Source organism: Kitasatospora sp. NPDC053308, from assembly GCF_055585785.1.
Genome location: NZ_JBVJJY010000010.1, coordinates 112,609 through 167,869, shown reverse-complemented (window position 1 = coordinate 167,869; position 55,261 = coordinate 112,609). Strand labels below are relative to the sequence as shown.

Below are 55,261 nucleotides of genomic sequence, written 5' to 3'. Positions count from 1 at the left end.
CGTCGGCATCCACGATCCCGGATCGGCCGACACTTCGTACGCCCGCGAAACGGAACGGAGACGCAACTGCAACCCCACCCGGACGTAGAGCCCGCCCGGCGCGCTCCGGCCGGTGCGGATGGTGCGGGTGGTGCGGGTGATGCGCGTCGCGCGGGCGGTGCGGGTGGTGCGGCCAGTGCCGGGTGGTGCGACCGGTGCGGGCGGTGCCGGTGGGGTGGCGGGTGAGCGCCGGTCCATCCGCCGCCTGCCACCGGCCCGGTCGGCCGTAACCCGGCGGGCCGGGCGGGTGGTTCGGCCCGGGCCTGACTGGTGGTGGCGATCCGCGTGGAGGCGTGCGCGGTGCGCGGCTCCGGGCCGACTGCCGTGACGGCCGACCGCAGAGGAGTCGTCGCGGTCGCTTCCCTACCCGTCACAGCGGTCGATCGGCCCTCCCGGTACGGCCGTTGCTCACCGCCCCGGCGGGCAGAGCGCTCGGACGAGTGCTTCGATGGCCTCCACCGGCAGGGCCGGGTTGCCCGCGGCGGCTGCGGCGGTGCGGTCGTCCGGGGAGGCGAGGCACCGAGTCAGGGTCCCGGGGCCGGCCTGCGCGTGCGCCGCGATGGCGCGCAGCGCCTTGGCAGGCACGGGCAGGGTGGTGGCGATGCGGTCGAGCAGGGCGGTCGGGGCGTCCGGGTTGGCGGCGACGGCGGTGGCGAGCGTGCTGCCGAACCGGTCGAGCAGAGAGGCGAGCCGGGCGGGCGCGAGTCCGGGGTGCGGCGCGACGGATGTGGCGACCGCGGCGTCCGGGTCGGCGGCGAGCCGGTCCCGTACGGTCGCGGGCAGCCCGCGGTGCTGGGCCACGAGCATCCGCACCCGGGGCTGCGAGGAGTCCGCGAGCCGGGCCAGTTCGGCCGGCTTCGCGGCGGCGATCCGGGGGAGGAGGACCGGACCGATCCGGACGGCGGTGGCGAGCCGTTCGAGCAGGTCGAGCGGCAGCGCCGGATGGTGCGCGAGCCGGCGCCGGACGTCGGCCTCGTCGTCCGCGGCGAGCCGGTGCATCAGCGGCAGGTCGATCCCGGGGTTCTCGGCCAGGTTGCCGCGGACCCAGGGCATGCGGTCGTCGGCCAGCCGGTGGAAGGTCTCCGGGGGCAGTCCGGGGTGTTCGGACAGGTGCCGGCGGATCATCGGATGGTCGACGACGTGCCGGGCGGCAGCCGCGCCCGGGGTCCCGGGGTTGCCGACGGCCTGGCGGCGGACCCGGACGTCGCCGTCGGCCAGCAGCGCCGTCAACAGCCCGGGCGGCGCGGCCCGGTTCGCCGCGACGCACCGCCGTACCTCCGCCCACGGGTGGGCGGAGAGCCGGGCCAGCAGCTCCGGACGGTCGGCGTGGAGCCCGAGTTCGGCCACCGCCTCGGTCGACTCGTCGGCGGCGAGGAGCTCGGCGGCCCGCGCCGCGAGTCCGGGGCAGGCCGCGAGGCGCTCCCGGACGTACGGGTCCGGATCCCGGGCCAGCCGTCGTGCCCAGGCCGGATCGCCCCGGCCCTCGTCCAGCAGGGCGAGCGCGACGAGGGGCCGGGCCACCGGGTCGATCTCGGCCGGGCCGAGCAGGCCGCGACGGGCGAGACGCGCGGCGGTGTGCTGGTCGCGTTCGGAGAGCCGGCGGGCCTGCTCCGGCCCGAGGTCCGGCCGGTCCGCGAGCGCCTCGGCCAGCTCCTGGTCGGTGTCGGCGGCATGGATCAGGCGGTGGAGCAGGGCGGGCGGGAGTGCCGGGTTGACGGCGACGGCGTACAGGAGCGGCGACGGCATCCGGGCATTGTGCCCGCCGCCCGGTCGGGTCCGCCGCCGAATTCCTTTGCGGTGCCGGTCTGTTCGCCTCCTCGGGGTGCCGTTCAGGCCACCGGCATCGACATGTACACCGCCCGGCGCCCGTAGCACTCCGGCACCGCCACCTCCCGGTGTGCCCGGTAGCCGAGCAGCCGCAGCAGGATGTCCACCCCGCGCACGGCGATCATCGAGATCCGCCGGTACCCCTGCTCGCGCGCCCGTTCCCGGAAGTGCCGTAGGAAGCCGAGGGCGACCTCCCGCCCGCGCAACTCCTCGGCGATCACCAGGTCGTGCACGTGCAGGTTGTCGGACCGGTAGGCCTGCGCCTCCGGCCGGCCGAGGTCCGGGCACGTCAGCGGCGGGTAGGGCAGGCTCAGCAGGTAGCCGCGCACGGTGCCGCGGTCCTCCAGCACGTAGCAGGTGCCGGGCGAGCTGCGGGCACGGGACTGCAGCGCCTCCCGGCCCTCGGACAGGCCGTCGGCGGCGTAGGCGGCGTGCTCCAGCTCGACCACGGCGTCCCAGTCGCCGTCGGCCAGCAGGCGGATCCTGAACTCATCGATCACCCGTCGGCACCTCCTCACCGGCGTCGAGCCCCGCCGCACCGGCGTCGAGTCCCGCCGCACCGGCGCCGAGTCCCTCGGCTCGGGTCCCGAGCCCCTCCGCGCGGGCGGCGCCCACCAGGGCCGCCCAGGACTCGATCAGCACCGCCCACCGCTCGGTGTCCTGCTGCGCCTCGTCCAGGAGTTGCTGCCGCCGGCCGGCCACCACGTCCGCGAGCTCGGCGTACTTGCCGCCCAGCGTGCGGTAGGAGCGGTCGAGGACGTCCAGGCAGTGCTCGTTCCCGGCCCGGTCCCAGGCGGCGCTGCGCCGCACCAGGTCGAGGACCGGTTCGACCCGAGGCCGGTGCCGGTCGTCCAGCAGTCCGCGGCCGAGGTCGATCATGCCACCGTAGACCGGGTACAGGTACAGCATCGAGAGCAGGAACTTGACGAACCGCAGCTGGTAGGCGAGGAAGCCAGCGCCGGTGCGGCGCTCGGGCGTGTAGTAGTTGACGATGTGCCGGTTGTGGACGACGCCGGGCAGGCCGGAGTCGAGCACCACGTGCGACAGGAAGTAGTCGCTGCCGATGGTCTCGGTGGAGGGCAGCAACGGCAGTCGCTCGTAGATCCGTTGGTCCAGGGCGATGTTGCACATGTCGACGTGCCAGATGTCGGGCACACCCAGGACGGAGTCGTCGGCGGTGAACGGCTCGGTGCCGGCGCCCCGGAAGGAAGCGTCCACCACCGCGTCCTTCTCCTCCTCCGACCAGACCGGAGGGGCCCACAGGCGCACCACGTCGCGGTAGACGTCCGGGTCCAGCTCGCGGATCTCGCCGACGTCCACGGACAGTTCGCCGATGAAGGAGCCGCCGACCAGCACCACCGGCTTGTCGGCGTCGGCCGGGTCGAGCTCGGATCGGGTGACCAGGGCGGCCGCCTCGCCCGCGGGCCGGCCGAGCGAGAGCAGCTCGTGGCGGATCGGGAAGACCTTGCGGCCGTCGAGGACCTGGAAGTCGGCGTCGTCGTTCCGCTGGTGCACCGAGGTGCAGCCGAGCGCGGCCGCGGCCAGGAACAGCCGATTGGTGCACGCGCCGTACGCGACGGCCCGCGGGAGCATCAGGTCGACCAACAGCTCCGGGTCGGCGGCACCCGAGCGTTCGGCCACCCGGCGCAGGAACTCCCGCTGCTGCGCCTCGCCGAGGTGGTGGACGACCACGCCGCGGGTCGGCGTCAACGCGCTGACGGCGCCCGCGTTCTCGGCGAATCCGGCGGCGTCGGTGGTGTCGAGGACGAGCAGGTGCACCTCGACGTCGAAGTGTGCGACGGCGTGGGCCGCCTCCTCCGCGAGGTCCGCGATGGTGGCGGCGCAGGGCCGCATGGTGGGCAGGGCGAGGCAGATTCTGCGCATGCGCGAGTTTCTCCGGCGGTTCGTCAGATGGCTTGTCAGATAGATGAGTTGGAGGATGGCCGAGACCCGGCGGAGGCGTCGTCCGGCCCGCTGGACCACCGTGGACTAGACCATTTGTGATGTCAACGATTGACAGCGCGGCCCCGGCGGGGTGGAATGCGCCCCCGTCCGTGCGATCGGCCCCCCGTCCGTGCGATCGGCCCCGCGTCCGGGTGGGTCCCGCGTCCCTGTCGGCGTCCGGCTGGTCGTGGACCGGGCGGGCGCGATCGGGGGCGATCGGGCTGGCGCCCGGGTGGCCGGACCGTCGGACGCAGTCGTTCGTACGCGATGGCGAATTCCCCTCCCGAGTTCGAACGTCCGCGCGGGCGAAGGCGGTTCAGTGCGACGCATTGCGCCATCGGGGTCAATCCGGGCCACCGGCGTGCCGATACCGAGAACGATGCCCTCACGCCGTTCGGAGGAGACCGCAATGCCCGAACCGTGGCTGCCCGGTGCCGACATCCACGACCTCGGCGATCACGCGCCGACCGACCAGCAGTACCCGCCGAAGGCCATCGCGCACATCACCTGGGACCGCAACGCGACCGCCGCCGCCCCGCAGGACTGGTGCCCCTACGAGGACCTGGTGAGCTACTTCACCGGCAGCGGCGCCGGCAACGCGCCGCACCTGGTCTGGGACCCGTTCAGCGGCCGGACGGCGCAGTTGTTCCCGGCCGACTCCCGTTCGAAGAGCCTGCTCAGCCCGGACCAGAGCCCGACCCGCACCAACCGGGCCGGGCGCGTGGTGATCCAGATCGAGGCGGTGTTCTTCCCGTACTGCCGCTACCGCGGCCGGGTCTACCCGCGGCTGGTCGACACCCCCTGCGCCGGCTGGGACCGGATCCACGCCTGGATCGCCTCCTGGGGTGTCCCCGACGTCTGGCCGATGGGCCGGCCGACCGACTTCCGGGAGCACCGCGACGAGCACGTGTGGGAGACCAGCGGCGGGTGGTACGCGCACGCCCACGTGCCGTACAACGACCACACCGACCCCGGCTCCTGGCCCGACCTCGCGCCCGGCTCCGGATCCCCGGGCTCCCCGCCCTCCCGGCAGCAGCCGGCGCCCCCGGCCGACCAGGCGCCCGCCCGCTACCAGGTCTCCATCAACGGCCTGCCGTACGGCTACGGCGCGCAGGGCTACCAGGTGACGGCCGTCGGGCGGGCGCTGGTCGCGCGCGGCTTCGGGTCGCACTACCACTCCGGCCCCGGCCCGACCTGGACGGACGCGGACACCGAGAACTACGCGGACTACCAGGCGAGCCTCGGCTACTCCGGCCAGGCCGCGGACGGCGTCCCCGGCGAGGCCTCGCTGAACCGGCTGCTCGGCTACCTCCCCGGACAGCGGACGGTGTCGGTCTCCCACCTGGTGGCGGCCGCCCGGTCCGACCCGGGCGCCGAGCAGGGGCACCGGACCTACGGAGCCGAGGTGGCCATCGTCGAACAGGCGCTGGCCGACGAGGGACTCCTCGAACAGCGTTGGGTGGACGGCTCGTTCGGCAGCCGCACGGTCGCGGCGTACGCGGCCTGGCAGCGGCGCTGCGGCTACGAGGCGGGCGCCGCGGACGGCATTCCCGGGCAGTCCTCGCTGCACCGGCTGGGCTCGGCGCGGGGCTTCGCGGTCACCGACTGAGCGGCGCGGTTCGCCTGCTTCCTCGGGGCGGGTCGTTCCGGGGCCGGGCGTTCGGGGGCGGGGCGTTCCCGGGCCGGGCGTTCGGGGGGCGGGGCGTTCCTGGGCTCGGCGGCCCTTGCTCCGCGCCCGGGTCGGCCGACGGTACTCCCGGCGAAGGCGTGGCCGCGCGTTCTCGGCGCGGAGCGTACTCGCCTGGGAGTAGCCGATGGTACTTCCGCCGTCAGATGCCCGATGAGGTGCGGACGGGAGAGCCTGGGGCCGTCCTGGTGGTCCCGACTCGAAGGAGGTGTCCGTGCGCTCGTCCACCGACGCGGGCGGAGCCGGCGGAACCGGAGGCGGCGGAGGGAACGGAGGTGCCGGAGCGGGCGGCGGAGGGAACGGAGGTGCCGGAGCGGGCGGCGGAGCCTTCGGTGCCGCCGCGCCGCCCGAAACGGCCCCCGGTGGCAGTCGGCGATCGGCGGATCGCCGACTGCCACCGCGGGCGCGCAAAGCCCTGGTCGTCCTGCACCTCGTCGCCTCGGTGAGCTGGCTGGCGCTGATGCTCTGCCTGCTCACCCTGGCGGTGACGGCGCTGACGACCGGGGACGCCGACCGGCTGCGCGCCGCCTACCGGGCGATGGGCCTGCTCGGCGACGCGCTGGTCCTGCCGCTGAGCCTGCTGACGTTCCTGAGCGGGGTGGCGCTCGGGCTCGGCACGAGCTGGGGGCTGTTCCGGTACCGCTGGGTGAGCACCAAGTTCTGGCTCACGCTGGCGGCGATGGCGGCCTCGGTCCTCGCCCTCACCGCCCGGCTGCACGAGGCCGTGCGCGCCGTGGAGGCGCACCCGGCCGGTCCGATCTCGGCGACGGACCTCGGGTTCGTCCGCTACACCACGGTGATCGTCCCGGCGGTCGCCCTGTCGCTCTACCTGTTCAACGTCATCCTGTCCGTGTACAAGCCCTGGGGGCGTCGCCGCCGTGCGGCCGAGCGCCGGGGCCGAATACCCGGGCCGAAGACCGGGCCGAAGTCCCGGCCGGCTGCCTGAGCGGGGCAGCCGGGCCTCCAGCCGGCGGGCTCCGGCCCCGGAGTCGAGGGGGAATGCCCGCGCTGGAGGTGGGCGTTGTCCCCCCACGTGACCAGTGCTACGCCCGCTGTCAGGCTCTCCGTCCTCGACCGCTCCCGGACCCGACAGGGCGAGGAGCCGGCCAGGGCGCTGCGTGCCACGGTGGCCTTCGCCCAGGAGGCCGAGCGGTTCGGATACCACCGGTTCTGGGTCTCCGAGCACCACGGGGTGCCGGGGGTGGCGGGTTCGGCGCCCACCGTGCTCGCCGCGGCGGTGGCGGCGGCCACCACCCGGATCCGGGTGGGCACCGGCGGGGTGATGCTGCCCAACCACCGGCCCCTGGTGGTGGCCGAGCAGTTCGGGGTGCTCGCGGCGCTGTTCCCCGGTCGCATCGACATGGGCCTGGGGCGCTCGGTGGGGTTCACCGACGGTGTCCGGCGGGCGCTGGGGCGGGAGAAGGACGCGGCGGACGACTTCGGTGCCCAGCTGGCGGAGTTGCTCGGCTACTTCGACGGCTCCCAGCAGGCGCACCGGGGTGTCCACGCCCGCCCGGCCGAGGGGCTGCACGTGCCGGCCTTCGTCCTGGCCACCGGCGCGGGCGCCGACCTGGCCGCCGACGCCGGGCTGCCGCTGGTGATCGCCGCCGCCCGAGGGGAGGACCGGATGCTCACGGCGATCGACCGCTACCGCAGCCGCTTCCGTCCGTCCGCGCAGTCCGCCGAGCCGTACGTGGTGGTCGCGGGGACGGTCGCGGTCGCCGAGACCGCCGAACGCGCCGATGAACTGCTCGTCTCCGAAGCCTGGGCGGGCGCGTACTCCCGCACCCACGGCGAGTTCCCGCCCCTGGCTCCCGCTGCCGAGGTCCTCGCCCGGTCGATGACGGAGCGGGAGCGCGCCGCGTACGAGCGGTCGCTCAAGGGCCACATCGCGGGCACCCCGGAGCAGGCCGCCGCCGAGCTCCTCGCCCTGGTGGAGCGCAGCGGCGCGGACGAGTTCCTGGTCACCACCAGCACCTACGACCGCACCGCGCTGCTCGACTCCTACCGCCTGCTCGCCGAGGCGGTCGGCCAAGCCTGAAGCCCCGTCGGCGTGATTTCCGAGCGGGCCCGATGACCTGCTACTGTTCTTCTCGTCGAGAGGAAATGATCTTCCGAAACGAGGATCTCTCGAACATGCGTCAGCGGTGCTACCAGAGCACGTCCTACTTTCAGTAGGAAGAGTCCGTGCGACCCGGGCCTGGCGCTCCACCCGTAGGGGCTCGTTCCGTCCACCGGAACGGGCCCCTTCGTCTTGCCGCCCGTGCATGAGCGCCGCTCAGGCTCCTCAGCAGATGAGCTCCTCTCATGGCCCCGTGCCATGAGTGTCTCTCATGACCTCGGCCCATGAGTTCGCCTCATGGCCCCGCCCCCATGAGTTCGCCTCATGACGCCGCTCCCATGAGCCCCTCTCATGGGGTGAGCCCCTGGTGTCCGCCCGCTTCTCCTCGCCGGGCCCTTTATCGCACTCCGGGGCTCAAAACCCCTCGGCGCAGCCTGGTATCGGCCAAGGTCCCGTTCCAGGTGGCTGATGAACGCCGTTCTCGAACGGTCGACCGGCCAGCGGTTTTGCCGGTCCGGCACGCGTGACGCATCGTCATTCCTTGGCCGGAACTGGCTGCTTCTGGTGTGAATATGCCATTGGAATGTTCGTCATACGGAATCCGGCAGTAGCCTTCCGTGTCGAACCTGCCACTGCTCGTGGCGACCCGGCCGGTGCCACACAGTGCCCGGCCGCCCCAGACCCCCGCGAAGGAGCCGGTGTGCCGGGTATCGACGAATGCCTCTCCGGAGCCATGGCGATCGCCGGAGCCCGCTCCGCGAGCCTGGTCGACTGGAGCAGCGGACTCGCCCTGGGCAGCCTCGGCCAGAGCCCGACGGGCGAGCACGAGACCTCCGCCGCCGAGGCAACCGACCTGGTCCGAGCGGCTGTTGAGAGCCAGACCTTCACGGCGGCGGAGGACCGGCGTTCCCCGCTGGAGGACATCATCGTCACCGCCGGCCGCAGTTACCACCTGATCCGCTTCATCGACACCGTCTTCGACAGCCGACTCGTCCTGCACCTCTGGCTGGACCGCGCGGAGGGCAACCTCGCCGTCGCCCGCTTCCGCCTGCAGGCGCTGGCCGAGGAACTGGTGCTGGGGTGAACGAGGCATCCGTGGCATCCGATCCGCTCCAGCCGTCCGTCGCCTTTCGGCCGCCGGCCCACCCCGGGCCGCGCCGTACGCACGGCAGCACGTCCAGCCGCAGGTACGGCCGCAGCTACGGCTGCGGGTACGGCTGTCCGAACCGCCGTACGGCCGTCTCGCGGAGGTGGCCCGCGTGACCGCTGCCACCGGCACCGTGCGGCCCCCGGCGGAGGCCGCCGCGCCGAGGACTCCGGCCGAAGCCCTCGCGCTGCTCGCCGAGCGCCGGCTCACCGGTGCGCTGCACGGCCCGCTCGGCACCCTCCACCTCCTCGACGGCCAGGTGGCCGCCGCCGAGTCCCCGCGCGCTCCGGGCCTCGCCGACCTGCTCACCGGTTGTGGTCGGGTCACCCATGAGGCCTGGGCGGAGCTGGTCCACGTGCACAGCCCGCAGGCGGGGGTCGCCGAGGCGCTGGTCGCACGAGGCCTGCTGACCCGGGGAGAGCTCGAACTCGGCCACCTGGGTACCTTGTTCGACGCCGCCTTCTTCGTCCTCGCCGATCCGGGCGGTGGCCTCTGGCGGTTCGAGTCCGATGCCCGGCACTGGCTCGGACCGGTGGCGACGGTGGACCCGGGCCGGCTGTGCCGCGAGGTCGAGCGCCGCCGCCTGCTCCTCGACCGGATCTGGCCCTGGGCGCAGGTCGACACCGCGCCGGTCCGCCCGGTCGAGCACAGCCGTCGGCCCTCCCACCGCCCGCCCGGCCGTCGACGCCGCGAGCTGCTCGACCACGCCGACGGCCGAAGAACCCCGGCGGACCTGGCCCGTCTGCTCGGCCGCTCCGGCTTCGGCGTCACCGCGGACGTCCGCCGCCTGGCGGCCGCCGGCCTGCTCGACGCGCCGGGACCCGCCACATCGCCGCCCGCCACATCGCCGCCCACCGCAGCACCGCCCACCGCACCCCCGCCCACCGCGGCACCGCCCGACGCCCGCCCGGCGGCCGCGTCGGCGTCGGCCGCCCGGCCCGTCGACGCCGGGAGACCGTCCGGTGGCCTGCACCGCCGGATCCCCGGAGCCAGTCTGCGGGGCGTCCCGGCCGCGGCCGTCGCCTCGATCCACGCCGGAACCGCCGCCCGCCCAGAACGCCCCGGACATCCCGGATATCCCGGACACCCCGACCACCCGCCCACCCCGGCAGCGGCCCACCCGCTCGCCGTCCCCGACCCGGACATCGCGCTGCTGACCCGGGTCCGAGACCTTCTGGAGGCCCGACTTTGACCCCCTCCCCGCCCGCGACCCCGCCGTTCCGGCCATGAGGCGGGCGCTCAAGCAGCGTGTCGGAAGGAGACAACTGATCGCCTTGGAGACCGAGCTGCTCGCCGAACTACGTGCCTGCAAGCACCGTGTCCCGCACCTCGCGGGCGGACTGGTGGCCAGCGTGGACGGCCTGCTGGTCGCGCACGACACCCACGGGACGGAACCCTCCGGCCTGGCCGCGATGACGGCGGCGTCGCTCTCGCTGGCCCAGCGGCTCGCCGACACCACCGGCCAGGGGGAGTTCCGGGAGTCCCTGGTGCGCGGCGAGTACGGCTACGTCGCCACGTACGCGGCCGGCGGCAGCTGCGTGCTGACGTTGCTGGCACACCCGGACGTCAACGTGGGCCGACTCCACCTGGAAGCCCGCCGCAGCGCCCAGCGCATCGCCGGACTGCTCAACGACGCCCTGCTGCCCAAGGATCCGCGCGACGCGGGCTGACCCGGCCCGACCACCCGACTCAACCACCTTCCACCCACCCCCCGCTCCTCACCACGTACCACGCACCACGTACCACGCACCACGCACTGATCCACCCCACCACCTCACCACCACACCACCGAACGGGAGTTACCGACATGACCGACGCACCTGGCGCCCTCAAGCAGGCCATGACCAGCATCGAGGGTGCCATCGGCGCCGCCCTGGTGGACTACAACAGCGGCATGGCGCTCGCCACCCTCGACGGACCCGGCGGCCTGGACCTCAACGTGGCCGCGGCCGGGAACACCGACGTGGTGCGCGCCAAGATGCGCACCATGGACATGCTGGGCCTGGGGGACGGGATCGAGGACATGCTGATCACCCTGTCCAGCCAGTACCACCTGATCCGCCCGCTCACCGGTCGCACCGGCAAGGGCCTGTTCCTCTACCTCGCGCTGGACAAGTCCCGCGCGAACCTGGCCATGGCCCGCCACCAGCTCACCAAGATCGAGGCCGACCTGGAGGTCTGACGCCCGCCCGGGCTGCGGAGCAGCGGAGGAAGGAGTCCCCGGCGGCGGCTCAGGCCCCGCCGGGCTCCCGCTGCCACGCAGCCCCCGGCTCCGTCCACCGGACCTCGCCGCCCGGCAGTCCCGCACAGGCCACGCCCCCAGCGGCCAGCACGCTCCACGGCGCCAGCTGCGCGTGCGGCGGGACGGACAGCGCACCGCCCCCGGCGAAGGCCAGCTCCAGGCCGCCGGCCAGGGTGATGTCGGCGGTCTCCACGCTCCGCCCGACCAGCGCCAGCAGGGTGGGGCTCGGCTGGACGGTCAGCGCCGGGAAGAAGTGCCCGACCTCCGCCGGCGCGGTGAACGACGGCGCCGCGAAGCGGAATTCGTGGGCCACCCGGACGGTCACCCCGCCGGCCAGCCGCAGGTCGAGCCGTCCGCCCCCGCTGACCGCCTCAACCCGCCGGCCGGCCAGCACCTCCGTGATCGCGTTCTCCATACCCCCAGTCTGTCCCAACCGGGCCCCGGTCCATGCGCCCGGCCGCCCGCCTCCCCGTCACACACCCACACACCACACCCGCCCCGTCGCAGCGCACCCCGAACCGCCTCCGGCCTCCCCGCCGCGCACCGCGTCCGGCCTCCCCAACCCGAACCGCGTCCGGCCTCCCCGCCGCGCACCGCGTCCGGCCTCCCCAACCCGAACCGCTTCCGGCCACCCGGCCCACCCCCGGCCGCGAGCCGACGCGCCTCCGCTACCCGACCGCCGACCCGCCCACCAGCTCGACCGGCCCGCCCGAGCCCGCCCGGGCGGCGAGCGCCGCGGCCGTACGGTCCCAGGACGGCCCGGTCAGCAGGGCCCGCGCCTCAGTGGAGTCGCAGAGCCGCCACTCCACCAGCTCCTGCTCCTGCAGCGTGATCGAGCCGAGCATCGCGTCCGTGACCGTGCCGCCGTCGTACACGTACACCAGGACGGCGGTGTCCCGGCCGGTCGCCGGGTTGGCCGCGGGGTCGGCCGCCGTGCCCGGCTGCCAGTCCAGCGCCAGCAGCTTCCCGGGTTCGAGCTCCCACCCCAGCTCTTCGCGGATCTCCCGCCGGGCCGCCGTCCGGGGCGTCTCCCGCGCCGCCTCGACGCTGCCGCCCGGCAACGTCCAGTACGGGTCCTGCCCCTCGGGCCCGTCCCACGGCTGCAGCCGCACCAGCAGTACCCGCCCGGCGGCGTCGGTGAACAGTGCCCGGGCCTTCGCCCGGATCCGGGGCCGGGTGGCGTAGTAGGTCGCCTCGTCCAGGGGCGGCTCCGGCCGCTGCCGGACCTCCGGGTGCAGGTCCGGGGCGGCGGCCAGTCCGAGGTACTCGGGCGCCGGTCCGTCGGCGGGCAGCTCCCGCAGCGTGTGTCCGGTCGGCCGGCTGTCCTCCAGCTCCAGCGGTCCGGCGTCGCGCGGTGCCCGCAGGCAGGCCGTCACCCGGCGCGACAGTCGGGGCGGCAGGGCCCGGCCCGCCTGCTCGACGGTCAGCCACGTCCACCCGCCGACCTCCGCCGCGTCCGGCCGGATCGCCGCCGCCTGGCGCTCGGTCAGCGGCTCGGCCCAGTACAGGTACGCCACGATCGGCGGACGGCCCTCGCGCAGCGCCCAGTCGACGCAGGCCAGCGGGCCAAGTCGGGGCGTGAGCCCGAGCTCCTCCGCGATCTCGCGCAGCGCGGTGTCCCGGGGCGAGCGGTCCGTCGGCTCCCACCCGCCCCCGGGAATCGCCACCGGGTGCTTTCGGTCGTACGGCAGCCGCACCACCAGCAGGCGCCCGTCCCGGTCCGGGAACAGCACCCCGGCCGCCGCCAGAATCCCCCGACCGTCCGCGTCCACGCTCTCCACCCCGGCTCCCTCCGCCACGTCCTGCCGGGCACGACAGCCCGGGCCACCCCCATGGTTCCCGGTCGGCCGCGACTCGACTATCGGCAGGTTCGGATATTCGGACTGTGCGGAACAGCGTCCGTGAACTCACCACGGGGCAGCCGTGCGCCGCTGTGGCGGTGTCTTGTTCTGGCATCAATAGACTCCTCTCATCAGCGCTTACGTTCGGGTGCTGCGGCCGAGAGCAGGGGGACGTGGTGTCGACGGTCGACGTGCAGAGGGTCTGGAAGCCGTCTGTCACGGAACTCTGGGCGGGACGACGCCCTCTGTGGTGGACGGTTGGCCCGACGGGGGAGCTGGCTGTTCTGCTCGTCCGTCGGCAGTACCTACGCCGAAGCCGCTACGTAAAGGGTTGGGTGGGATGGGGCCCGCAGGTTCCATTCGATGGGGTGCTCGTGATTCGCCAGGCTGATGGGTCATTTCAACGTCGACCGATCAAGGACGTGCCGGTCAGGCCGAGCCATATCGCTCTTCTCCCTATGTCCCGACTCCTCATAGCAAGCGGTCGAGCGGGCAGGGAGGAGTCGGGAGCGTGGAGCCCGAACGCCGTGGTGTTTTCTCTGGAAAGTGGTGACCAAGAGACCACCTTCTGCATCGGCGACGACATCCCTGCTCTGGTGACCGATCGCGGGGGATCGATCTGGACGGCCTACGGAGACGAAGGCATCTACGGAGGGCATCCGGAGTCTGCAGCCGGTCTTGCCGGTTGGAGTGCCGACGGTCAGGCCACCTGGGCCCCGGGAGGTCGCCTTCCTGACGTGCCTTTGGAGGGATGCACCGCTGCCACCGAGGGCGACCGGGTCTGGCTGATCTGGTATTCCGGCAGTCGGCGGGGAGGAACGTTCTTGACGCGGATCACCCCGTCGACCGGTGAGGTGACCAGTTGGCCCAGCCCCGTACATGACCCGGACGGGTTCGCCGTGCGCGGCCGTCGAGCAGTCCTGACCAAGCGCGTTCACAACCAGCGGTCAACCGAAGTGGTGCGAGCTGAGCTGGATGGTGATACCTGGAGCGTGACCGAGCGGCGCAAGATTCGAGTGCCGGGACGGGTGGTCATGCGCTGCGGTCAGGGTCGTGACGGTCTCCTGTGGCTTCGCGCTGGCGACACGTGGCTTCGCATCGAAGCGTGAGAGCAGCCCTGCCGTTGGTGCAGAGAAGGTCGAGGGCGTAGGCGCCGTTCATGCCGTGGTCGGCCAGGCGCACGAAGCGGGCCTTGCCGGTGGCGTCCGCCACCACCACGACCAGGTGACGCCGTTCCGACCCCCCGTGACCGGCCACCCCGCCGCGCTACCCCAGCGACGCCAGCGCCTGCGCCGCCGCTCGGGCCATCTGCTCGTCGTATCGCGCGTCGGCGCCGCGCAGGCGGGCGGCCGTCTCCGCCGCCGCCAGCGCCAGCAGCCCCGGCAGCAGGTCGGTGCTGCGGGCGGCGACCCAGCGGGTGCCCTGGGTGGCCATCCACCACAGGTCGGCGGCCCGGCCCGGCGGGGGGTCGGCCGGGGCGGCGGCGGGCGCCGGTCCGAGCGGGTGCCCGGCCCGGCCGAGCAGTTCGTGGAAGCGGCGGGCGATCAGGTGGTGGCCCTCGGCACTGGGGTGCAACCGGTCGACGCTCAGCAGCCGGCGCTCCCGCAGCCACGGCAGCTCGGCGAGGTGCAGGTGCACCGCCCGGTGCCGCGCGCTGAGCGCGTGCACCACGGTGTTGACGGCCCGCATCCGCCGGGCCAGTGGACGGGTGAGCGGCGCAGGGAGCCCGAGCAGGGTGCCGGGGTCGGGCAGGCACGCGGTCAGCAACACCGCGCCGTGGCCGGACAGTTCCCCCAGGGTGGCGTCCAACTCCAGGGTGGCGCGCCGGATGTCGAATCCCGCCCGCAGGGTGTCGTTGCCGCCGACCACCACGGCGGCCAGCTGGGGCCGCAGCGCCAGCGCTCGCGGGAGTTGACGTGTCGTCAGGTCGCTAGTCAGCGCCCCGCTGTGCGCCAAGTTGGTGAACTCGGCCTTGCGGCCCGCCGGCACCAGCGAGTCCGCGAGGACGGCCGCCCAGCCGCGCCACCCATCGCCGACCGCGTCCCCGACGCCCTCGGTCAGCGAATCCCCGAGCGCCACGAACCGCGCCAACTCGCCTGCCGACGAACGCTCTTCCGCCCCCGCCCGCTCAGGCCCCGTGCCGAGCACGCTCATCCCGGCCCCCTCCCACCACTCCGTCGTCCCGGCCTCCGGCGACCGTTCCGCCGTCCCGGCCTTCTCCTGCCACTCCGACGGCTCGGTCCCGTCGGGCCGTTGCGTCGTCCCGGCTTCCGCCGACCGTTCCGCCGTCCCGGCCTTCTCCTGCCACTCCGACGGCTCGGTCCCGTCGGGCCGTTGTGTCGTCCCGGCCGCCGCCCACCGTTCCGTCGTCCCGGCCTCCGCCCACCGTTCCGCCGTCCCGGCCTTCGCCCACCGTTCCGCCGTCCCGGTCCTCTCCCACCACTCCGCCGTCCCGCACCCCGTGCGCAGCCAGGAACGCCGTGACCGCCGCTGGCCAGCCGTACCGTTCGGCCTGCGAGCGGGCGGCAGCCCGCCGCACGCCCTCCGGTCGGTCCAGCAACTGGCGGACGGCGGTGGCGAACCCGGGGCCCGTGTCCGGCGCCGCCACCCCGGCGAGTCCGACCAGGCCGGGCAGCGCGGAGGAGCGGCTGACCGTGACCGGGGTCCCGCAGGCCAGGGCCTCCATCGCGGCCAGTCCGAAGGTCTCCACCGGGCCGGGCGCGAGCACCACGTCCGCACAGCCGAGCAGCCGGGCCAGCGCCGTGCGCCCGCTCAGGTGCCCGAGGAAGCGCACCGGGAGCCGCAGCCGGGCGGCCCGGTCCGCCAGCCGCTCGCGCAGCGGGCCGGTCCCGGCGACCGCCAGGACGGCGGGAACCCGCCGCGCCCGCAGTGCGGCGAGGGCCTCGATCGCCCGCTCGGGCCGCTTCTCCGCCGCGAGCCGCGAGCAGAGCACCAGCAGCACCTCCTGCGGTGCGGCGTACCGGGCCCGTTCCGCGGCCCGTTCGGCCGGCGGCAGGGGGCGCATGGTGTCCAGGTCCACGCCGAGGGGCGCTCGGACCAGGTTCGGTGCGCCGATCCGGCGGAACTCCGCGGCGGCCCAGTCGGTGGTGCACAGCACCGCGTCGTACGAACGGGCGGTCGCCGTGTTCAGCCGGTCTGCGGCCGCGCTCGCCACTCTCGCGGGGACGCCCCACGTGCGCAGCACCCCGGTGGCGCTCTCGTGCGAGACCATCACCGACCGCACCCCGTGCCGCCGGGCCCAGTCGCCGGTCCAGCGCAGCGTGGTGCGGTCAGACACCTCCAGACGGTCGGGTGAGAGCCGGGTGAGTTCGGCGGCCACCGCCCGGCGGTCGGTGAGCAGCCGGTAGCCGCCGCTGGCCGGCAGCACCGGCCCGGGCAGGGTGATCACCAGGCCCTGCTCGGTCTCCTCCTCGGAGCGCCGCTCCCCGGGCACGACCAGCACCGGTCGGTGCCCGGCCGCCCGGTAGCCGGCTCCCAGGTGCCGTAGGGCGGTGCGCAGGCCGCCGGAGACCGGGGTGACGAAGTTGGCGAGCCGTACGACGGTCAGCGCCTCGCCGTTCCGGGCGGAGGTCATGCGGGGAGCTCCTCCGCCGTCGTCTCCGTGTCCGCGGGGGCCGCAGCCGCCCGGCGAGATCCGGAGTCCGCCGGAGCACCCGGCCGGGAGCCCGCCGGAGAGCCCGCCGCGGAGCGCTCCACCACCGGCCCGGCCCCCATCCCGATCACCACCGGCCCGACCACGGGCGCCAGGGACGCCCCCGACGCCACCGCCGGCGCCTGCGAAGCCACCGACGCCACCGCCGGCGCCAGTGACGCCACCGACGCCACCACCGGAGCCTGGGAAGCCACCGGCCCGGCCGCCTGTGCCTCGGAAGCCACCGGCCCCGGCACCCGCGCCTGCGAAGCCACCGACGCCACCGCCGGAGCCTGGGACGCCACCGCCGGCGCCTGGGACGCCACCGCCACCCCCCGGTGCTCCGCCAGCACCTCGGCGTAGTGCCGCAGCAGCAGGTCCCCGACCGCCTCCCAGGTGCGCGCGGTCACCTCCGCCCGTCCGGCCCGCCCGTACGCGGCCCGCCGGGCCGGATCGGCGGCCAGCTCGGCCACCGCCCGGGCCACCGCCGCGCCGTCCCGGGGCGGCACCAGCAGACCGGTGCGGTGGTGCGCGACGAGGTCCAGCGGGCCGCCCGCCGCCGGGCCGATCACCGGCACCCCGCTCGCCATCGCCTCCTGGATGGTCTGACAGAAGGTCTCCAGCGGGCCGGTGTGCACGAACACGTCCAGGGTCGCGAAACAGCGGGCCAGTTCCTCGCCCGTGCGGCGGCCCAGGAAGACCGCGCCGGGCATCGCGGCCTTCAGCCCGGGCGCCGACGGCCCGTCCCCGACGACCACCACCCGCACCCCGGGCAGTGCCGAGGCCGCCGCCAGCAGGTCGACCCGCTTCTCCGGGGCCAGCCGCCCGACGTACCCGACCAGCACCTCCCCGCCCGGCGCGAGCGCCCGGTGCAGCGCCTCGTCCCGGTGCCCGGGGTGGAACCGCGCCGAGTCGACCCCGCGCGGCCAGAGCTGCACCCGGGGCACCCCGTGCGCGGTGAGGTCCTGCGCGGCCGGAGTGGACGGCGCCAGGGTGCGGGCGGCCGCCCGGTGCACGGCCCGGATCCGCCGCCACGCGGCGGCCTCCCCGAGTCCGCGCCCGGCCCGGTAGGCGTGCGCGTACCCGGCGAGGTCCGTCTGGTAGACGGCCACGGCGGGCACCCCGAGCCGGGCCGCCACCTGCATCCCGCGCGCGCCGAGCACGAACGGGCTGGCCAGGTGCACGACGTCCGGCCGGTGCCCGGCGACCGCGGTCGCCAGCTGCCGGCTCGGCAGTGCGATCCGCACCTGCGGGTACCCCGGCAGCGGCATCGACGGGATGCGCACCACGGGGATCTCCGTCGCGGCGCTCCCGAACGTTCCCGGCGGGCACTGGGCGCCCCGCGCCGGCGCGGGGGTGACGACGAGGGGCTGATGGCCCCGGCGGACCAGATGCTCGGCCGTCCGCAGCACGCTGTGGGCGACCCCGTTGACCTCGGGCGGGAAGGACTCGGTGACGATGACGACACGCATGCCAGGGTTCTGTCCGTGCCCGGCGTGCACCCGGCCAAAGGGATCTGTCGTACAAACGAACGCGGGTCGGCGAATTGCACCACCGACCCGCGTCCGCCGCGGCCTGTCGCCGCCAAGGCCTCACATCGACCCGGCGGCCTCCTTGAGCTCCGCGTACGGCGCGAGCTTGCGGATCGACTCGATGCTCTTCAGGCAGTCGTCCTTGCTCTCCTCCGGGTCCCCGGTCACCACGACCGACCCGTTGCTCGCCTTGAGCCGGAACCGGTGCATCCCGCTCTCGTCCACGTACAGCTCGAACCTACCCGCCATGCCAGTAACAGCCTTCCGCTCGGAGGACCCCCTGGCACCGCACCGTAGGCCCGCCCCTGGTGCGCCGCCCGCCGACCGGGGCATCCGGGTCACGTCCTCCGGCGCCCAGCCCCTCAGCCCCTCAGCCGCTCAGCCGGTGCCCGCCTGATCATCCGTGAGCAGCGTGGCGAAGCCCGCGCACAGCAGCCGGACGCTGCGCGCGAACTTCTCGTCCTGGCTGAGGCGCGGCATCGCGGGGCCCATCAGCAGGGGGAAGCGTTCGCGCAGGTCGGCGTGGAGCTCGGGGGTGACGGCCGGGGGTGCGGCGGGCTGGTTCTGCTCCTGGAGCACGAAGCCGGTGACGTGGCTGAGCAGGGTGTCGGCGGCGATGCCGGGGTGGTCGCCGGGCAGGCCGGCGTCGACGAGGGTGCGCAGCAGGCGTTCCATCAGGGAGAGCGCGGCGGTGCCGAGCGTGCCGGGGCTCTCGGCGAGGAGCTGGGCGCCGCCGGGGTGCTGTCTGATGCTCAGGCGCAGGGCGACGGCCTGGGCCGCGACGCGGTCCTGCCAGTCGGCGGTGGGCGGGAGGTCGGCGAGGGCCTCGGTGCCCGCGTCGTAGGCCTGGCGGCAGATCCGGTCGGCCAGCAGCGCGAGCAGTTCGTCCTTGCCGCGCACGTGGTAGTAGAGGCTGCCCGCGTGGGTGTCGAGGCGGTCGGCGACCTGGCGCATGGACAGGTTCTGGTAGCCGACCTCGGCGAAGACGGCCATGCCCGCGTCGACGATGCGCTCCTTGGTGAGCTTCATGCGTCCACCGTACACAGCTTTCCAACGCCGTTCGAAAGCTGTGCTACTTTGGTGCCGTCAGATTTCGAACGGTGTTGGAAAAGCCGGGAGCCGGGGGGAGGGCCAGGCCATGGAGGCGATCGTCTTCAACGTGACCACGGCCGCGCTGATGGTCATGATGGTCAACTGCGGGCTCGGCGTGGTCGGCCGCGACACCCTGCGCGGCAGGCCGCTGCCGTGGGCGGCGGTCGCCCTGACTGTGCTCGCCGTCGGCGGGGTCCTGCTCCAGCTGGCCTGGTCCGGCGCGATGGACGCGCTCGACGCCGATCCGTCGAAGTCCGGCTGGTGGCGCGAGTTCACCTCGGTGTTCATGCAGAACGGCGGCCTCTTCGGCGGCCTGTGGAACCTCGTCACCCTCGCCGCCGTCGCCGCGCTCGCCCAGTGGTACTGGGGCGGGCCGCTCACGCTCGCCTTCTTCCTCGCCGGGATCGTGCTGCCCGGCCGCGTCGACACCCTGTTCGGCCTCGGCGACGGTCCCAGCACCGACCCGCGCAACTTCGCCGGCAGCTCCGGCGCCACCTACTTCCTCGGCGCCACCCTCGCCCTCGCCCTCCTCACCCGCACCCGCCTCCCCAAGGAGATCGCCCTGGCGGTCGGCGTCCCGGCCCTCGGCCTCGCCATGTGGGTCGCCCAGGACAACGGCCACGGCCTGGTGTCGGTGTACGGCTTCGTCCTCGCCGCCGCCGTGTGGGCGGTCCGCAGCCGTCTGCCCCGCCCGGCCCAGCGGACGGCCTGACCACCCGCCCGGGCGGACGGCCCGAGCGGACGGCCTGACCACCCGCCCGAGCGGGGCCTGGGCCGAGGGCCTGAGCGCGGGTTCCGGGCGCCAGGCCCTCCGCTCGGCCGGGCGCGCACCTTCGCCGACGCCGCCGCCCTCGCGCCGGCGTTCCGGTCGAGGCGGCCGGGTGAGGCACCCTGGCAGTGGAGACGGTCCGCGGCGGCCGCCCCGAGCCCCTCTCCCGGAAAGGCCCCTCGCGATGTGGTCCCTCTGGGCCGCGCCGGCCGTCCACGCCCTGGCCGCGGTCCCCCTGGCCGTCGAGCCGCACGCCACCGTCCCGCAGGCCATCGTCCCGCCGGCCGTCGTGGCCGTCGACCCCCTGAACGCCGGATCGCTGCTCGGCGCGTTCGGGGCGCTGGGTATCGCCGTGGTCCTGTTCGCCGAGACCGGCCTGCTGATCGGGTTCTTCCTGCCCGGCGACTCCCTGTTGTTCACCGCCGGAGTGCTCTGCACCACCGGTGCCCGCAGCGGGCCCCACCTGGACCTCGCCCAGGTCCTGGCCGCCTCCGCCGCCGGTGCCCTCGGCGGCGCCCAGGTCGGCTTCCTGATCGGACGGCGCGGCGGGCGGGGTCTGCTCGCCCGCTCCCGCAGCGCGCGGCTGCACGCGGGCGCCCTGCGCGCCGAGGAACTCCTCGCCCACTACGGGCACCGCAAGGCCGTGGTCCTGGCCCGGTTCGTCCCGGTGGTGCGCACGGTGCTCAACCCGCTGGCCGGCGCCCTCGGCGTCGACGTCCGCTCCTTCACCCTGTGGCAGGTCGTCGGAGGCCTGGTCTGGACGTTCGGCCTGGTCCTGGCCGGGTACGCGCTCGGCTCGTCGGTCCCGAACGTCGACCGCTACCTGCTGCCGGTCGTCGCGGTCGTCGTCCTCGTCTCGCTGCTGCCGCTCCTGCTGGAGCTGCGGCGCTCCCGCCGCCGCGCCAGGACCCGGACCGGACCGCGATGAGCGGACCGTACGGAGGCCCGCCGCCCCCAGGCGCCGGTCGACCGGACCCCGGGGCCGGGCCCGGGGGCGGGCCGGCGGCCGACGGCGCGGCGCGGTGGCGGTGGCCGCTGGTGCTCGTCGCCACCTGGTCGGCCTTCGCCGTGATCGCGGCCGTGCTCGCCCTGCACGGCTGGGCGCCGTTCGCCTTCGAGCGGACCGCGGCCGACTGGAGCGCCGCCCACCGGCCGGCGGCCGCCCGCACCGCGGCGATCGCCGTCACCTCCCTCGGCACCGGTGCCGTCCCCTACCTCGTCGCCCTGGTGGCGGGCCTGGTCGCCGCTCGGAGCGCTGCTCGGCGCGCCGCCGGGAACGCCGGCCCGCCGACCTCCCGCGGGCGCCTGGCCGGGGTGCTGCTCCTGCCCGTCGGGTGGCTGGTGCTGGGGCAACTGCTGCGGCAGGGCCTGATGCACGCCTTCGGCCGCCCCCGGCCGCCGGTGACGGACTGGGCGTCCACCGCCTCCGGCTTCGCCTTCCCCTCCGGGCACGCCTTCACCGCCGCCCTCTGCGCCGGCCTGCTCGCCCTCGCCGTCACCCGGGCCCGCTGTTCGGCCGCCCGTACCGGTGCCGCCGGAACCGTCACCGCCCGTACCGGTGCCGCCGGAACCGTCACCGCCCGTGCCGTCACCGCCGGTGCGGTGCTGTTCGCGGGCGCGATCGGCCTCAGCCGTGTCTACCTCGGCGTGCACTGGCCGCTCGACGTGCTCGCCGGCTGGCTCCTCGCGGTCGGCTGGCTGGCCCTCGGAGCCGCCGTGACCCGCGATCGCGCCCGGGCCCGGCCCGACGCCGGGTGAACTGACCTGTCCTCCGGTCCGCCACCGCGCCGCGCACGGCGGCGCCCCGCCCGTACCCCCTCGGGGCGGGTGGGGCGCCGCGGGAGCGGATCGGGTCAGCAGCCGTCGAGGATGCCGGTGAGCGCGCTCTTCTCGGCGCTGTCGACGCTGAGGCCGTAGTACTGCTTCACCTGCACCCAGGCGCGGGCATAGGTGCAGCGGTAGGAGGCCTGGGGGAGCCACTCGGCGGGGTCGCGGTCGCCCTTGGAACGGTTGCTCCCGGCGGAGACCAGGAGCAGTTGGGGGCGGGTGACGTCGTTGGCGAAAGCCTGGCGCTGGGCGGTGGTCCAGGACCAGGCGCCGGAGGCCCAGGCCTCGGCGAGCGGGACGAGGTGGTCGACGTCGAAGGAGGAGGCGTTGGTGGTGGTCGCGTTGTCGTACGGCGAGGACCAGGTGCCGCCGGTGGCCTTGCAGGAGGTGTCGGTGGTGACGTTGCTGCCGTCCCGCTTGACGATCCACTCGCGGGTGTCGCAGGTGCCGCTGACGGTGATCCAGGTGGGGAACAGCGTCCGGTCGTAGGTGCTCGCGTGGGTCTCGGCGGCGGCGGGCATCGCGGCGAGGTAGGCGCGGGCGGTGGCCGCGGAGACGGGGGTGGGCAGGGCGGCCTGGGCGGGGGTGCCGGCGGTGAGCACGGTGGCGGCGGCGAGTGCGGCGGCCGCCGGTATGCAGGACAGGAACCGGCGTATGGACGCGGTGGGGGCCATGGCGAACGCTCCATCATCTCATCGGATGAGCTGCTGAGTTGCGTGCGCCAGTGTGGCGAGAGTGCCGCCTACGCGGGTAGACCCAGGAGGTGAAATCCTCGTGGATGTGCGGCGCTTACCGGACAAGTCAGTCTTCCGGTAAGCGACTTCACGTCCGTGTCAGGGGTCCCGGCGCCTCGCCGTCACGGGTTCCGGCGGTTCCGCGTCACGGGTTCGGGCGCCGTCGGCCCGCCATCCACACGTAGACCAGGATTCCGGCGAAGAGGAACAGGACGCCCTGGTAGACGGCGGCGTACCCGGCGCCCGCGAGCAGCCACAGCGAGAAGGCGAAGGCGCCCAGGCCCAGGACGGCGTCCCGGACGAGCCGGCCGTTGTCCACCTTGTCGGTGGCGCCGCGCACCAGCCAGTACAACTGCGCCGCGGTGGACAGCAGATAGGGGACGGTCGCGGTGAACGTGGTGACCAGCACCAGGATGTCGAAGGCGCCCTTGGCGCCGCTGGCGAAGTTGAGCACCGTCAGCACCGAGGCCAGGGCGACGCTCACCAGCACGCCGAGGACCGGTACCCCGCGCCGCTCCCTGCCGAAGGCGGCGGGGAAGAGGCCGTCCTTGGCGGCCGCGTACGGCGCCTGCGCGGCCAGCAGCGTCCAGCCGTTGAGGGCGCCAGTCATCGAGACCAGCGCGGCGACGGCGATCGCCGTTCCGCCCCAGGAGCCGCCGAACATCGCGTCGACGGCGTCCGAGAACGGCGCGGTGGAGTGGACGAGCCGCTCGTGCGCGACGCTGCCGAACACCGCGAGCGTGCCCAGCAGGTAGACCACCGCCGCACCGGTGGTGCCGAGCACACTGGCCCGGCCCACGTTGCGCTCCGGGTCGCGGACCTTCCCCGCGCTCATCGCGGCCGACTCCACGCCGAGGTAGCTGAAGAGCAGGATCGCCGCGGCGGCGGTCATCCCGCCCGCCCAGCCCTGGCCGTCGGCGTCGAAGGGGCCGAGGTTCTTCGGGTCGAAGAAGAACAGGCCGCCCACCGCGACCAGTAGCAGCGGGACGAACTTCAGCACGGTGGAGACGAGTTGGACGGCGCCGACGTACCGCGTCCCGGCCAGGTTCGCCAGCGCCGGGAGCCACTGGAAGGCCAGCGCGGCGGTGATGCTGACTGCGGGGGAGTGCCCGACCGGCAGCAGGACGTCCAGGTAGCCGACGGCGGCCACGGCGAGCGCGGCGTTGCTGACCCAGGTGGTGATCCAGTACGACCAGGCGGACAGGAAGCCGGCGAAGTCCCCGAAGGCCTCGCGGGCGTAGACGTACGGCCCGCCGGTGCGCGGGTTGCGGCGCGCCAACTGCCCGAAGACCAGCGCCAGCGCGATCGCGCCGACGGTGAGGACCGCGAAGGCGACCAGGCTGACCGTCCCGTACGGGGCCACGGCGGCCGGGATCATGAAGATGCCGCCGCCGATGATGTTGCCCGTCACCAGGGCGGTGGCGGTCACCAGCCCGAACCGACGGCCCTTCTCCGGGGCGGCGGGGGCGGCCCCTTCCGGGGCCTGCTGGGCCGCAGGGTCCGTCAGGGCCTCCTGGGCCTCCTGGGCCACCGCGGTCTCCGGGGCGGTCGGGCGGGTCGCCTGCCGGGGTGCGGCGGGGCTGGTCTGCATGAGGGTGGTGCGCCTTTCGTGGTCCAGCTCGTGCTCCTGCTCGCGCGGGGTGAGCGCGTGGAGCGACCGTTCATGCTCGGACCAGGCGATATCGCGCACCAAATCGACGGGATTTGTTCAGTTCGCCCGATCCCGCACCGCAAGACTTGCGGTCGCAGGGCCGCCGGACGGGCACTCGTCCGGCGGCCCCCCTCCCGCCGCCGACCGGGTGCGCCGTCGGGCGGTCCGGTTCATCCGGGCGAGGGAGTTGCCTCACCCGAATGCCTTAGCGGAGTTGCGGCGCGGGCGGGTTCGTGCGCGTTCGTGTGCAAACCTGTGCGGGTGCTGCGGGAGGCCGGGTGTGCTGGTGGCCGGCTCCGGAGCACTTCTTCACGCCAGAGACCACACAGACCACCCAAAGGACATCTGATGTCGCTTCGTGGAAACATCCGCAAGCTCGCTGTGATCGTCGCCGTGACGGGCGCCGCCGCTCTCGCGGCGCCGGTGCCGGCGATGGCCCACTGGGGGGCGTCGCACGCGGCGTCCAGCGAGAGCCTGGAGTCGGGTTCGGCCGGTGTCGGCCTGTTCGGTCCGCACGCCAATTGGCTCAACGTCCACCAGTCCAGCGAGGACAGCTGCATCGGCGACTGCTGATCGCCCGTCGACCGACGGCTGAGCCCGGGACCCGCTCCAGCGGGTCCCGGGCTCAGCGCTGTCGGCCTCCTGCCCCCTGACTGCGGCCCCGGACTGCTGCCCCCTGACGGTGCCGTCCGCCTCCTGCCGTCCGCCTACCGCCGTCCGCTCGGCACGGCCTCCGCGGCCTCGCCGGGTGCGTCGGCCCGGGACAGCGGCCCCGGCCACCACATGTGCCGCCCCACGTCCATGGTCAGCGCGGTGACCAGCACCGACCGCACCACCAGGGTGTCCAGGAGCACGCCGAGCGCCACCGCGAAGCCGATCTCGGCGAAGCCCACGATCGGCAGGGTGCCGAGCACGGCGAAGGTGCTGGCCAGGATCAGACCGGCCGAGGTGATCACCCCGCCCGTGGCGGACAGCCCGTTCAGCGCCCCCTGCCGGGTGCCGTGCTGGACGGACTCCTCCCGCACCCGGGTCATCAGGAAGATGTTGTAGTCGATCCCCAGCGCCACCAGGAAGACGAAGACGAACAGCGGGAACGCGTTGTCCTCGCCCTGGAAGTGGAAGACGTGCGTGAAGAAGAAGGCGCTGATCCCGAGCGCCGCGGCGTAGGAGAGCACCACGGTCGCGATCAGCACCAGCGGCGCGGTGACGGCCCGCAGCAGCACGGCGAGGATCAGTAGCACCACGCCGAGGACCAGCGGGATGATCGCCCGGTTGTCGTTCCCGGCGGCCCGCCCGGCGTCCAGGATCACGGCGGTGCTGCCGCCGACCTTGGCGTCCGCGTCCGGCACGGCGTGCACGGCGGCCCGTACCCGGTCGACGGTGTCCTTGGCGGCCTGGCTGTCCGGCGGATCGGTGAGGGTGGCTTGGAACAGGGCCTGCCCCTCGTGGAGGGTCGGTGCCGTGGTGGCGGCCACCCCGGGGGTCGTCCGGGCGGCCTCCCGTACGGCGGGGGCGCCGGGCGCGGTGGAGATGATCGTGAGCGGCGCGCCGGTGCCGGCCGGGAAGTGCTGCTGGAGCACCTGCTGGCCGACCACCGAGTCCGGTTTGCCGGTGAAGGTCCCGGCGGTGCTCAGACCGTTGGCGTCGAGCGAGACCAGCCCGACGCAGCAGACGGCGAGGGCCAGCGCCGTCCCCACCCACACCTTCCGGGGCCGGCGGCCGATCCACGCGCCGATGTGCGCCCAGCGGCCGGTCCTGGTCGGCTCGGCCGTGCCGTACCCGGGCCGGACCGGCCAGAACACCCAGCGCCCGACGATCACCAGCAGCGCGGGCAGCAGGGTGAGCATGGCCAGCAGCGCGACCAGGACGCCGATCGCGCAGACCGGGCCGAGGCCCCTGGTGGAGTTCATCTCGGCGATCAGCAGGCAGAGCATGGAGGCGATCACCGTCGCTGAGGAGGCGAGGATGGCGGGCCCGGCGCGGTGCAGGGCGAAGGCCATCGCCTCGTGCCGGTCCTCGTGGCGGCGCAGTTCCTCGCGGTAGCGGGCGGTGAGCAGCAGCGCGTAGTCCGTCCCGGCGCCGAGCACCAGGACGACCAGGATCCCGGCGCTCTGCGCGTTGACGGTCAGTCCGGAGTGTTCGGCCAGGAGGTAGATGAACGCCTCGGAGACGGCCAGCGCGGCGCCCGCCGAGACCAGCGGCAGGATCCACAGCACCGGGCTGCGGTAGGTGAGCAGCAGCAGGATGATCACCACGCTGACGGTGGCGGTGAGCAGCGAGCTGTCGATGCCCGCGAAGGCCTCGGCCTGGTCGGCGCCGGTCCCGGCGGGGCCCGTCACGTGGGTGGTCATCCCGTGGCTGTCGGCCGCGGCCGTCCGGCGCAGCTGGTCGACGGCGGGTTTCAGGTCGTTCCAGCCGTTGCTGCCGATGTCGATCGGCACGATGGTCTGCATCGCCTGGCCGTCGGCGGAGACCACGGGGCCGACCACCCGTCCGACCACGTGCGGGACGGTGGCGAACTCGGCGGCGTCGCGGGTGGCTTCGGCCTGGTCGGCGGCGGTGATGCCGCCGGTCCGCTGGTACACCACGACGGCTTGGGCGGTGTCCACCGGCTGGAAGGCCCGCTGCTCGTCCAGCACCCGGGTGGACTCGGCGTTGCCGGGCAGCCAGCTGGACGCCTGGTTGTCCTCGGCACCCATGAGCTTGCCGGCCAGCGGGCCGAGGGCCACCAGCAGCACCAGCCAGAGGGCGACCACCACCCACTTGCCGCGGCGCCCGCAGGGCAGCGCGGCGAGGTTCCGGGTCGGCGACATGTGGGGCCCCCTGGAGACCGGTGGCAAGGACGGGTCCAGCCTCGCACCGGCCCTGCGATCCGGCAGCCTCAGCCGTGGTCGCGTACCGCCGTGCGGGGCCCACCGGTACGGCCCGTGCCGGAACCGCCGGTCCGGGAATCGCCCGTGCCGGAACCGCCGGTCCGGGTACGGCCCGTGCCGGAACCGCCCGTCCGGGAACGGCCCGTGCCGGAACCGCCGGTCCGGGAACCGTCCCGGCCGCGGAGCGTCGCCCGCTGCCGCAGCTCCTTCAGCACCGCGATGTCCATCGCGTGGCCGGTGCCGTCGCCGCCGTGCTTGCGGTCCGGGGTCTCCACCAGCAGCGGCACGCCGGCCGTCTCCGGGTGCTCGAACAGCTCGCGGAACGGCTCCGCGCCGATCATCCCGGCGCCGATGTTGGCGTGCCGGTCCTTGCGGGCGCCGACGACGTCCTCGGAGTCGTTGGCGTGGATCAGCCGCAGCCGGCCCGGCCCGGCGGCGGAGGCCAGGGCGTCCAGCGCGGCCGTCACCCCGCCGGGCACCGCCAGGTCGTGCCCGGCGGCGAAGGCGTGGCAGGTGTCCAGGCAGACGCCCACCTTGGGGTGGGCGTCCAGTGCCTCCACGTACTCGGCCAGCTCCTCCAGCCGCGAGCAGAGCGAGCTGCCCTGACCGGCGGTGGGCTCCAGCAGCAGCCAGGGTGCGTCCTCGCCGAGCGCGTCCAGTTCGTCCAGCAGCGGCCGGACGTCCGCGCGGACCTGGGCCATCGCCTCGGCCCGGCGCGAGCCGCCGCCGGGCGCCGTGCCGACCGCGGAGCCGGTGTGCAGCACGACGCCGAGGGCGCCGATGGCGTGGCCGCGGCGCAGCGAGTGCCGCAGCGACTCGGCCGACCGTTCGCGCGTGGCCGGGTTGTCCGAGCCGAAGTTGATCAGGTAGGGCGCGTGCACCCAGGCGGGGACGCCCTCCTCGGCGCAGGCGATCCGGAACTCCTCGTCCTGCGCCGGGTTGCCCGCGGGCGTGGCCCAGCCGCGCGGGTTCGCCACGAACACCTGCACCGTCTCCGCGCCCACCCGCCGCGCGTACGCCAGGCCCGTCCCGACCAGCCCCCGGCCGGCCACCGGGACGTGGGCGCCGATCGGGTTGCGGGCGGTGGCGGCGGACGGTACGGGCGGCGCGGTGGTCATGGCCCCGAGCATGCCACGCGCCCGGCCGGTGGTGTCGGGCAGGCCGGTACGGAGGGCCGGGGACCGGGGGAGGGACGGTGGCGAAACACCCCGCGCCCGCCGCTCCCGCGCCCGCCGCTCCCGCGCCCGCCGCTCCCGCGCCCGCCGGTCCCGCGCCCGCCGGTCCCGCGCCCGCCGCTCCCGCGGCCGACCGCCCGCGGCCGACCGCCCGCGGTCGACCACCCGCCCGACCGCCCCGCGCCCGACCACCCGCCCGACCGCCCCGTGCCCGACCCGCGGTCGGCCGCCCCCGCGGTCGAGGGCGTCGTCAGCGTCGTCGGGCCCGGCCCGGGCGCGCCACGCCGGGCCGTCCCACCCCCGGCCGACGCCCCGTCAGTCCCGCAGCCCAGCCCTGGTGGCGGCCCCACCCGGGCGACCGTACCGTCGACACGGCCGCACCCACCGGCCGTCACCGCCCGCACACAGCGCGTCAGTCCACCCCGCTGGACCGGGCCGGACTCCCCGACCCACCCACGAGCACCACGCGCGCCGAAAGACAGGTCACCACTCATGCCCACGCGACCGGTCCACCACCTCGCCGCGGCCACCGCGGCCGCCACCGCCCTGACCACCGTCCTCACCACCCTGGCCGCCGCCCCCGCGGCCCACGCCGACGACATCGGCCGGCTGCACCTCGTCCGGCCCGGCGAATCGGTGCAGCAGGCCGTCGACTCCGCCCGCTCCGGCGACACCGTCCTGCTGCTCCCGGGCACCTACCGGGGCAGCGTCCGGATCACGACCCCCGGCCTCACCCTGCTCGGCTCCGGACCCGACAGCGTGATCACCCCCGGTACCGGCACCGAGAACGCCTGTGCCACGGCCGGGCACGGCATCTGCGTGGTGGGCACCGAGGCCCGGCCGCTCGCCGACGTCACCGTCAAGACCCTCGCCGTCACCGGCTTCGCCAAGAACGGCATCGACGCCAGCGGCACCACCGGCCTGACCGTCAGCCACACCGACGTCCACGGCAACGGCCAGCAGGGCATCAGCCAGGAGATGTCCACCCGGGCCAGGATCGTCGGCAACCGTTCGGCCGACAACGGCCAGTCCGGCGTCTTCCTCGCCAACTACGCCTACCGCGAGGGCGGCGCGCCCGACACCGGCGGCACCGTGGTCGAGGGCAACGAGCTGACCGGCAACCGGGTGGGCGTCACCGTCCGTCGGCTGCGCGGGCTGGCCGTCCAGGACAACGACATCAGCGGCAACTGCGGCGGCGTCTTCGTGGTCGGTGACGAGGGCGTGCCGCGTGCCGGGGACCTGGACGTACGGCGCAACAAGGTCGTCGCCAACAACACGTTCTGCCCGGCCAACCCGCGCCTGGGCGCCATCCAGGGCGCCGGCATCGTGCTCACCGGCACCGAGGACACCCGGGTCACCGACAACGAGGTCCGCGACAACACCGGCACCTCGGACTTCTCCGGCGGCATCGTCCTCTTCAAGAGCGTCGTCGGCGTCTCCAACGCCCGCGCCGTGGTCACCGACAACCGCCTGAGCGGCAACGGCCCGGCCGACCTCGCCGACCGCGACGCCGGACCGGCCACCGGCAACACCTTCGCCCGCAACACCTGCGAGCGCTCCGAGCCCTCCGGCCGCTGCTGAGCACCCCGACCCCCCTCGCCGCCCACCCCCGAAGGAAGCGCCCATGACCACCGCACCCGCCCACACCAGCCCCCAGGCCGCGATGCGCCTGCGCGAACTCGTCTTCGGCGCCGCCTGCGCCGCCGCCGTCCGCGCGGCCGCCCGGCTCGGCGTCGCCGACGCGCTCGGCGACAGCCCGACCACCGTCACCGAACTCGCCGCCGCGCTCGACACCGAACCCCGCCAGTTGCGCCGCCTGCTGCGCGCCCTCACCTGCTACGGCATCTTCGCCGAGAGCGGCGAGGACCGCTTCGAGCACACCGAGATGTCCCGCCTGCTGCGCGAGGACGCCCCCAACTCCCTGCGCTACATCTCCCTCTGGTGCACCGAGCCGTGGACCTGGGAGGCCTGGCCGAAGCTGGACGAGGCGGTCCGCTCCGGCCGCAACGTCTTCCCCGAGCTGTTCGGCAAGGAGTTCTTCGACTACCTGCACAGCGAGGGCGGCGACTCGGCGAAGGTCTTCGACAAGGCGATGACCACCTCCAGCCGGCAGTCCGCCCAGGACTTCGCCGACTACCTGGACCTCACCGGCGTCGACTCGGTGGTCGACATCGGCGGCGGCCAGGGCCACGTGCTGGCCAGCCTGCTGGAGAAGCACCCGGCGCTGCACGGCACCCTGCTCGACCTGCCCAAGGTCGTGGCCGGCGCCGACCCTCGGCTGCGGGACGGCGGCGCCTTCTCCGCCCGCGCCCGCCTGGTGCCGGGCGACTGCCGGGTGGACATCCCGGTCAGCGCCGACCTCTACATCATCAAGAACATCCTGGAGTGGGACGACGAGAGCACCCGCCGCACCCTCGCCAACGTGGTGAAGGCGGCCCGCCCCGGCGCCCGCGTGGTGGTCGTGGAGAACCTCGTCGACAACAGCCCGTCGATGCGCTTCACCACCGCCATGGACCTGCTGCTGATGCTCAACGTCGGCGGCGCCAAGCACTCCGAGGCGAGCATGGTCCGGCTGATGGAGGAGGCCGGCCTCATGGTCACCGAGGTCTGCCCGGTCAACCCCTACCTGCACGCCTTCGAGGCCACCGTCCGCGGCTGACCCCGGACACCCGAGGACCCCGACAGCCGAGGACCCCGGACACCCCGCACACCCGACGACCGCCGGCCCCCGACTTCCCGGGGGCCGGCGGTCGTCCGCGTGCGGGGCGGTGCGGGGCCCGGTGCGCGGCGTCAGGCCTTGCGGGAGGACTCCAGGTGGGCGAAGACCACCACGTTGTCCAGGTAGTCGCGCCGCTTCTTGTCGTACGTGCCGCCGCAGGTGATCAGCCGGAGCTGGGCGTCGGGGGTCTTGCCGTACACCTTCTGGTCGGGGAAGGCGTTCTTGGCGAAGGTCTCCACCGAGTCGACCGAGAACACCGCGACGGTGCCGTCCGCGCGGCTCACCTCGACCTTGTTGCCCGGCAGCAGCAGGCTGAGCAGCAGGAACACCGCCGGGCCCTTGGTGGTGTCCACGTGCCCGGCGACGACCGCGCTGCCGCGCTCGCCCGGGGTCACGCCGTCCCGGTACCAGCCGACCAGGTTCTTGTCGTCCGGCGGCGGGGCGTTGAGCTGTCCGCCCGGGCCGAGGGTCAGCTCGGTGAACGGCGCGTCGACGCCGATCTGCGGGATCCGCAGCCTGGTCGGTGTGGCGCGCTTGAGCGCGGGTGCCGCCGGCGCCGCCGGGGCGGCCGGGGCGACCGCCGGCTGGGGGGAGGCGGCCGCCGCGGGGCCGGCGGCGGCGGACGCGGTGGCCGCCGGGGGAGCGGCCTGGGTGGCCGCCTCGTCGGTGCTCGGCCCGGTGTCCACCGAGTTGTAGATCAGCAGCAGACCGACCGCTGCCGCGCCCATCCCCGCGCGCAGCAGCCGGGACATTCCAGAGGCGGGACCGCCCGTCATTGCTCTCCTCCGCTCGACCTGGTCCGAACGGCCCGCCGCCCCCGGCGCGCCCCACCCAGGCGGGGGAGGCGCCCGGAGGCGGCGGAACCAGGGTGACCGGCGTCAGGCGACCGCGCCGGCGGCACGGCGGCCACGGCGCAGGGCGTAGGCACCGGCCCCGAGGCCGCCGAGCAGCAGGACCGCGCCGGAGGCGAGCCCACCGCCGGACAGCGCCAGACCGCCGCCACCGGTGTGGACGCCGCCGTGCGGGGTCTTGTGGTCCTCGTCCTTGGCCTCGGAGCCCTTGTGCTCGCCCGAGCCCTTGTGCTCCTCGGTGCCCTTGTGCTCCTCGGAGGCGGCGCCCTTCGAGCTGTCGGAGCCCTTGGTACTGCTGTCCGAGCCCTTCATGCCGTCGGAGGCCTTCGAACCGTCGGAGGCCGGCTTGTCACCGGGCTTGTCCTGCTTCTCCTGCCAGGTGAGGTTCTTGCCCTGGTCGGCGGAGCCGTCGGCGAAGGCCATGGGGGTGCCGACGGTCAGGACGGCGGCGACGGCCGCCCCGGCGAGCAGCGTGCGTGCAGAACGCATGAGGATGATCCTTCCGGCGCGCGGGCCGCGACTGCCGGCACGGTGCCGGGCAAGGGGACTCGCGGGAGGTGCGCCTGATCCACCGTCAACCACCGTGCCGCCGCCTGCCACCGGAGCGTGGCGGCACCGGTGCGGACTGTGCGCCCTTCGGGTGGAGTCCCGGGTGTGTTCACCCGGGTGCCCGGGCGATCCGGGTGATTCCGCCCCGGAAGCCGGGACGACACCCCTCGTACGGGGGAGCGCACCAGCGCGCCGCGCCCGGGCCGCAGCCGCCCCGGGGCGGGCCCATGGGCCCGCCCCGGGTACCCGGCCCGGCGCGCCCCCCGATGCGGCCCGCTCCCCTACCCGCCCCGGCGCGCGCACATGGGCCCGCCCCCGGCGCACGGCCGGGGGCGGGCCCATCGGGGGCGCTGCGGCTCAGCGGTCCCAGCGGTAGAACTCCCGCGCCATCGCGTCCTTCGGCTCGCGCCAGGTGGCCGGGTCGTAGGCCTGGACGAAGGCGGTCAGGCGGTCGCTGACGCTCCGGAACTCCGGGTGCCCGACGACCTTGGCGACGGCCGGGCCCGGCGGGCGGTCAGCCTCGATCAGGTGCAGGTAGACGTCACCGAACTGGAAGAGGCTGCGGCCGGTCACCCCGATCAGGTGCGGCAGTTCGCCCTGGTCGGACTCCGCGAACACCTCGGCGATGTCCGGCGCCGCCTCGGGCTTCATCCGGGCGACGATCAACGCCCGGTGCAGGCCGCTCACAGCTCCGCCGCCCGCTTCTCGACCTTCTCGCGGATCAGCTGCATCTGGATCCGCGAGTTCTTGTTGATGTGGTTGACCATCCCCTCGTCGTCGACCGGGGCGGTGGGCTTCATCGCGAAGTCCTGGACCCAGCGCATCCTGGTGCCGGCCGGGACCTCCGCGTACTCCCAGCGGATGTCCATGAACTCGAACGGGCCGGGCTCGACCCGGCGGGCGCGCACCGCCAGCTCGGACTTGTCGGTGGTGCGCTCGGAGACCCAGCTCCACACCTGGCCGTTCTCGTCCGGGTGCATGGTGAGCCGGAACCGCACCCGGTCGCCGTCGCGCTCCAGGACCTCGACCGAGGCGTACTCGCTGAACAGGTCCGGCCAGTTCTCCAGGTCGTTGGTGATCTCCCAGACCAGGTCGAGCGGCGCGGCGATGACGATCTCGTTGTCCGTGTGTCCGGGCACCTCAGGCACCCGCCTTCGCGGAGAGCGAGGAGTTGACCAGCTCCAGGAACTCGGCCGGGGTCTTCGCGGACTCGGCGCCGGAGGTGACCTTGAGGCCGTGCCGGTTCTCCAGCTCGCCGACGATGCCGAGCAGTCCGAGCGAGTCGACGCCGAAGGCGTCGAAGTGCGCGCCCGGCTGCGCCAGGTCGTCCGGGTCGACGGTGACGCCTGCCCGGGCCTGCAGCAGCGCGGCGAGTTCCGGATAGCTGAGGGTGTTGCTCACGGGATGTCCCTTCGAGATGTGACGGAGTGGTTCAGGACCGTTCCCCGCGCCGGAGCACCAGCGCGGAGTTGGAGCCCATCAGCCCGCGGCTGAGCACCAGGGCGGTGCGCAGCTCGGCCGGACGGGCGTGGTCGGTCACCAGGGCGAGGTCGTGGCAGACCTCGGTGACGTTGGGGGTGGGCGGCAGGACGCCGTCCTCCATGGCCAGCACGGCGGCGGTCACGTCCAGCAGCGGGGCGCCGCAATAGGCCCGCCCGGTACCGGTCTTGGGCGCGGTGACCGGGACGCGCTCGGCGGCCGGGCCGAGCGCGTCCGCCAGCGCCAGCGCCTCCGCCCGGTCGGCGGCGGGCACGCCCAGCGCGTCCGCGAAGACCACGTCGATCTCCTCGGGCGCGATCCGGGCCTCGTCCAGCGCGATCCGGATCGCGGCGGCCAGCCCCTCCCGGGACTCCGTCCAGCGGGAGGCCCCGGTGAAGGTGGCGCCGTGGCCGGCCAGCTGCGCCCGGACGTTGGCGCCGCGCCGCCGGGCCGCCTGCTCGTCCTCCAGCATCAGCATCGCGCCGCCCTCGGCGGGGGCGAAGCCGCAGGCCCGCGCGGTGAACGGCAGGTAGGCCTCCTCGGCCCGCTCGGCGAGGCTGAGCTCCGGGTAGCCGAGCTGGCAGACCATCGAGTACGGCGCGAGCGGGGCCTCGGCGGCGCCGACCACCACCGCGTCGGTGCCGCGGCCGATCGAGCGGGCGGCGTGCGCGAGGGCGTCCAGGCCGCCGGCCTCGTCGCTGGCGACCACGCCGCACGGGCCCTTGTAGCCGCCGCGGATGGAGATCTGGCCGGTGCTGGCCGCGTAGAACCAGGCGATGGACTGGTACGGCCCGACGAACTGCGGCCCCTGGCCCCAGAGTTGCTGGAGCTCGCGCTGGCCGAACTCGCCGCCCCCGGAGCCCGCCGCGGTCACCACGCCGACCGCGAAGGGCTGGTCCGGGTCGGGCCGGAAGCCGGCGTCCGTCACCGCCAGGTCGGCGGCGGCCATCGCGTAGTGCGTGAACCGGTCGGTCTGCACCAGGTAGCGGTTGTCGATCGCGGACCGCGGTTCGAAGTCCCGCACCTGGCCCGCGATCCGGAGCGGCAGCTCGGTGCAGCCCTCGCGGGATATCCGGTCGAGGACGCTCACGCCCTGCCTGGTGGCCTTCCAGAAGGCGTCGGCTCCGACCCCGTTCGGCGCCACCACGCCGAGGCCGGTGACCACCGCCCGGCGGCCCTGCTGACGTGACGTCATGGAACTCACCCCGTTCTGTTGAGCACGACGGCGGACTGGAATCCGCCGAATCCGCTGCCGACCGAGAGGATGTGGCTCAGCGGCAGCTCGCGCGCGGTGCGCGGCACGTAGTCGAGGTCGCACTCCGGGTCGGGAGTCTCGTAGTTGGCGGTCGGCGGCACGACGCCGTGGGCGAGCGCCAGGGTGCAGGCGACGACCTCGATGGCGCCGATCGCGCCGAGCGAGTGCCCGACCATCGACTTGATCGAGCTCATCGGGGTCGCGAAGGCGTGCTCGCCGAGCGAGCGCTTGACCGCCGCGGTCTCGTGCCGGTCGTTCTGCTTGGTGCCGGAGCCGTGCGCGTTGACGTAGTCGACGTCGGTGCGGTCGACCCTGGCGTGGGCGAGCGCGTGGTCGATCGCCCGGGACATCTCCAGCCCCTCCTTGGTGAGGCCGGTCATGTGGTACGCGTTGCCGAAGGTGGCGAAGCCGCCGACCTCGCCGTAGATCCGGGCGCCGCGCCGGCGGGCGTGCTCCAGCTCCTCCAGCACCAGGACGGCGCCGCCCTCGCCGAGGACGAAGCCGTCGCGGTCGGCGTCGAAGGGGCGGGAGGCGTGCTGCGGGTCGTCGTTGCGCTCGCTGGTGGCCTTGATGGCGTCGAAGCAGGCCACGGTGATCGGGGAGATGGGGGAGTCGGAGGCGCCGGCGACGCAGATGTCGGCGCGGCCCTCCTCGACCGCCTGGAAGCCGTAGCCGATCGCGTCCAGCCCGGAGGTGCAGCCGGTGGAGACGGTCTGCACCGGGCCGCGGGCGCCGGTGCGCTCGGCCACCGCAGAGGCCAGCGTGCTGGGCGCGAAGGCCCGGTGCAGCTGCGGCTCCGCCCGCCGGTGGTCCACGTCCCAGCGCGCGCCGCCGGCGCTGACCAGGGCGTAGTCGTGCTCCAGCCGGGTGGTGCCGCCGACGGCGGTGCCGAGCGAGACGGCGATCCGCCACGGGTCCTCGGCGGCGAGGTCCAGTCCGGCGTCGGCGATCGCCTCGTCCGCCGCGACCATCGCGAACTGGACGTAGCGGTCGGCCCGTTGGACGTCCTCCGGGCCCAGCCCGTGGGCCGCCGGGTCGAAGTCGACCTCGGCGGCGATCCGGGAGCGGAACCCGGTGGGGTCGAAGAGCGTGATGCCCCGGGTCGCGGTGCGGCCGGCCGTGAGGAGGTCCCAGAACGCCGGGACCCCGACTCCGCCGGGCGCGACCACCCCGATCCCGGTGACGGCGACGCGCCGGGTCACGAGGCCACCTTGGCGTGTTCCGGCGGGCCGGAGGCCGCGCCCTCCTCGGTGGTCACGTGGCCGAGGTCGGGACGCGGGGCGAGCGGCCCGAGGTGGAAGACCATCCGGGCCTCGGTGTCGCCGACGTTGCGGAAGCGGTGGCGCATGTTGATCGGGATCATCAGCCCCTGGTCGGGCTTGAGCGGGTGGGGCTTCCCGTCCAGGTCCACCTCCAGCTCGCCGCAGACGACGAACACGAACTCCTCGGAGTACGGGTGGTAGTGCTCGCCGATCCGCTCACCGGGCTTGACGATCGCCAGGCCCATGAAGCCGCTGGTCGCCCCGCAGCTGGTCGGGGTCAGCATGGTGCGGAGCTCGGCGCCGTGCCGGCGGTTCTCCGGCGCCTCGTCGACGTTGACGATCCGTGGGTACTGCGTGGTCATGGTGGTCTTCCTCCGGTGCGCTCGGGAGTGGACGGAACGTCAGGGCTGGCGGGGGTCGGAGCTGCGGTCGGTGACCGGGTTCATGGCGCGGGCGGCGAGGAAGGCGCCGAGCCCGGCGACGGTGCGCAGGTCGCCCTGGGGTCCGAGGTCGAGCAGCCGGCCGAACACGGCCGCCTCGTGGTCGTCCGCGACGCCCAGGGCGGCCGCCGGGTCGGCCTCGGCCGGCACCCGCAGGTCGACCAGGCGCACCACCACGTCCTCGCGCTGGAAGACGGTGCTCGCCGCGACCGGCCCGGTCGGGTCGGCGGTGGCCAGGTTGTCGTACTCGGCCAGCAGCTCGGCCACGGCCTGCCCCTGGCCGGGGCGGACGGGGTAGAGCACGGCGTGCCGGTGCAGCCGGCCGGAGGCGGGGGCGCTGGCGATCGCCTGGTGCTTGGCGGGCAGCGCGGCCCTGGCGAAGAACGCCCGGGCGGCCTGCGGGTCGCCCAGCTGACGGGCCTCCTCCAGGAACGGGTTGATGGCCTCCTCCACGGCCCGCACCTCGGGCTGCATCGCCACGTGGCGCAGCGCGTCGCCCAGGTCGCCGACCACCTCGACGGCCCGCACCACCCGGTTGCCGTGCATGAACAGCGAGGTGCGCTGCAGCCGGGTGTGCTCGTCCACCTCGGCCTTCGGGGAGGCGTAGCCGGACAGGATCCGCGCCACCTCGGGCTCGCTGCCGGGCTTGACGGTGAAGGTCAGCGCGTGGCGGACCACGCCGTCCGGGCCGGGCTCGGCCTTCGGCGGGCCGACGTGCCCGGCGGGCGTGGTGCGCGGCAGCCCGGGCGGCACCTCCATCGGGGCCCGGGTGCCGGTGGAGCCGGCCGCCGAGGTCTCGCGCAGGACGGCGTAGCGCAGCGAGCGGAAGTTGTCGCTGACGCAGCCGTGCATCGGCTTGACCATCTCGCGGTGGGCCGGGCTGTCCACCCACTCCAGGAAGGTCTCCTGGTCCTCCCACTCGCTGGTGATCAGCCACTGCCGCGGGTCGTTGATGGACTGGCAGAGCTGGTCGCTGACGTGGCCGGGGACCGAGGCCACCTGGTGGCGCAGCTGCTCGTAGACGTCGAGGAAGCGCTGCTGGGCGCCGTCCTGGATCTCCAGCATCAGCACCACCCGCAGCCGCGTGTCGGACTCGTCCTGCTGCTTCGGCTGGGGTTCGGACAGAGTTGTCATGATCCACTTTCTGCTCTGGGCCGCACGCCGCGGGCCGTGTCGGCCGTGCCCGGCGGGTGCTCCCCGGCCTGGGAGGCGGTGCGGTGGCGGTTCGGCCCGGGCGGTCGGCGCCAGGCCTGAGGTCGATCGTGGGCGGCGCACCGGGCGCGGCGCGAGATTTGCGGGCCATCCGGGCGAAGGGGCGGCAGAGCGGGCCCGCAGCGGGGGATGGAAGAGCGGGGCCCGGGCGGAGCGGGCCCCTCCACGGCGGCGCCGAACCCAGTCACCGGGCCGCGGAATCCCCTTACAGGGTGGAGCAATTGATGAATCCGAAGATCGACGACCGGGTGCCGGTCCTGATCGTGGGCGGCTCGCTGGTCGGACTGTCGGCCTCACTCTTCCTCGGCCGGCTCGGGGTCAAGCACCTGCTGGTCGAGAAGCACGCCGACACCTCGCACCACCCGCGCGGCCGGGGCAACAACGTCCGCACGATGGAGCTGTACCGGGTGGCCGGGATCGAGCCGGCGATCCGCGAGGCGGCCTCGATCCTCGCCCCCAACCACGGCATCCTCCAGGCGCCCTCGCTGACCGGCGCCGAGCAGGAGTGGCTGTTCCGCGAGATCGACCCGGGCGGCCGGCTCGCCCGGTTCAGCCCCAGCTCCTGGTGCCTGTGCAGCCAGAACGACCTGGAGCCGGTGCTGCAGCGCGCGGCCCGCGAGCTCGGCGGCGACGTCCGGTTCAGCACCGAGCTGATGTCCTTCGAGCAGGACGCCGACGGCGTGACCTCGGTGCTGCGCAGCCGGGAGACCGGCGAGGAGCGGGTGGTGCGCTCGGAGTTCCTGGTCGCGGCGGACGGCCCGCGCAGCCCGGTCCGCGAGCGCCTGGGCATCGGCCAGAGCGGCAAGGGCGAGCTGTTCCACAACGTCAGCATCACCTTCCGGGCCAAGCGGCTGGCCGAGGCGGTCGGCGACCGCCACTTCATCGCCTGCTACCTGACCAACCCGGAGGCGGACGGCGCGCTGCTGCCGGTGGACAACCAGGAGGAGTGGGTCTTCCACGCGCCCTGGCACCCCGAGCACGGCGAGCCGCTGGAGGCCTTCACCGACGAGCGCTGCGAGCGGCACATCCGCACCGCTGTCGGGATGCCGGAGCTGGACGTCGAGGTGACCGGCCGGGCGCCCTGGCACGCCGCCGAGCGGGTGGCCGACCGCTACGGCAGCGGGCGGGTCTTCCTCGCCGGGGACTCCGCCCACGAGATGTCGCCGACCGGCGCCTTCGGCTCCAACACCGGCATCCAGGACGCCCACAACCTGGCCTGGAAGCTCGCCGCCGTGCTGTGCGGCTGGGCCGGGCCGCAGCTGCTGGAGACGTACGAGCAGGAGCGCCGGCCGGTCGCCCGGGTGACCAGCGAGCGGGCCTCGGCCCGCTCCGCCGAGCACAGCCACCCGGGCTACGCGGTGGTGCCGGGCGTCGGCCGGCAGGCCGGGGTGCTCGCGGTGGCGCTCGGCTACCGCTACCCGGTCGGCGCGGTGGTCGGCGCGGACCGGGCGGGCGCCGTCGTCCCCGAGCAGTTCGAGTCGACGGGCGAGCCGGGCAGCCGCGCCCCGCACCAGTGGCTGCGGCGCGCCGGGGTGAAGCTCTCCACGCTGGACCTGTACGAGCAGGCGATGGTGCTGCTCACCGGTCCGGAGGGCGCCGCCTGGCACCCGGCCGGCCGACGGGCGGCGGACCGGCTGGCCATGCCGCTGGACACCTACCGGATCGGTGACGGTGCCGAGGACGACCTGGCCCCGGAGCCGGGCACCGACTTCGCCGCGCTGCACGGCGTCGGCCCGCAGGGTGCGGTCCTGGTCCGCCCGGACGGCTTCGTCGCCTGGCGCTCGCCCGGCCCGGCGCCCGACCCGGAGGGCGAACTGGCCGTGGCGCTGCGGACGGTGCTGGGGCTCTGAGACACGCGGAAGGGCCCGCCGGTCGTCCTGCGACCGGCGGGCCCTTCGTGACGGTTCGGACCGGGGATCAGTGACCGCCCGCGTCGACCACCTCGACGTCGGCGACCTCACGCTGGATCGCGTCGGCCGGCAGGGCCACCCGGATCGCCCAGAAGTAGATGCCGAGGGCGAAGACCGCCACCACGCCCATGTCGTACCACATCGGGATCCGGCCGGTGCCGTCGCCGAAGCCGCCCTGCCAGGAGATCAGGCCGAGGCCCAGCAGGTAGACCGGCAGCCACTGGGCGGACTTCCAGCTCAGCCGGGGCGCGTTCGGCAGGCCCTTGCGGATCGCGTACCAGGCGTAGCCGCCGAGCAGGGCGTAGCCGAGCACGATGGCCATGCCCAGGCGGGACAGGGTGTGCCAGCCGGACCAGTAGATGATCAGGCTGGAGACCACGAACGCGGCCGGGGAGATGATCTCGCCGAAGGGCAGCCGGTAGGAGCGCTCGTGGTTCGGCAGCCGGCGGCGCAGCGCGCCGAAGGCCAGCGGGGCGCCGGCGTACATCAGCACGCTGGCGGAGGTGATGAAGCCGACCAGCTCCTGCCAGCTCGGGAAGGGCAGGAAGCAGATCACACCGGTGATGAACGACATGACCAGGCCGAACCACGGCACGCCGTTCTTGTCCAGCTTCTCGAACGTCTGCGGCGCGTAGCCGTTCTTGCTCAGGCCGTAGGAGATGCGGGAGGTGGAGGTGGTGTAGATCAGGCCGGTGCCGCCGGGGGAGACGATGGCGTCGAAGTACAGCACCCAGGAGAGCCAGCCGAGGCCGACCAGGGTGGCGAGGCCGGCGAACGGGCCCTCGATGCCGGGGAAGTCGAGCTTGTCCCAGCCGTGGACGAAGGAGCTGACCGGCAGCGAGCCGATGAAGGCGACCTGCAGCAGGACGTAGATCAGGGTGCCGATGGCGACCGAGCCCAGCACGGCGCGGGGGATGTCGCGCTTGGGGTTGCGGCTCTCACCGGAGATCTGGATGGCCTGCTCGAAGCCGAGCAGCGCGAAGATGATGCCGCTGGAGCTGATCGCGGCGAGCACGCCCTTGGCACCGAACGGCGCGAAGCCGTGCGAGGTGAAGTTGGAGGCGTGGAAGTTGGTGATCGACAGCGCCAGGATCGTGAGCAGCGGGACGCCGATCTTGAGCCAGGTCGCGATCGAGTTGGTGGCCGCCAGGACCCGCACACCGAGGAAGTTGACCGCGACGAAGACGCCCATCAGCAGCACCGCGACGATGAAGCCGCTGGTGGTGAGGGTGCCGTTGGCGTTGAGGAAGCTCTTGGCGAAGTGCCAGTGGCCCGCGTAGCCGATCATCGCCTCGACCTCGATCGGGGCGACGGTCGCGGCCTGGAGCCAGGAGAACCAGCCGAAGGACATGCCGGCGAGGCCGCCGAAGGCGTAGTGCGGATAGCGCGCGGTGCCACCGGCGACCGGGAACATCCCGCCGAGCTCGGCGTGCACGAACGCGAGGAGCACGATCGCGACCGCGCCGATGCCCCAGGAGAGGAGGGCCGCCGGTCCGGCGGCGACGACGGCGTTCTTCGCGCCGAACAGCCAGCCGGAGCCGATGATCGAGCCGACCGAGGCCCACATGAGGCCGATGAGGCCCACGTGGCGCTTGAGCGACCGGTTGGTGGTGCCGGAATCGGTGCCGGTGCTCTGCCCGGGCGGCGAGACCTGGTTGAGGGAAGCCATGGACGATCTCTCTGTGTGTGGGGGCTCCGGGATGGACGGAGCGCGGAGAGTTGCCACACAGTAGGGCTATTCAGAGAGCTCTGCACAGATTTCATTACTGAATGTTTACTTTCTTTGCCAGAGATCCGTCCTGGTAGGAGGCATTGTGTTCAGTCGTCTGTTACGTTACTTGAGGGTAAGTTCAAGATTTGAGCATGGATTGAGCTTTCGCCTCCGCGGCCGCACCATGGACGCCCCGGGCGATTCATGGAAATGACATTTTCTGCATAGCGATGCGTCAGGCCCGGGTGGAGACGGACCCCGGGCCCGCTGCACCGGGTCGGACGGGTCGGTACGCTGGCCCCGTGCGTCTCGTGATCCTTCCCCCGCCGGCCCGCTAGCGGGCGGCCCACTCCACCCACCCGGCCCGGCGGGACCCGCCCGCAGCCGGGGCGATGACTGCCGCCCGCGCACCCCGCGGACACCGACCGGCCCTCATCGTGGAGCAACGACGCATGACCTCGTACGCCGCCGTGCCCTTCCGGCACGGCCTGCTGTCCATTTCCGCCGCCGCCGTCGCCTGGGGTGCGGGCGGCGCCGTGGCCGCGCTGCTGATGCGCACCAGCGGCCTCGGCCCGGTGGCCGTCTCCTGCTGGCGCTTCGGCGTCGCGGCGCTCTGCCTGGCCCTGCTGCCGGCCGGCTCCCGCCCCGCGCGGCGGGGCCGGGCCGGGTGGGGTGCTCCGGTGCTGACCGGGCTCGGCCTGGCCGTCAGCCAGTGCGCCTACTTCGGCTCGGTGCGCTACGCGGGCCTGGGGCTGGGCACCCTGATCACCATCGGCGCCGGGCCGGTGCTCACCAGCCTCGGCGCCCACGTGCTGCTCGGGGAACGCCTCACCCGCCGCGCGCTGGCCGCCGTCGCGTCGGCCCTCGCCGGGCTCGTCCTGCTGGTCGCCACCCCGGCGGCCGGCCCGCGCCCGGCGCTCGGCGTCGCCCTGGCCGTCCTCGCGGGGGCCGGACAGAGCGGGCTCACCCTCTGGGCCCGGGGCGGCGGCTCGGCCCGGGCCTCCACCGGCGCCTTCACCACCGGGCTGCTCTGCCTGCTCCCGCTCGCCGCCGCCCAGGGCGTCCTGCCGACGGCCGGGGACCCGGCGGTGACCGCGAGCGCCCTGCTCTTCCTCGGCACGGTGCCCACGCTACTCGCCTACCGCTGGTACTTCGCCGGGCTGACGGCCGTCCCGGGCGCGACGGCGGCGGTGCTGGTGCTGCTGGAGCCGGCCACCGCGGCGGTGATCGGGGTGCTGTTCCTCGGCGAGCCCGTCACCGCGGGGCTGGTGGCGGGCTCGGTGCTGCTGCTGGCCGCGATCGCGGCGCTGGCCCGCGGCTAGCGGCGGGCCCGGACCGTTCGAGCCGCAGCCGCAGTGGCGGAGCGCCGCCGCGGCTGCGGCCGTCCGGTCAGATGGTCCAGGCGACCGGGTAGTTGACGATCGGGGTGAACGTCACGCCGACCGCCTCCGCCTCCGCGCGGGCGTCGACCACCATCTCCTTCAGGTGGTCCAGCTGCCGCGCGTGCTCGACGGAGTCCCAGACGCTGACATGGACGGCCGAGCCCTCCGGCGAGACGCCCGCGTAGAAGTAGAAGTGGACGAGCCCCGGCAGCCGTCGGATGGCCGGGATCAGGTAGGCCGACGTCCTGGTGTTCATCGCGTCGACCTCCTCGAACCGGCTCGGGTCGAAGGTCGCGCGGGAAAGGCGGACATGGGCGGTGGCCGGCAAGGGCTCGGTCATGGTGATCCCCCAGCGTCGATGAGTGACGTTCCGAGCCGGAGCATAGGCGTCGCGGCGCGGCGGGCGCAGGCGTCGCGGCCACCCGGGCGGGCGTCCTGTGGTCGCAGCGGGCGGGCGGCCGTGCTGGGGTGGTCGGCATGAAGCGCTCACACCTGGCCCGGCCGGCCGCCGCGACCGTGGCAGTCCTCCTGTTCTCCGCCGTCGGGGCCGCGGTCGCCGACGCCGCTGTTGCGGTACCGACCGGGCTCCGGGACGTCACCGCCGGGCAGTGCCGCGACGCCGGCGGGCACGTCGAGGGCAGCGGCTACTGCGTCGACGCGCTCGGGGACGACGGGTGGGGCCAGCCCATCGACGGCCAGGCGATCAACCCGGACCCGCGCCCCGGGCAGGAGTGAGCCGCCCGCCCGGAGCGCCGGTCCGCCTCACGGCACCGGCCGCAGGCTCACCGGGGCCGGGGTGAGGGCGCGCAGGACCAGGTCGACGTGGACCTTGGCGGCTCCCGCGCGGTGGAGCGCGGCGGCGACCGTCCGTAACTCCTCCGGGCCGGTGCAGGCGAGGCGGAGCTCCAGGTCCACCTCGCCGGCCAGGGCGAGGCCGCTCTGGACGGCGGGGAACTCGGCCGCCAGGCGGTCGAAGTCCAGCGGGACGGGGCCGTAGCTGACCCGGGCGATCGCGTGCAGGGAACGGGCCGGGCGGGGGTGCGCCTCGGCGCCCAGGCCGTCCAGGCCGTCCAGGCCGCCCGGGACGAGCTGGAGCGGGGCCGTCACCGGCGCTGGAGCTGTGCGGTCGGGGCCGGGGCGGGCGTCACCGCGGGAGCGGTGACGGGCGGGGCGACCAGCCTCGGGTCCAGCACCAGGGTGTCCACCCCGAGCGGGGCGGTGAGGTCGCGCAGGGCGGGCTCGCTCAGCTCGGTGTGCGCCTGGCCCGGCCCGAGGAGCGCGACGAGGCCCTCGGGGCTGGAGAATCCGACCGCGCAGCGGCGGCCGTCGCGCAGGCGGAACAGGCGGAGTGCGGTGGTGCGGCCGGTGCCGGAGGTGGTGACCGGTACGTGCCAGACGACGCGGGCCATGCGGATGCTCCCGGGTGGGTGGTGGTTCCTGCCGGAACTGCTCCCTCGACGCTAGGGCGGCTCGCCCCCGGCGTCGCCGGTCCTGACGCGGCGTTGACCGAATGGGGTGGTGCGTTGACGCACTCCTGACGTCGGGCTCACCCGGGTGGACCACACCCGTCACCCGGGACGCTCCGTTTGCCCCGCGTCCCGCCTCGGACGACCGTGGATGCTGACCCCCGCCGTCCGCGGGAGCGCCCCCGAGGGGACCGGCGCGCGCTCCGGAGCGGGGGGAGGTGGAGCGAGGGGCCCGTGACGAGATATCTTGACGTCAAGACGTTGGAGACGTGAAGCGGAGTACCGATGACTGACTCGACCATCATCTATACGCACACCGACGAGGCTCCGGCCCTGGCGACCTACTCGTTCCTGCCGGTGGTCCAGGCCTACGCCTCGACCGCGGGTGTGCGGGTGGAGACCCGCGACATCTCCCTGGCCGGGCGGATCATCGCGAGCTTCCCGGAGCGTCTGACCGAGGAGCAGCGGATCGGCGACGCCCTGGCCGAGCTGGGTGAGCTGGCCAAGACCCCGAGCGCCAACATCATCAAGCTGCCGAACATCTCGGCCTCCGTGCCGCAGCTGAAGGCCGCCATCGCCGAGCTGCAGGCCCAGGGCTACGCCCTGCCGGACTACCCGGACGACCCGCAGACCGACGAGGACAAGGACGTCCGCGCCCGTTACGACAAGGTCAAGGGCAGCGCCGTCAACCCGGTCCTGCGCGAGGGCAACTCGGACCGCCGCGCCCCGCTGTCGGTCAAGAACTACGCCAAGACCCACCCGCACCGCATGGGCGCCTGGACCCCCGAGTCCAAGACCAACGTCGCCACCATGGGCGAGAACGACTTCCGGTCCACCGAGAAGTCCGCCGTGATCGCGGCCGACGGCGCCCTGCGCATCGAGCTGCTCGGCGCGGACGGCACCACCACCGTGCTGCGCGAGAAGGTGCCGGTGCTGGCCGGCGAGGTCGTCGACGCCTCCGTGATGCGCGCCGCCGCCCTCAACACCTTCCTGGCCGCCCAGGTGGCCCGGGCCAAGGCCGAGGGCGTGCTGTTCTCGGTGCACCTCAAGGCCACCATGATGAAGGTCTCCGACCCGATCATCTTCGGCCACGTGGTGCGCGCCTTCTTCCCGAAGACCTTCGCCGCCCACGGCGCTGCCCTGGCCGCCGCCGGTCTGAACCCGAACAACGGCCTCGGCGGCATCCTGGCCGGCCTGGACGCGCTGCCGAACGGTGCCGAGATCAAGGCCTCCTTCGAGGCCGAGCTGGCCGAGGGCCCCGCCCTCGCCATGGTCGACTCCGACAAGGGCATCACCAACCTGCACGTGCCGAGCGACGTCATCGTCGACGCCTCGATGCCGGCCATGATCCGCACCTCCGGCCACATGTGGGGCCCGGACGGCCAGGAGGCCGACACCCTCGCCGTGCTGCCGGACAGCAGCTACTCCGGCGTGTACCAGGCCGTCATCGACGACTGCCGCGCCAACGGCGCCCTCGACCCGGCCACCATCGGCTCGGTGCCGAACGTCGGGCTGATGGCCCAGAAGGCCGAGGAGTACGGCTCCCACGACAAGACCTTCGAGATCGCCGAGGCCGGCACCGTCCGCCTGGTCGACGCCGAGGGCAACGTGGTGCTGGAGCAGGCCGTCGAGCCGGGCGACATCTTCCGCGCCTGCCAGACCAAGGACCTGCCGATCCAGGACTGGGTCAAGCTGGCCGTCACCCGCGCCCGCGCCACCGGCGACCCGGCGGTGTTCTGGCTGGACGAGACCCGCGCCCACGACGCGGTGCTGATCGAGAAGGTCAAGCGGTACCTCCCGGAGCACGACACCGAGGGCCTGCAGATCGAGATCAAGTCCCCGGTCGAGGCCACCAAGTTCTCGCTGGAGCGCATCCGCCGCGGCGAGAACACCATCTCGGTGACCGGCAACGTGCTGCGCGACTACCTGACCGACCTGTTCCCGATCCTGGAGCTGGGCACCAGCGCCAAGATGCTGTCGGTCGTCCCGCTGATGGCGGGCGGCGGCCTGTTCGAGACCGGCGCCGGCGGCTCCGCCCCGAAGCACGTCCAGCAGCTGGTCAAGGAGAACTACCTGCGCTGGGACAGCCTGGGCGAGTTCTTCGCGCTGGCCGCCAGCTTCGAGCACCTGGCCGCCAGCACCGGCAACGCCCGCGCGAAGGTGCTGGCCGACACCCTGGACCGCGCCACCGGCACCTTCCTCAACGAGGACAAGTCGCCGAGCCGCCGCCTCGGCGGGATCGACAACCGCGGCAGCCACTTCTACCTGGCCATGTACTGGGCCCAGGAGCTGGCCCGGCAGACCGCCGACGCCGAGCTGGCCCAGGCGTTCGACGGCCTGGCCAAGGCGCTGACCGAGCAGGAGCAGGCCATCGTGGACGAGCTGATCGCCGTCCAGGGTTCGCCGGTCGACCTCGGTGGCTACTACCAGCCCGACCCGGCCAAGGCCGCGGCCGTGATGCGCCCGTCGAAGACCTTCAACGAGGCGCTCGCCAACCTCGGCTGAACCGGGGACCGCTGAAGCACCGGGAGGCCCCCGGGTCCGTTCGCACGGACCCGGGGGCCTCCCCGCGTTCCGGGCGCGGGCAGGCCCCGGTCCGGTGCGCGGCGGGTCAGGCGCGGCCGAGCAGGGCCACGGCGGTGCCGACGGCCTCGCGCAGCAGCAGGTACGGGCCGTGCGCCAGCGGGCCGTCCGCGCCGATCACCTCGGCGGGGGCGCCGGCCCGGCGCGCGGCGAGCGCGGAGCGGACGGTGTGGAATCCGCTGGTCACCACCGTGCAGCGGTAGCCGGGGCGCTCGGTGCCCATCAGGGCGGCGCTGAACCGGAGGTTCTCGGCGGTGTTCACCGCCCGCTCCTCGCGCCGGATCCGCTCGGCCGGGACGCCCCGGGAGGCCAGGTACCGGGCCATCGCGGCGGCCTCGGTGCACCGCTCGTGCGGGCCCTTGCCGCCGGTGACCAGCACCAGCGGGGTGTGGCCGGCGGCCTCCTCGGCGGCGAGCCGGTCCAGCGCGGCCTCCAGGCGGGCCGCCAGCGCGGGCCCGGGCTCGCAGCCGTCCAGGGCGGCGCCCAGGACGACCAGGTAGTCGGAGCCGACGGCGGCGGACCGGCGGCGTCCGTGCCGCAGCGCGAAGCCGAGGAAGCCGAGCAGCCAGAGCAGGGCGGACCCGCAGAGCAGGACGGCGACGATCAGCAGGGCGTGCATGTCTGTTCGAACGCGTACGGCGGAACCCCCGTTCCGTGGTGGGAACGGGGGTTCTCGGGAACGTGGGTTCCGGTGCGGTCCCGGTGGGGGCGCCGCCGTGGTCAGCCGGCCTCCGTCGCGGGCGCGGCGGGCGCGGCCGGGGCTTCGGAGCCCGGGCGGCGGTCGCGCTTGTGCAGCGAGGCCAGGTAGGCGTTGTACGCCTCCAGCTCGGCGTCCCCGGAGCGGTCCTCGGCGCGGTCGCGGCGACGGGCCTGCCGCTGCTCGGAGCCCATCCACTGGTACACCAGGGCGATCAGCACGATCGCGGTCGGGATCTCGCCGAACGCCCAGGTGATCCCGCCGGCCAGCTTCTGGTCCTCCAGCAGGTTCGTCCCGGGCGGCGCGCCCTCGGCGGTGAACGTGGTGACCAGCGGGTGGCCGGCCATCATCACGGCCACGCCGAAGAAGGCGTGGAACGGCATCCCCATGAACAGCTCGATGATCCGCATCACGTGTCCGGGACGGTGCGGGCCCGGGTCCACCCCCATGATCGGCCAGAAGAAGGCCAGACCGGTGAACAGGAAGTGCACCATCATGAAGACGTGCCCGGCGCGGTACTGCATCAGGAAGTCGAACAGCGGGGTGAAGTAGACCCCGTACAGGCTCGCGATGAACAGCGGGATGGTGAACGCCGGGTGCGAGACCACCTTGACGTACCGGCTGTGCAGCAGCGCCACCAGCAGCTCGCGCGGCCCGCGCGGGCGGCCCTTGCCGGCCGGGCGCAGCGCCCGCAGGGACAGCGTGATCGGGGCGCCGAGCAGCAGCAGGATCGGCGTCAGCATGGACAGCACCATGTGCTGGATCATGTGTGCGCTGAACAGCACCATGCCGTAGTCGTTCAGCCCGGTGCAGGTCACCAGCAGCATGCTCAGGACGCCGGCCGTCCAGCCGACCATCCGGCCGACCGGCCAGCGGTCGCCGCGCCTGTACAGCCGGACCACGCCCGCCGCGTAGAGGCCCAGGGCGACCAGGCCGCCGAGCAGGAACGGCCAGTCCGGGGACCACGTCCAGAGGCTGGAGGAGGTGAACGGGCCGAGCTGGGTCATCCCTCCGTGGTGGTGCATGCCTGACATTCCGTCGCCCATCGGCGGGTCCTGCTTTCCGTCCTCGTGGCCCCGGGTTCGGGTCCGGTTCGCCCGTTTTGCTTGGCATACAGCCTAGGTGGGCCTTACCCCGGGCCCTGCCCCACCCCCTCCGTACGGGTGTCTCCCCACCGGGCGGCCCGCTGGCTAGACTGACCGGCCGGTCGGCAGGGAGGCCCGGCATGGCGACGGAACCACGTACGGCGGAGCGACGAGGATCGGTGGCGGACCCGGTGGTCGCGCTGACCGGGGCGACCGGCTTCATCGGGTCCGCCGTCCTGGCGGCCCTCACGGCGCGCGGTGTCCCGGTGCGGGCGCTGGCCCGCCGGGAGCCGGAGAACGCCGCTCCCGGGACGGCCTGGGTGCCGGGCGACCTCGCCGAGGGCGCCGGGCTGACCGAGCTCTGCGAGGGGGCCGGGGTGCTGGTCCACCTCGCCTCGCGGGTGGACGGCTGCGCCGAGGAGTGCGAGGCGGCGAACGTCCGCGGCACCGCCGCGGTGATGGCTGCCGCCGGCCGCGCCGGCGTGCGCCGGATCGTCCACCTCTCCACGACGGCGGTGTACGGCGAGGGTCCGCACGCGGGCATCGCGGTGGACGAGGTGCCGCCCGCCCCGCTGTCCGAGGCCAGCCGCACCCGGCTGCTCGGCGAGCGCCACGCGCTGGACGCCGGCGCGCTCGTGCTGCGCCCCGGGCTGGTGACGGGGACGGGCGACCGCTGGGTGGTGCCGGCCCTGGCCGAGCTGGTCCACCGGGTGCCGGTCCGCTGGGCGGGCGGCCGGGCCCGGCTGTCGGTCGTGGACCGCGCCGACCTCGCCCGGCTGATCACCGCGCTCGCGCTGGACGAGCACGCCGCCGCGCCGGGCATCCACCACGCCTCGCACCCCGAGCCCGTCCGCGCCGGGGACCTGCTCGCCGCCCTGGCCGCGCTCGGCCTGCTGCCCGCGCTGGACGGCCCGGAGGTGCCGGACGTCCCGTGGGAGGAGTGCCGCCGGCTGCTGGCCGCCGTGCCCGGACGGGTCTCCGAGCGGCAGTTCGCCCTGATCGCCCGGGACCACTGGTACCGCAGCGAGGAGGTCTGGCGGCTGGCCGCCTGCCCGCCCGGCCCCGGCCCGCTCGCCCGCCTTCCGGAGGCCGCCGCCTGGTACCGCTCCGCCCTCGGGCTCGCCGGGCCGCCGCGGGCCGGCTGAGGGCCCTCAGGAGGCCGGCGGGCCGGCCGGGACCAGGGTGTTCTCGTTGCGGCGGCCGGCGGCGAAGTCGTCGATGTTGCGGGCGGTGGCCTCGATGATCTGGCCGACGGCGGTGCGGGTGAAGTAGGCCTGGTGGCTGGTCACCAGGACCTGGGGGAAGGTGACCAGGCGGGCGAGCACGTCGTCGGTGATGCCCTGGATGGAGCGGTCGGTGAAGAAGAGGCCGGTCTCCTCCTCGTACACGTCGAGGCCGACGCCGGAGAGGCGTCCGGCGCGCAGGGTCTCGACCAGGGCCGCGCTGTCGATGAGGCCGCCGCGGCTGGAGTTGACCAGGATGGCGTCGTCCTTCATCCGGGCCAGGGCGGCGGCGTCGATCAGGTGGTGGGTGGCCGGGAGCAGGGGGACGTGGAGGCTCACCAGGTCGGCGCGGCTCAGGAGTTCGGGCAGTTCGGTGTAGGTGGTGCCGAGGGCGAGGCAGGCGGGGTTGGGGGTGATGTCCCAGCCGAGCAGTTCGGTGCCGAAGCCGGCCGCGATCCGGGCGAAGCACTCGCCGATCTTGCCGGTGCCGATGATGCCGACCGTCATCCCGTGGACGTCCCGCCCGAGCAGGCCGTCGAGACGGAAGTCGAACTCCCGGGTGCGGTTGGCGGCGCGGGTGAGGCGGCGGTTGACGGCGAGCGCGAGGGCCCAGGCGTGTTCGGCGACGGCGTACGGACTGTAGTGGGACACCCGGGCCACGGTGAGGCCGAGTCCGGCGGCGGCCTCCAGGTCGATGTTGTTGAAGCCGGTGGAGCGTTGGGCGATCAGCTCGGTGCCGCCGGCGGCCAGGACCGCGAGCGCCTCGGCGTCGAGCACGGCGTTGACGCTGCTGCTGACCGCCGGGTAACCGGCTGCCAGCGGCGCGGTGTCCCGGTTCAGGAACACGTCCAGGCAGCGCAGCCCGTGCCGGCCGGCGAAGGCCCGTTCCAGCAGCGGCCGTTCGTCGGCCTGCACCCCGTACGCGAGGATCTCCACGGGCGGTCCCTCCAGTCGGCTCCGACGCGTTCCGACGCCTTCCGATCGGTGCCGATGCGTTCCGACGCGTCCCGGCGGCCACGCTAGCGGGCCGGACGGTCGGGGGCCCGGCCGACGCGCGCGCCCGGAGGCGTGCGAAGGCCCCCGGACCGTACGGCGTTCGGTCCGGGGGCCCTTCGCGCAGGGGCGGCGGGAGGACGGTCAGATGACCGTCTCGGCCTCCAGGTAGCGCTCCTGCGGCACGGTCTTCAGCTCGGCGACCGCCTCCGCCAGCGGCACCAGGTTGATGTCGGTGCCCTGCAGCGCGGTGATGTGCCCGAAGGCGCCCTTGTGGACGGCCTCGACGGCGTGCCAGCCGAAGCGGGTGGCGAGCACCCGGTCGTAGGCGGTCGGGGTGCCGCCGCGCTGGGTGTGGCCGAGGATGACCGGGCGGGCCTCCTTGCCGAGGCGGTGCTCCAGCTCGCGGGAGAGCTGGGTGGCGATGCCGGTGAACCGCTCGTGGCCGTAGATGTCCTTGCTGCCCTCTTCCCAGTGCATGGTGCCGGGCTCGGGCTTGGCACCCTCGGCGCAGACCACGATGGCGAACTTCTTCTGCCGGTCGAAGCGTTCGCGGACGACGGCGGTGAGCTTGTCGATGTGGAACGGGCGCTCCGGGACGACGATGGCGTGCGCGCCGGCCGCCATGCCCGCGTTGAGGGCGATCCAGCCGGTGTGCCGGCCCATGACCTCGACGACCATCACCCGCTGGTGGGACTCGGCGGTGGTCTTCAGCCGGTCCAGCGCCTCGGTGGCGACCGAGACGGCGGTGTCGAAGCCGAAGGTCACGTCGGTGGCGGCGATGTCGTTGTCGATGGTCTTCGGCACGCCGACGATCGGCAGGCCCGCGTCGCTCATCAGCTTGGCGGCCTTCAGGGTGCCCTCGCCGCCGATCGGGATGACCGCGTCCAGGCCGAGGTCCGAGCAGTACTTCTTGGCGCGCTCGACGCCGTCCCGCAGGTGGCTCGGCTGGACCCGGGACGAACCGAGGATGGTGCCGCCCTGGGCGAGGATGCCGCTCACCGAGTCCAGGGTCAGGGGGCGGTGGTGGCCCTCCAGGAAGCCGCGCCACCCGTCCTCGAACCCGATGATCTCGTCGCCGTGGTCGACCACCCCCCGGTGCACCACGGAACGGATCACCGCGTTCAGTCCGGGGCAGTCACCGCCGCTGGTCAGCACTCCGATACGCATTAGCTTTGCAACTCCCGAGCAGAACCGAGGTACGGCCGGACTACAGGCGTGGGACGACGAGCCGTCACCGCGGCGGGGCGCTCCCGCGCCGCGGGGGCGGGGAGACGGCCGTGGGGTGAAGGACCGGCCGGATCCGGACAGAACGTCCTGAACCGGCCGTGAAGTCGAGCATACGGCCCCTGGTCCGGCCGGGCAGGAGCCGACGCGGGAGCGGCGCCGTCGGCGCCCCCGCGCGGAAGTGCAGCCTGCTGCCGAGGAGGGTGTGCAGTAGGCAGCCCCATTGTCGTACGTCCGGGGCCGCCCGCGGGCCGGATGACCGCATCGCGGGCACCCGGCCGGGGCGAACCGGCGGACTAGCCGGGGCGAACCGGCGGACTAGGCGGGGCGCGTCGCGGCCGCGATGCGCTCGGCGCGCAGCGCGTCGTACCAGGTGGTGTCGGCCGGCGGCAGGGCGTTGACGTCCAGCGCCAGCTTGATCAGCATGTCGGCCACGGCGGGGTTGCGCGCCAGCACCGGGCCGTGCAGGTAGGTGCCGAAGACGGTGTCCCGCCAGGCGCCCTCGGTGCCGTCACCGGTGCCGTTGCCCCGGCCCACGCTGACGGTGGCGAAGGGCTGCACGCCCTGGCCGAGGTGGGTGACGCCCTGGTGGTTCTCGAAGCCGGTCAGCTGCGGCAGCCCGAGCCGGGGGTCGACGTCGGCCAGCACGTCGCCGACGCAGCGGGCGCCCTCGCCGCGCTGGGTCCAGACGTCGAGCAGGCCCAGGCCCGGCTCCCGCTCGCCGAGGTCGTTGATGAACTCGTGGCCCATGATCTGGAAGCCCGCGCAGACACCGAAGATGATCGCGCCGTTCTCGGCGGCCCGCACCAGGCCGCTGTCGGCGCGCAGCCGCTCGGCGGCCAGCCGCTGCGGGCGGTCCTCGCCGCCGCCGATCAGGTAGATGTCCCCGCTGGTGGGGATCGCCTGGTCGGAGCGGACGTCGATCCGGGTCACGTTGAGATGGCGCTGGCGGGCCCGGCGCTCCACGACCAGGGCGTTGCCGCGGTCGCCGTACGTGCTGAGCAGGTCCGGGTAGACCCAGACCACGCGCAGGCTGCTCTCACTCATCCTCGAAGGCCTTCCGTCACGAAAAGACTGGTGTGCGGGCGCGGCATCAGCCGGCCACGACCTTCCGCAGCTGCTGGAAGGCGGTGTAGTTGGCGATCGCCTCGATCCGGCCGGGCGGGGCCATCCGGACGGCCTGCTCCAGCGTGTCCACCACGTGGAACTGCAGCCCGGCGACCTCCAGGCGGACGGCCAGGTCCAGCTTGCGCTGGCCCATCACGAAGACCGGGTGCCCGGCGAGGCGCTCGTAGTCGACGTCCCACAGCCAGGAGGTGTCGGTGCCGTCGGCGTCGAGGGCGTTGACGGAGAGGATCACCGGGGCGGGCGGGCCGTCGATCAGCGAGAAGGTCTCCAGCCAGCCGGCCGGGTTCTTGGCGAGCAGCAGGCGGATGTCCCGGCCCTGGTACTGGACGACGTCGTAGCGCCCGGCCACGGCGGCCACCGAGCGCATCCGCTCCAGGGCGACCTGCGGGGAGACGCCGAACACGGCGGCGACGGCGGCCGAGCTGGTGGCGTTGGCCAGGTTGGCGCGGCCCGGCAGCTGCAGCTGGATCGGCCAGGCGCCGCGCTGCGGGTCGATCACATGGGTGCCCTGGAGCGCCCAGTGCGGGTTGGGGCGGCGGAAGCCGCACTCCTGGCAGAACCAGTCCTCGCCGGGACGCTGCATCACACCGCCGCACGCGGGGCAGGACCAGGCGTCCTCCTTCCAGGCCTGTCCGGCGGCCACCCAGACCACCTTCTTGCAGGAGGAGGCGGCCCAGGTCACCAGCGGGTCGTCGGCGTTGGCGATGACCACGGCCTCGGTGTCCTGGAGGCCCTCGCGCCACTTCTCCGCCATCATGCGGGTCTCGGCGGCGCGGTCGAGCTGGTCACGGGAGAGGTTGAGCAGGGCGATCGCCTTCGGGCGGGTGTCGCGGGCGACCATCGCCAGGTACTTCTCGTCGACCTCGATGACGCCGAAGCGGGCCTCCGTGCCGCCCGCCAGAGCGGAGGTGATGCCGGCCGGCATGTTGGCGCCGAGGGCGTTGGAGACCACCGGGCCGGCGGCGCGCAGCGCCTCGGCGATCAGGCGGGTGGTGGTGGTCTTGCCGTTGGTCGCGCTGACCAGGACGACGTCGAGGTGGTCGGCGAGGGTGGCCAGCAGGTCGGGGTCGAGCTTGAGGGCGACCTTGCCGCCGATCACCGAGCCGCTCCCGCGTCCGGCCTTGCGCGACACGGCGGCGGCGACCCGGCCGGCCGTGACTGCGATCTTGGCGCGGGCCGGCAGCGAGGCGTCGCGTGCGCCTGTGGGCTCCGATTCGGTGCCTGCCATGCTCAGTGGTTCCTCCTTGCTGCGGCACCGCCCGGGACCGGTCGAGGGCCGTCGGGCGGCGGGGACGGGGGTCAGCCTACCGACTCCGTCGCCCGGCCGGACGATCCGGACCCCGCGCCGCCTGCTGTGACGCGGTGGTGGAGACGGCTGACGGGCCGTCAAGGAGGGCGGTGTACGGACGGAGCCTGCACTGCTTGAGGACGCTCCGCGGCCGCCACCGGGTTCCCGGTAAGGATCTGGTGAAGAAATGATCAGCGGCCCGGATGGCCGGTGCGCACGGCCGGGTCCTCGGCGTCCAGGGCGGCGGTGATGACCAGGGTGCCGCCGTCGGCGCGGAAGTCCAGCGGGGCGGGCAGCCGGCGCATCGCGGCGATCAGGCCGGCGTTGGCGGCGTGGGTCACCGCGTACACGGTGCCGATCCCGGCCGCCCGGGCCATCGCCGTCAGTCGGCGCAGCAGCGCCAGGCCCAGCCCGCGCCGCTGCCAGGCGTCCTCGACCAGGACGGCCAGCTCCGCCTCGCCGTCGTCCCACATCAGATGGCCGAGGGCGAGGATCCGCCCGTCGGGGGCGGCCACGGCGAGGCTGCGGCCGTGCCGGGGGTTCAGCAGGTGGTCGAGGTAGCGGTCGGCGTCGCGGACCGGGCCGTGGTAACGCAGCCGCAGCGCGGCGGGGGAGCAGCGGCCGTGCATCGCCAGGGCCGCCGCCTTGTCGGACGGCTCGGCGGGGCGCAGCAGCAGCTCGGTCCCGTCCGGCAGGGACAGCCGGGA

50 protein-coding genes and 3 pseudogenes (1 of these 53 cut by a window edge) are annotated in these 55,261 nt (G+C 74.2%); 19 read left to right on the top strand and 34 right to left on the bottom strand.

Translation table 11 applies throughout. The features are described from left to right. Positions 1-447 precede the first annotated feature (447 nt). The 3 genes from ACZ6Y7_RS23125 to ACZ6Y7_RS23115 form a co-directional block, all read right to left on the bottom strand. The gene (locus tag ACZ6Y7_RS23125; protein WP_465759812.1) at positions 448-1,785 is read right to left on the bottom strand and encodes a hypothetical protein; all 1,338 of its coding nucleotides are present in this window, start codon (positions 1,783-1,785) and stop codon (positions 448-450) included. Positions 1,786-1,868: 83 nt separating this feature from the next. Next, on the bottom strand, positions 1,869-2,366 hold the full coding sequence (locus tag ACZ6Y7_RS23120; protein ID WP_465759811.1) for a GNAT family N-acetyltransferase: 498 nt from the start codon (positions 2,364-2,366) through the stop codon (positions 1,869-1,871). Then, positions 2,356-3,750 carry a DUF6271 family protein gene (locus ACZ6Y7_RS23115; protein ID WP_465759810.1) on the bottom strand — a complete coding sequence of 465 codons (1,395 nt, stop codon included), beginning with the start codon at positions 3,748-3,750 and terminating at the stop codon, positions 2,356-2,358. Before ACZ6Y7_RS23115 ends, ACZ6Y7_RS23120 begins: the two co-directional genes overlap by 11 nt. 469 nt (positions 3,751-4,219) lie before the next feature. On the opposite strand from ACZ6Y7_RS23115, the gene ACZ6Y7_RS23110 reads away from it, so the two are divergent. The 7 genes from ACZ6Y7_RS23110 (at position 4,220) to ACZ6Y7_RS23080 (ending at position 10,888) form a co-directional block, all read left to right on the top strand. Further along, positions 4,220-5,419: a peptidoglycan-binding protein gene (locus ACZ6Y7_RS23110; protein ID WP_465759809.1), complete on the top strand. Its 1,200-nt coding sequence runs from the start codon at positions 4,220-4,222 to the stop codon at positions 5,417-5,419. Between the two features lie 520 nt (positions 5,420-5,939). Beyond that, a complete protein-coding gene (locus ACZ6Y7_RS23105) occupies positions 5,940-6,443 on the top strand; it encodes a DUF2269 domain-containing protein (RefSeq protein ID WP_465759808.1) in 504 nt (167 codons plus the stop codon). An 87-nt stretch (positions 6,444-6,530) separates the two neighbouring features. After that, positions 6,531-7,538: an MsnO8 family LLM class oxidoreductase gene (locus ACZ6Y7_RS23100; protein ID WP_465759807.1), complete on the top strand. Its 1,008-nt coding sequence runs from the start codon at positions 6,531-6,533 to the stop codon at positions 7,536-7,538. 721 nt (positions 7,539-8,259) lie between these two features. Further along, entirely contained in the window at positions 8,260-8,643 is a 384-nt protein-coding gene (locus tag ACZ6Y7_RS23095; RefSeq protein WP_465759806.1) for a hypothetical protein, read from the top strand. 175 nt (positions 8,644-8,818) lie between these two features. Then, positions 8,819-9,898, top strand: coding sequence for a hypothetical protein (locus tag ACZ6Y7_RS23090; protein ID WP_465759805.1), 1,080 nt, complete (start codon positions 8,819-8,821; stop codon positions 9,896-9,898). An 82-nt stretch (positions 9,899-9,980) separates the two neighbouring features. Continuing rightward, positions 9,981-10,376 (top strand): roadblock/LC7 domain-containing protein, encoded by a 396-nt coding sequence (locus ACZ6Y7_RS23085; RefSeq protein ID WP_465759804.1) that lies wholly within the window; start codon positions 9,981-9,983, stop codon positions 10,374-10,376. Between the two features lie 137 nt (positions 10,377-10,513). Beyond that, the gene (locus ACZ6Y7_RS23080) at positions 10,514-10,888 is read left to right on the top strand and encodes a roadblock/LC7 domain-containing protein (RefSeq protein WP_465759803.1); all 375 of its coding nucleotides are present in this window, start codon (positions 10,514-10,516) and stop codon (positions 10,886-10,888) included. A 49-nt stretch (positions 10,889-10,937) separates the two neighbouring features. Here ACZ6Y7_RS23080 and ACZ6Y7_RS23075 read toward each other — a convergent pair whose 3' ends face one another. Together ACZ6Y7_RS23075 and ACZ6Y7_RS23070 are read right to left on the bottom strand one after the other, a co-directional pair. Then, the gene (locus ACZ6Y7_RS23075) at positions 10,938-11,363 is read right to left on the bottom strand and encodes a DUF6188 family protein (protein WP_465759802.1); all 426 of its coding nucleotides are present in this window, start codon (positions 11,361-11,363) and stop codon (positions 10,938-10,940) included. Positions 11,364-11,616: 253 nt separating this feature from the next. Continuing rightward, positions 11,617-12,729 carry an NUDIX domain-containing protein gene (locus ACZ6Y7_RS23070; protein ID WP_465759801.1) on the bottom strand — a complete coding sequence of 371 codons (1,113 nt, stop codon included), beginning with the start codon at positions 12,727-12,729 and terminating at the stop codon, positions 11,617-11,619. Positions 12,730-13,316: 587 nt separating this feature from the next. On the opposite strand from ACZ6Y7_RS23070, the gene ACZ6Y7_RS23065 reads away from it, so the two are divergent. Further along, positions 13,317-13,898: a hypothetical protein gene (locus tag ACZ6Y7_RS23065; RefSeq protein ID WP_465759800.1), complete on the top strand. Its 582-nt coding sequence runs from the start codon at positions 13,317-13,319 to the stop codon at positions 13,896-13,898. Between the two features lie 157 nt (positions 13,899-14,055). On the opposite strand, the gene ACZ6Y7_RS23060 is transcribed toward ACZ6Y7_RS23065, so the two are convergent. The 5 genes and pseudogenes from ACZ6Y7_RS23060 to ACZ6Y7_RS23040 all read right to left on the bottom strand — a co-directional run bounded on the left by ACZ6Y7_RS23060 (position 14,056) and on the right by ACZ6Y7_RS23040 (position 19,002). Continuing rightward, entirely contained in the window at positions 14,056-14,943 is an 888-nt protein-coding gene (locus ACZ6Y7_RS23060) for an SGNH/GDSL hydrolase family protein (RefSeq protein WP_465759799.1), read from the bottom strand. A gap of 307 nt (positions 14,944-15,250) precedes the next feature. After that, positions 15,251-16,384 (bottom strand): annotated as a pseudogene (locus tag ACZ6Y7_RS23055) (glycosyltransferase); the annotation flags it as partial. Positions 16,385-16,761: 377 nt separating this feature from the next. After that, positions 16,762-17,913, bottom strand: a pseudogene (locus ACZ6Y7_RS23050) (glycosyltransferase family 4 protein); the annotation flags it as partial. A 120-nt stretch (positions 17,914-18,033) separates the two neighbouring features. Next, a complete protein-coding gene (locus ACZ6Y7_RS23045) occupies positions 18,034-18,222 on the bottom strand; it encodes a YegP family protein (RefSeq protein ID WP_350630945.1) in 189 nt (62 codons plus the stop codon). 129 nt (positions 18,223-18,351) lie between these two features. Next, the gene (locus tag ACZ6Y7_RS23040; protein WP_465759798.1) at positions 18,352-19,002 is read right to left on the bottom strand and encodes a TetR/AcrR family transcriptional regulator; all 651 of its coding nucleotides are present in this window, start codon (positions 19,000-19,002) and stop codon (positions 18,352-18,354) included. Positions 19,003-19,111: 109 nt separating this feature from the next. On the opposite strand from ACZ6Y7_RS23040, the gene ACZ6Y7_RS23035 reads away from it, so the two are divergent. From ACZ6Y7_RS23035 to ACZ6Y7_RS23025, 3 genes are all read left to right on the top strand, one after another. Next, positions 19,112-19,777: a hypothetical protein gene (locus tag ACZ6Y7_RS23035; protein ID WP_465759797.1), complete on the top strand. Its 666-nt coding sequence runs from the start codon at positions 19,112-19,114 to the stop codon at positions 19,775-19,777. A 241-nt stretch (positions 19,778-20,018) separates the two neighbouring features. After that, positions 20,019-20,762, top strand: coding sequence for a DedA family protein (locus ACZ6Y7_RS23030; RefSeq protein ID WP_465759796.1), 744 nt, complete (start codon positions 20,019-20,021; stop codon positions 20,760-20,762). Positions 20,763-20,872: 110 nt separating this feature from the next. Continuing rightward, the gene (locus ACZ6Y7_RS23025) at positions 20,873-21,592 is read left to right on the top strand and encodes a phosphatase PAP2 family protein (RefSeq protein ID WP_465759795.1); all 720 of its coding nucleotides are present in this window, start codon (positions 20,873-20,875) and stop codon (positions 21,590-21,592) included. A 95-nt stretch (positions 21,593-21,687) separates the two neighbouring features. Here ACZ6Y7_RS23025 and ACZ6Y7_RS23020 read toward each other — a convergent pair whose 3' ends face one another. After that, positions 21,688-22,335 (bottom strand): HNH endonuclease family protein, encoded by a 648-nt coding sequence (locus ACZ6Y7_RS23020; protein WP_465759794.1) that lies wholly within the window; start codon positions 22,333-22,335, stop codon positions 21,688-21,690. Between the two features lie 205 nt (positions 22,336-22,540). After that, positions 22,541-23,986: an amino acid permease gene (locus ACZ6Y7_RS23015; protein ID WP_465759893.1), complete on the bottom strand. Its 1,446-nt coding sequence runs from the start codon at positions 23,984-23,986 to the stop codon at positions 22,541-22,543. A 408-nt stretch (positions 23,987-24,394) separates the two neighbouring features. Here ACZ6Y7_RS23015 and ACZ6Y7_RS23010 point away from each other — a divergent pair, with 408 nt between their 5' ends. Then, complete coding sequence (locus ACZ6Y7_RS23010; protein ID WP_465759793.1) at positions 24,395-24,619, top strand: hypothetical protein; 225 nt, start codon at positions 24,395-24,397, stop codon at positions 24,617-24,619. Between the two features lie 134 nt (positions 24,620-24,753). On the opposite strand, the gene ACZ6Y7_RS23005 is transcribed toward ACZ6Y7_RS23010, so the two are convergent. Then, entirely contained in the window at positions 24,754-26,859 is a 2,106-nt protein-coding gene (locus ACZ6Y7_RS23005) for an MMPL family transporter (protein ID WP_465759792.1), read from the bottom strand. 257 nt (positions 26,860-27,116) lie between these two features. Then, a pseudogene (locus tag ACZ6Y7_RS23000) lies at positions 27,117-28,037 on the bottom strand (deoxyribonuclease IV); the annotation flags it as partial. Between the two features lie 549 nt (positions 28,038-28,586). Here ACZ6Y7_RS23000 and ACZ6Y7_RS22995 point away from each other — a divergent pair. After that, positions 28,587-29,675, top strand: coding sequence for a right-handed parallel beta-helix repeat-containing protein (locus ACZ6Y7_RS22995; RefSeq protein WP_465759791.1), 1,089 nt, complete (start codon positions 28,587-28,589; stop codon positions 29,673-29,675). Positions 29,676-29,718: 43 nt separating this feature from the next. Continuing rightward, positions 29,719-30,753: a methyltransferase gene (locus tag ACZ6Y7_RS22990; protein WP_465759790.1), complete on the top strand. Its 1,035-nt coding sequence runs from the start codon at positions 29,719-29,721 to the stop codon at positions 30,751-30,753. 131 nt (positions 30,754-30,884) lie between these two features. On the opposite strand, the gene ACZ6Y7_RS22985 is transcribed toward ACZ6Y7_RS22990, so the two are convergent. The 9 genes from ACZ6Y7_RS22985 to ACZ6Y7_RS22945 all read right to left on the bottom strand — a co-directional run bounded on the left by ACZ6Y7_RS22985 (position 30,885) and on the right by ACZ6Y7_RS22945 (position 37,783). Then, the gene (locus ACZ6Y7_RS22985) at positions 30,885-31,589 is read right to left on the bottom strand and encodes a class F sortase (RefSeq protein WP_465759789.1); all 705 of its coding nucleotides are present in this window, start codon (positions 31,587-31,589) and stop codon (positions 30,885-30,887) included. Between the two features lie 102 nt (positions 31,590-31,691). After that, positions 31,692-32,153 carry a hypothetical protein gene (locus tag ACZ6Y7_RS22980; protein ID WP_465759788.1) on the bottom strand — a complete coding sequence of 154 codons (462 nt, stop codon included), beginning with the start codon at positions 32,151-32,153 and terminating at the stop codon, positions 31,692-31,694. 417 nt (positions 32,154-32,570) lie between these two features. Next, positions 32,571-32,891 carry a TcmI family type II polyketide cyclase gene (locus ACZ6Y7_RS22975; RefSeq protein ID WP_465759892.1) on the bottom strand — a complete coding sequence of 107 codons (321 nt, stop codon included), beginning with the start codon at positions 32,889-32,891 and terminating at the stop codon, positions 32,571-32,573. 5 nt (positions 32,892-32,896) lie between these two features. Beyond that, positions 32,897-33,352, bottom strand: a complete 456-nt coding sequence (locus ACZ6Y7_RS22970) for an SRPBCC family protein (RefSeq protein WP_465759787.1) — start codon at positions 33,350-33,352, stop codon at positions 32,897-32,899. Between the two features lies 1 nt (position 33,353). Further along, positions 33,354-33,614, bottom strand: coding sequence for an acyl carrier protein (locus tag ACZ6Y7_RS22965; RefSeq protein WP_465759786.1), 261 nt, complete (start codon positions 33,612-33,614; stop codon positions 33,354-33,356). Positions 33,615-33,645: 31 nt separating this feature from the next. Beyond that, positions 33,646-34,887, bottom strand: coding sequence for a beta-ketoacyl synthase N-terminal-like domain-containing protein (locus ACZ6Y7_RS22960; protein WP_465759785.1), 1,242 nt, complete (start codon positions 34,885-34,887; stop codon positions 33,646-33,648). A 5-nt stretch (positions 34,888-34,892) separates the two neighbouring features. Beyond that, entirely contained in the window at positions 34,893-36,149 is a 1,257-nt protein-coding gene (locus ACZ6Y7_RS22955) for a beta-ketoacyl-[acyl-carrier-protein] synthase family protein (protein ID WP_465759784.1), read from the bottom strand. Continuing rightward, a complete protein-coding gene (locus ACZ6Y7_RS22950) occupies positions 36,146-36,571 on the bottom strand; it encodes a cupin domain-containing protein (protein ID WP_465759783.1) in 426 nt (141 codons plus the stop codon). Before ACZ6Y7_RS22950 ends, ACZ6Y7_RS22955 begins: the two co-directional genes overlap by 4 nt. Before the next feature lie 39 nt (positions 36,572-36,610). Then, positions 36,611-37,783 carry a SchA/CurD-like domain-containing protein gene (locus ACZ6Y7_RS22945; protein WP_465759782.1) on the bottom strand — a complete coding sequence of 391 codons (1,173 nt, stop codon included), beginning with the start codon at positions 37,781-37,783 and terminating at the stop codon, positions 36,611-36,613. Positions 37,784-38,085: 302 nt separating this feature from the next. On the opposite strand from ACZ6Y7_RS22945, the gene ACZ6Y7_RS22940 reads away from it, so the two are divergent. Next, a complete protein-coding gene (locus tag ACZ6Y7_RS22940) occupies positions 38,086-39,711 on the top strand; it encodes an FAD-dependent oxidoreductase (protein ID WP_465759781.1) in 1,626 nt (541 codons plus the stop codon). 67 nt (positions 39,712-39,778) lie between these two features. Here the strand turns inward: ACZ6Y7_RS22940 and ACZ6Y7_RS22935 are convergent, their stop codons facing one another. Next, the gene (locus tag ACZ6Y7_RS22935; protein WP_465759780.1) at positions 39,779-41,440 is read right to left on the bottom strand and encodes an APC family permease; all 1,662 of its coding nucleotides are present in this window, start codon (positions 41,438-41,440) and stop codon (positions 39,779-39,781) included. A 494-nt stretch (positions 41,441-41,934) separates the two neighbouring features. Between ACZ6Y7_RS22935 and ACZ6Y7_RS22930 the strand changes: the two genes are divergently transcribed. After that, positions 41,935-42,804, top strand: coding sequence for a DMT family transporter (locus ACZ6Y7_RS22930; RefSeq protein WP_465759779.1), 870 nt, complete (start codon positions 41,935-41,937; stop codon positions 42,802-42,804). 67 nt (positions 42,805-42,871) lie between these two features. On the opposite strand, the gene ACZ6Y7_RS22925 is transcribed toward ACZ6Y7_RS22930, so the two are convergent. Beyond that, complete coding sequence (locus ACZ6Y7_RS22925) at positions 42,872-43,204, bottom strand: hypothetical protein (RefSeq protein ID WP_465759778.1); 333 nt, start codon at positions 43,202-43,204, stop codon at positions 42,872-42,874. Between the two features lie 137 nt (positions 43,205-43,341). Here ACZ6Y7_RS22925 and ACZ6Y7_RS22920 point away from each other — a divergent pair, with 137 nt between their 5' ends. Further along, entirely contained in the window at positions 43,342-43,599 is a 258-nt protein-coding gene (locus ACZ6Y7_RS22920; protein WP_465759777.1) for a hypothetical protein, read from the top strand. A gap of 27 nt (positions 43,600-43,626) precedes the next feature. On the opposite strand, the gene ACZ6Y7_RS22915 is transcribed toward ACZ6Y7_RS22920, so the two are convergent. Together ACZ6Y7_RS22915 and ACZ6Y7_RS22910 are read right to left on the bottom strand one after the other, a co-directional pair. Further along, positions 43,627-43,971, bottom strand: a complete 345-nt coding sequence (locus ACZ6Y7_RS22915; protein ID WP_465759776.1) for a hypothetical protein — start codon at positions 43,969-43,971, stop codon at positions 43,627-43,629. Next, positions 43,968-44,273 (bottom strand): SAV_915 family protein, encoded by a 306-nt coding sequence (locus ACZ6Y7_RS22910; protein ID WP_465759775.1) that lies wholly within the window; start codon positions 44,271-44,273, stop codon positions 43,968-43,970. Before ACZ6Y7_RS22910 ends, ACZ6Y7_RS22915 begins: the two co-directional genes overlap by 4 nt. 342 nt (positions 44,274-44,615) lie before the next feature. On the opposite strand from ACZ6Y7_RS22910, the gene ACZ6Y7_RS22905 reads away from it, so the two are divergent. Next, positions 44,616-46,835, top strand: coding sequence for an NADP-dependent isocitrate dehydrogenase (locus tag ACZ6Y7_RS22905; protein ID WP_465759774.1), 2,220 nt, complete (start codon positions 44,616-44,618; stop codon positions 46,833-46,835). A 106-nt stretch (positions 46,836-46,941) separates the two neighbouring features. On the opposite strand, the gene ACZ6Y7_RS22900 is transcribed toward ACZ6Y7_RS22905, so the two are convergent. Then, positions 46,942-47,532, bottom strand: a complete 591-nt coding sequence (locus tag ACZ6Y7_RS22900; RefSeq protein ID WP_465759773.1) for a YdcF family protein — start codon at positions 47,530-47,532, stop codon at positions 46,942-46,944. 101 nt (positions 47,533-47,633) lie between these two features. Then, a complete protein-coding gene (locus ACZ6Y7_RS22895; RefSeq protein ID WP_465759772.1) occupies positions 47,634-48,635 on the bottom strand; it encodes a cytochrome c oxidase assembly protein in 1,002 nt (333 codons plus the stop codon). Positions 48,636-48,835: 200 nt separating this feature from the next. Here ACZ6Y7_RS22895 and ACZ6Y7_RS22890 point away from each other — a divergent pair, with 200 nt between their 5' ends. Further along, the gene (locus tag ACZ6Y7_RS22890; RefSeq protein ID WP_465759771.1) at positions 48,836-49,840 is read left to right on the top strand and encodes an NAD-dependent epimerase/dehydratase family protein; all 1,005 of its coding nucleotides are present in this window, start codon (positions 48,836-48,838) and stop codon (positions 49,838-49,840) included. Positions 49,841-49,846: 6 nt separating this feature from the next. Here the strand turns inward: ACZ6Y7_RS22890 and ACZ6Y7_RS22885 are convergent, their stop codons facing one another. The 5 genes from ACZ6Y7_RS22885 to ACZ6Y7_RS22865 all read right to left on the bottom strand — a co-directional run. Beyond that, positions 49,847-50,854 carry a 2-hydroxyacid dehydrogenase gene (locus tag ACZ6Y7_RS22885; RefSeq protein WP_465759770.1) on the bottom strand — a complete coding sequence of 336 codons (1,008 nt, stop codon included), beginning with the start codon at positions 50,852-50,854 and terminating at the stop codon, positions 49,847-49,849. A 201-nt stretch (positions 50,855-51,055) separates the two neighbouring features. Then, positions 51,056-52,081: a 6-phosphofructokinase gene (locus ACZ6Y7_RS22880; RefSeq protein ID WP_465759769.1), complete on the bottom strand. Its 1,026-nt coding sequence runs from the start codon at positions 52,079-52,081 to the stop codon at positions 51,056-51,058. A gap of 375 nt (positions 52,082-52,456) precedes the next feature. Then, positions 52,457-53,185: a type 1 glutamine amidotransferase gene (locus ACZ6Y7_RS22875; protein WP_402217383.1), complete on the bottom strand. Its 729-nt coding sequence runs from the start codon at positions 53,183-53,185 to the stop codon at positions 52,457-52,459. Positions 53,186-53,231: 46 nt separating this feature from the next. After that, positions 53,232-54,494, bottom strand: a complete 1,263-nt coding sequence (locus ACZ6Y7_RS22870) for a MurT ligase domain-containing protein (RefSeq protein ID WP_402217386.1) — start codon at positions 54,492-54,494, stop codon at positions 53,232-53,234. A gap of 251 nt (positions 54,495-54,745) precedes the next feature. Continuing rightward, positions 54,746-55,261, bottom strand: partial view of a GNAT family N-acetyltransferase gene (locus tag ACZ6Y7_RS22865; RefSeq protein WP_465759768.1) — the 3' portion only. The gene runs 231 nt beyond the window's last position; only the last 516 of its 747 coding nucleotides appear in the window; the start codon falls outside the window, past its right edge — the gene reads right to left on this strand; the stop codon is at positions 54,746-54,748.

Excerpts from the sequence above, each read along its gene's own strand:
- ACZ6Y7_RS23125 (WP_465759812.1), bottom strand. The coding sequence starts at position 1,785 with ATGCCGTCGCCGCTCCTGTACGCCGTCGCCGTCAACCCGGCACTCCCG.
- ACZ6Y7_RS23115 (WP_465759810.1), bottom strand. The coding sequence starts at position 3,750 with ATGCGCAGAATCTGCCTCGCCCTGCCCACCATGCGGCCCTGCGCCGCC.
- ACZ6Y7_RS23110 (WP_465759809.1), top strand. The coding sequence starts at position 4,220 with ATGCCCGAACCGTGGCTGCCCGGTGCCGACATCCACGACCTCGGCGAT.
- ACZ6Y7_RS23080 (WP_465759803.1), top strand. The coding sequence starts at position 10,514 with ATGACCGACGCACCTGGCGCCCTCAAGCAGGCCATGACCAGCATCGAG.
- ACZ6Y7_RS23075 (WP_465759802.1), bottom strand. The coding sequence starts at position 11,363 with ATGGAGAACGCGATCACGGAGGTGCTGGCCGGCCGGCGGGTTGAGGCG.
- ACZ6Y7_RS23060 (WP_465759799.1), bottom strand. The coding sequence starts at position 14,943 with ATGAGCGTGCTCGGCACGGGGCCTGAGCGGGCGGGGGCGGAAGAGCGT.
- ACZ6Y7_RS23045 (WP_350630945.1), bottom strand. The coding sequence starts at position 18,222 with ATGGCGGGTAGGTTCGAGCTGTACGTGGACGAGAGCGGGATGCACCGG.
- ACZ6Y7_RS23040 (WP_465759798.1), bottom strand. The coding sequence starts at position 19,002 with ATGAAGCTCACCAAGGAGCGCATCGTCGACGCGGGCATGGCCGTCTTC.
- ACZ6Y7_RS23035 (WP_465759797.1), top strand. The coding sequence starts at position 19,112 with ATGGAGGCGATCGTCTTCAACGTGACCACGGCCGCGCTGATGGTCATG.
- ACZ6Y7_RS23030 (WP_465759796.1), top strand. The coding sequence starts at position 20,019 with ATGTGGTCCCTCTGGGCCGCGCCGGCCGTCCACGCCCTGGCCGCGGTC.
- ACZ6Y7_RS23020 (WP_465759794.1), bottom strand. The coding sequence starts at position 22,335 with ATGGCCCCCACCGCGTCCATACGCCGGTTCCTGTCCTGCATACCGGCG.
- ACZ6Y7_RS23015 (WP_465759893.1), bottom strand. The coding sequence starts at position 23,986 with ATGCAGACCAGCCCCGCCGCACCCCGGCAGGCGACCCGCCCGACCGCC.
- ACZ6Y7_RS23010 (WP_465759793.1), top strand. The coding sequence starts at position 24,395 with ATGTCGCTTCGTGGAAACATCCGCAAGCTCGCTGTGATCGTCGCCGTG.
- ACZ6Y7_RS23005 (WP_465759792.1), bottom strand. The coding sequence starts at position 26,859 with ATGTCGCCGACCCGGAACCTCGCCGCGCTGCCCTGCGGGCGCCGCGGC.
- ACZ6Y7_RS22995 (WP_465759791.1), top strand. The coding sequence starts at position 28,587 with ATGCCCACGCGACCGGTCCACCACCTCGCCGCGGCCACCGCGGCCGCC.
- ACZ6Y7_RS22990 (WP_465759790.1), top strand. The coding sequence starts at position 29,719 with ATGACCACCGCACCCGCCCACACCAGCCCCCAGGCCGCGATGCGCCTG.
- ACZ6Y7_RS22985 (WP_465759789.1), bottom strand. The coding sequence starts at position 31,589 with ATGACGGGCGGTCCCGCCTCTGGAATGTCCCGGCTGCTGCGCGCGGGG.
- ACZ6Y7_RS22980 (WP_465759788.1), bottom strand. The coding sequence starts at position 32,153 with ATGCGTTCTGCACGCACGCTGCTCGCCGGGGCGGCCGTCGCCGCCGTC.
- ACZ6Y7_RS22960 (WP_465759785.1), bottom strand. The coding sequence starts at position 34,887 with ATGACGTCACGTCAGCAGGGCCGCCGGGCGGTGGTCACCGGCCTCGGC.
- ACZ6Y7_RS22950 (WP_465759783.1), bottom strand. The coding sequence starts at position 36,571 with ATGACCACGCAGTACCCACGGATCGTCAACGTCGACGAGGCGCCGGAG.
- ACZ6Y7_RS22945 (WP_465759782.1), bottom strand. The coding sequence starts at position 37,783 with ATGACAACTCTGTCCGAACCCCAGCCGAAGCAGCAGGACGAGTCCGAC.
- ACZ6Y7_RS22940 (WP_465759781.1), top strand. The coding sequence starts at position 38,086 with ATGAATCCGAAGATCGACGACCGGGTGCCGGTCCTGATCGTGGGCGGC.
- ACZ6Y7_RS22935 (WP_465759780.1), bottom strand. The coding sequence starts at position 41,440 with ATGGCTTCCCTCAACCAGGTCTCGCCGCCCGGGCAGAGCACCGGCACC.
- ACZ6Y7_RS22930 (WP_465759779.1), top strand. The coding sequence starts at position 41,935 with ATGACCTCGTACGCCGCCGTGCCCTTCCGGCACGGCCTGCTGTCCATT.
- ACZ6Y7_RS22925 (WP_465759778.1), bottom strand. The coding sequence starts at position 43,204 with ATGACCGAGCCCTTGCCGGCCACCGCCCATGTCCGCCTTTCCCGCGCG.
- ACZ6Y7_RS22920 (WP_465759777.1), top strand. The coding sequence starts at position 43,342 with ATGAAGCGCTCACACCTGGCCCGGCCGGCCGCCGCGACCGTGGCAGTC.
- ACZ6Y7_RS22910 (WP_465759775.1), bottom strand. The coding sequence starts at position 44,273 with ATGGCCCGCGTCGTCTGGCACGTACCGGTCACCACCTCCGGCACCGGC.
- ACZ6Y7_RS22905 (WP_465759774.1), top strand. The coding sequence starts at position 44,616 with ATGACTGACTCGACCATCATCTATACGCACACCGACGAGGCTCCGGCC.
- ACZ6Y7_RS22900 (WP_465759773.1), bottom strand. The coding sequence starts at position 47,532 with ATGCACGCCCTGCTGATCGTCGCCGTCCTGCTCTGCGGGTCCGCCCTG.
- ACZ6Y7_RS22895 (WP_465759772.1), bottom strand. The coding sequence starts at position 48,635 with ATGCACCACCACGGAGGGATGACCCAGCTCGGCCCGTTCACCTCCTCC.
- ACZ6Y7_RS22890 (WP_465759771.1), top strand. The coding sequence starts at position 48,836 with ATGGCGACGGAACCACGTACGGCGGAGCGACGAGGATCGGTGGCGGAC.
- ACZ6Y7_RS22880 (WP_465759769.1), bottom strand. The coding sequence starts at position 52,081 with ATGCGTATCGGAGTGCTGACCAGCGGCGGTGACTGCCCCGGACTGAAC.
- ACZ6Y7_RS22875 (WP_402217383.1), bottom strand. The coding sequence starts at position 53,185 with ATGAGTGAGAGCAGCCTGCGCGTGGTCTGGGTCTACCCGGACCTGCTC.
- ACZ6Y7_RS22870 (WP_402217386.1), bottom strand. The coding sequence starts at position 54,494 with ATGGCAGGCACCGAATCGGAGCCCACAGGCGCACGCGACGCCTCGCTG.